General features: G+C 73.4%; 46 protein-coding genes and 1 tRNA gene (1 of these 47 cut by a window edge). 34 read left to right on the plus strand and 13 right to left on the minus strand.

From position 1 onward, the window contains the following. Nucleotides 1-210 precede the first annotated feature (210 nt). Nucleotides 211-444, plus strand: coding sequence for a hypothetical protein (locus tag QPK52_RS18395; protein WP_101254268.1), 234 nt, complete (start codon nt 211-213; stop codon nt 442-444). Here the strand turns inward: QPK52_RS18395 and QPK52_RS18400 are convergent. After that, on the minus strand, nt 423-1,835 hold the full coding sequence (locus tag QPK52_RS18400) for a glycosyltransferase 87 family protein (RefSeq protein ID WP_410538572.1): 1,413 nt from the start codon (nt 1,833-1,835) through the stop codon (nt 423-425). The two genes, QPK52_RS18395 and QPK52_RS18400, sit on opposite strands and share 22 nt — an antisense overlap. Before the next feature lie 252 nt (nt 1,836-2,087). Here QPK52_RS18400 and QPK52_RS18405 point away from each other — a divergent pair. Both QPK52_RS18405 and leuS read left to right on the plus strand, forming a co-directional pair. Continuing rightward, nucleotides 2,088-2,160: transfer RNA gene (locus QPK52_RS18405), tRNA-Ala, on the plus strand. A gap of 278 nt (nt 2,161-2,438) precedes the next feature. Continuing rightward, nucleotides 2,439-5,324: a leucine--tRNA ligase gene (gene leuS / locus QPK52_RS18410; protein ID WP_410538573.1), complete on the plus strand. Its 2,886-nt coding sequence runs from the start codon at nt 2,439-2,441 to the stop codon at nt 5,322-5,324. Nucleotides 5,325-5,391: 67 nt separating this feature from the next. On the opposite strand, the gene QPK52_RS18415 is transcribed toward leuS, so the two are convergent. After that, a complete protein-coding gene (locus QPK52_RS18415) occupies nt 5,392-6,708 on the minus strand; it encodes a (Fe-S)-binding protein (RefSeq protein ID WP_410538574.1) in 1,317 nt (438 codons plus the stop codon). A 44-nt stretch (nt 6,709-6,752) separates the two neighbouring features. Further along, complete coding sequence (locus QPK52_RS18420) at nt 6,753-8,189, minus strand: FAD-binding oxidoreductase (RefSeq protein WP_410538575.1); 1,437 nt, start codon at nt 8,187-8,189, stop codon at nt 6,753-6,755. A gap of 259 nt (nt 8,190-8,448) precedes the next feature. On the opposite strand from QPK52_RS18420, the gene QPK52_RS18425 reads away from it, so the two are divergent. From QPK52_RS18425 to QPK52_RS18445, 5 genes are all read left to right on the plus strand, one after another. Next, nucleotides 8,449-9,195 (plus strand): hypothetical protein, encoded by a 747-nt coding sequence (locus QPK52_RS18425; RefSeq protein WP_410538576.1) that lies wholly within the window; start codon nt 8,449-8,451, stop codon nt 9,193-9,195. A 191-nt stretch (nt 9,196-9,386) separates the two neighbouring features. Further along, nucleotides 9,387-10,265 carry a DegV family protein gene (locus tag QPK52_RS18430; protein WP_410538577.1) on the plus strand — a complete coding sequence of 293 codons (879 nt, stop codon included), beginning with the start codon at nt 9,387-9,389 and terminating at the stop codon, nt 10,263-10,265. Between the two features lie 613 nt (nt 10,266-10,878). Continuing rightward, nucleotides 10,879-11,583, plus strand: coding sequence for a helix-hairpin-helix domain-containing protein (locus QPK52_RS18435; protein WP_410538578.1), 705 nt, complete (start codon nt 10,879-10,881; stop codon nt 11,581-11,583). Beyond that, entirely contained in the window at nt 11,580-14,111 is a 2,532-nt protein-coding gene (locus QPK52_RS18440; RefSeq protein ID WP_410538579.1) for a ComEC/Rec2 family competence protein, read from the plus strand. Before QPK52_RS18435 ends, QPK52_RS18440 begins: the two co-directional genes overlap by 4 nt. Before the next feature lie 667 nt (nt 14,112-14,778). Further along, nucleotides 14,779-15,309 carry a DinB family protein gene (locus QPK52_RS18445; RefSeq protein ID WP_410538580.1) on the plus strand — a complete coding sequence of 177 codons (531 nt, stop codon included), beginning with the start codon at nt 14,779-14,781 and terminating at the stop codon, nt 15,307-15,309. 30 nt (nt 15,310-15,339) lie between these two features. Here the strand turns inward: QPK52_RS18445 and QPK52_RS18450 are convergent, their stop codons facing one another. Next, complete coding sequence (locus tag QPK52_RS18450; protein ID WP_410538581.1) at nt 15,340-15,585, minus strand: hypothetical protein; 246 nt, start codon at nt 15,583-15,585, stop codon at nt 15,340-15,342. A 128-nt stretch (nt 15,586-15,713) separates the two neighbouring features. Between QPK52_RS18450 and holA the strand changes: the two genes are divergently transcribed. Together holA and QPK52_RS18460 are read left to right on the plus strand one after the other, a co-directional pair. Continuing rightward, nucleotides 15,714-16,706 carry a DNA polymerase III subunit delta gene (holA, locus tag QPK52_RS18455; RefSeq protein WP_410538582.1) on the plus strand — a complete coding sequence of 331 codons (993 nt, stop codon included), beginning with the start codon at nt 15,714-15,716 and terminating at the stop codon, nt 16,704-16,706. A gap of 100 nt (nt 16,707-16,806) precedes the next feature. Continuing rightward, the gene (locus QPK52_RS18460) at nt 16,807-17,532 is read left to right on the plus strand and encodes a hypothetical protein (protein WP_410538583.1); all 726 of its coding nucleotides are present in this window, start codon (nt 16,807-16,809) and stop codon (nt 17,530-17,532) included. Between the two features lie 219 nt (nt 17,533-17,751). On the opposite strand, the gene rpsT is transcribed toward QPK52_RS18460, so the two are convergent. Then, on the minus strand, nt 17,752-18,018 hold the full coding sequence (gene rpsT / locus QPK52_RS18465) for a 30S ribosomal protein S20 (RefSeq protein ID WP_093654535.1): 267 nt from the start codon (nt 18,016-18,018) through the stop codon (nt 17,752-17,754). Nucleotides 18,019-18,240: 222 nt separating this feature from the next. On the opposite strand from rpsT, the gene lepA reads away from it, so the two are divergent. Beyond that, complete coding sequence (gene lepA / locus QPK52_RS18470; RefSeq protein WP_093654537.1) at nt 18,241-20,118, plus strand: translation elongation factor 4; 1,878 nt, start codon at nt 18,241-18,243, stop codon at nt 20,116-20,118. Between the two features lie 396 nt (nt 20,119-20,514). After that, on the plus strand, nt 20,515-22,404 hold the full coding sequence (locus tag QPK52_RS18475; RefSeq protein WP_410538584.1) for an AMP-dependent synthetase/ligase: 1,890 nt from the start codon (nt 20,515-20,517) through the stop codon (nt 22,402-22,404). A 148-nt stretch (nt 22,405-22,552) separates the two neighbouring features. Here the strand turns inward: QPK52_RS18475 and hemW are convergent, their stop codons facing one another. The 3 genes from hemW to QPK52_RS18490 form a co-directional block, all read right to left on the minus strand. Beyond that, complete coding sequence (gene hemW, locus QPK52_RS18480) at nt 22,553-23,785, minus strand: radical SAM family heme chaperone HemW (protein ID WP_410538585.1); 1,233 nt, start codon at nt 23,783-23,785, stop codon at nt 22,553-22,555. Nucleotides 23,786-23,848: 63 nt separating this feature from the next. Further along, the gene (locus tag QPK52_RS18485; RefSeq protein WP_410538586.1) at nt 23,849-24,718 is read right to left on the minus strand and encodes a DUF3097 domain-containing protein; all 870 of its coding nucleotides are present in this window, start codon (nt 24,716-24,718) and stop codon (nt 23,849-23,851) included. A gap of 88 nt (nt 24,719-24,806) precedes the next feature. Next, nucleotides 24,807-25,520, minus strand: coding sequence for an MBL fold metallo-hydrolase (locus QPK52_RS18490; protein ID WP_410538587.1), 714 nt, complete (start codon nt 25,518-25,520; stop codon nt 24,807-24,809). A 192-nt stretch (nt 25,521-25,712) separates the two neighbouring features. On the opposite strand from QPK52_RS18490, the gene hrcA reads away from it, so the two are divergent. From hrcA to QPK52_RS18570, 16 genes are all read left to right on the plus strand, one after another. Beyond that, the gene (gene hrcA, locus QPK52_RS18495) at nt 25,713-26,729 is read left to right on the plus strand and encodes a heat-inducible transcriptional repressor HrcA (RefSeq protein WP_410538588.1); all 1,017 of its coding nucleotides are present in this window, start codon (nt 25,713-25,715) and stop codon (nt 26,727-26,729) included. Next, nucleotides 26,730-27,857, plus strand: a complete 1,128-nt coding sequence (gene dnaJ, locus QPK52_RS18500) for a molecular chaperone DnaJ (RefSeq protein ID WP_410538589.1) — start codon at nt 26,730-26,732, stop codon at nt 27,855-27,857. Between the two features lie 134 nt (nt 27,858-27,991). Further along, on the plus strand, nt 27,992-28,741 hold the full coding sequence (locus QPK52_RS18505) for a 16S rRNA (uracil(1498)-N(3))-methyltransferase (protein ID WP_410538590.1): 750 nt from the start codon (nt 27,992-27,994) through the stop codon (nt 28,739-28,741). Nucleotides 28,742-28,818: 77 nt separating this feature from the next. Beyond that, nucleotides 28,819-29,193, plus strand: coding sequence for a histidine triad nucleotide-binding protein (locus QPK52_RS18510; RefSeq protein ID WP_410538591.1), 375 nt, complete (start codon nt 28,819-28,821; stop codon nt 29,191-29,193). Nucleotides 29,194-29,198: 5 nt separating this feature from the next. Beyond that, on the plus strand, nt 29,199-30,104 hold the full coding sequence (locus QPK52_RS18515; RefSeq protein ID WP_410538592.1) for a ribonuclease Z: 906 nt from the start codon (nt 29,199-29,201) through the stop codon (nt 30,102-30,104). 247 nt (nt 30,105-30,351) lie between these two features. Next, nucleotides 30,352-31,647: a glucarate dehydratase family protein gene (locus QPK52_RS18520; protein WP_410538593.1), complete on the plus strand. Its 1,296-nt coding sequence runs from the start codon at nt 30,352-30,354 to the stop codon at nt 31,645-31,647. Between the two features lie 53 nt (nt 31,648-31,700). Beyond that, nucleotides 31,701-32,771 carry a carbohydrate kinase family protein gene (locus QPK52_RS18525; RefSeq protein ID WP_410538594.1) on the plus strand — a complete coding sequence of 357 codons (1,071 nt, stop codon included), beginning with the start codon at nt 31,701-31,703 and terminating at the stop codon, nt 32,769-32,771. A gap of 232 nt (nt 32,772-33,003) precedes the next feature. Continuing rightward, nucleotides 33,004-34,032, plus strand: coding sequence for a PhoH family protein (locus tag QPK52_RS18530; protein ID WP_410538595.1), 1,029 nt, complete (start codon nt 33,004-33,006; stop codon nt 34,030-34,032). 21 nt (nt 34,033-34,053) lie between these two features. Next, on the plus strand, nt 34,054-34,551 hold the full coding sequence (gene ybeY / locus QPK52_RS18535) for an rRNA maturation RNase YbeY (RefSeq protein WP_410538596.1): 498 nt from the start codon (nt 34,054-34,056) through the stop codon (nt 34,549-34,551). Continuing rightward, on the plus strand, nt 34,548-35,918 hold the full coding sequence (locus QPK52_RS18540) for a hemolysin family protein (protein WP_410538597.1): 1,371 nt from the start codon (nt 34,548-34,550) through the stop codon (nt 35,916-35,918). The genes ybeY and QPK52_RS18540 overlap by 4 nt, the downstream gene beginning before the upstream one ends. Nucleotides 35,919-35,997: 79 nt before the next feature. Next, nucleotides 35,998-36,363, plus strand: a complete 366-nt coding sequence (locus QPK52_RS18545) for a cytidine deaminase (RefSeq protein ID WP_093654565.1) — start codon at nt 35,998-36,000, stop codon at nt 36,361-36,363. A 61-nt stretch (nt 36,364-36,424) separates the two neighbouring features. After that, nucleotides 36,425-37,396, plus strand: a complete 972-nt coding sequence (gene era, locus QPK52_RS18550; RefSeq protein ID WP_410538598.1) for a GTPase Era — start codon at nt 36,425-36,427, stop codon at nt 37,394-37,396. 322 nt (nt 37,397-37,718) lie between these two features. Then, nucleotides 37,719-39,485, plus strand: a complete 1,767-nt coding sequence (gene leuA, locus QPK52_RS18555) for a 2-isopropylmalate synthase (protein ID WP_410538599.1) — start codon at nt 37,719-37,721, stop codon at nt 39,483-39,485. A gap of 332 nt (nt 39,486-39,817) precedes the next feature. Continuing rightward, nucleotides 39,818-40,510, plus strand: coding sequence for a TerB family tellurite resistance protein (locus QPK52_RS18560; protein WP_093654571.1), 693 nt, complete (start codon nt 39,818-39,820; stop codon nt 40,508-40,510). Between the two features lie 61 nt (nt 40,511-40,571). Next, a complete protein-coding gene (recO, locus tag QPK52_RS18565) occupies nt 40,572-41,321 on the plus strand; it encodes a DNA repair protein RecO (RefSeq protein ID WP_410538600.1) in 750 nt (249 codons plus the stop codon). 90 nt (nt 41,322-41,411) lie between these two features. Further along, nucleotides 41,412-42,293 carry an isoprenyl transferase gene (locus tag QPK52_RS18570; RefSeq protein WP_410538601.1) on the plus strand — a complete coding sequence of 294 codons (882 nt, stop codon included), beginning with the start codon at nt 41,412-41,414 and terminating at the stop codon, nt 42,291-42,293. Between the two features lie 92 nt (nt 42,294-42,385). On the opposite strand, the gene QPK52_RS18575 is transcribed toward QPK52_RS18570, so the two are convergent. The 4 genes from QPK52_RS18575 to QPK52_RS18590 form a co-directional block, all read right to left on the minus strand. After that, a complete protein-coding gene (locus QPK52_RS18575) occupies nt 42,386-42,811 on the minus strand; it encodes a Fur family transcriptional regulator (RefSeq protein ID WP_410540378.1) in 426 nt (141 codons plus the stop codon). 127 nt (nt 42,812-42,938) lie between these two features. Beyond that, on the minus strand, nt 42,939-43,856 hold the full coding sequence (locus tag QPK52_RS18580; protein ID WP_410540379.1) for a metal ABC transporter permease: 918 nt from the start codon (nt 43,854-43,856) through the stop codon (nt 42,939-42,941). Beyond that, nucleotides 43,856-44,632, minus strand: a complete 777-nt coding sequence (locus QPK52_RS18585; protein WP_410538602.1) for a metal ABC transporter ATP-binding protein — start codon at nt 44,630-44,632, stop codon at nt 43,856-43,858. Before QPK52_RS18585 ends, QPK52_RS18580 begins: the two co-directional genes overlap by 1 nt. An 11-nt stretch (nt 44,633-44,643) precedes the next feature. Continuing rightward, entirely contained in the window at nt 44,644-45,750 is a 1,107-nt protein-coding gene (locus QPK52_RS18590; RefSeq protein ID WP_410538603.1) for a metal ABC transporter substrate-binding protein, read from the minus strand. 163 nt (nt 45,751-45,913) lie between these two features. Between QPK52_RS18590 and QPK52_RS18595 the strand changes: the two genes are divergently transcribed. The 3 genes from QPK52_RS18595 to dusB all read left to right on the plus strand — a co-directional run bounded on the left by QPK52_RS18595 (nt 45,914) and on the right by dusB (nt 49,153). Continuing rightward, nucleotides 45,914-47,296: a glycine--tRNA ligase gene (locus tag QPK52_RS18595; protein ID WP_410538604.1), complete on the plus strand. Its 1,383-nt coding sequence runs from the start codon at nt 45,914-45,916 to the stop codon at nt 47,294-47,296. A 259-nt stretch (nt 47,297-47,555) separates the two neighbouring features. Further along, complete coding sequence (locus tag QPK52_RS18600) at nt 47,556-47,870, plus strand: hypothetical protein (RefSeq protein WP_410538605.1); 315 nt, start codon at nt 47,556-47,558, stop codon at nt 47,868-47,870. Between the two features lie 152 nt (nt 47,871-48,022). Then, on the plus strand, nt 48,023-49,153 hold the full coding sequence (gene dusB, locus QPK52_RS18605; RefSeq protein WP_410538606.1) for a tRNA dihydrouridine synthase DusB: 1,131 nt from the start codon (nt 48,023-48,025) through the stop codon (nt 49,151-49,153). Between the two features lie 84 nt (nt 49,154-49,237). Here dusB and QPK52_RS18610 read toward each other — a convergent pair whose 3' ends face one another. Then, nucleotides 49,238-50,713 (minus strand): MGH1-like glycoside hydrolase domain-containing protein, encoded by a 1,476-nt coding sequence (locus tag QPK52_RS18610; RefSeq protein ID WP_410538607.1) that lies wholly within the window; start codon nt 50,711-50,713, stop codon nt 49,238-49,240. Between the two features lie 515 nt (nt 50,714-51,228). Between QPK52_RS18610 and QPK52_RS18615 the strand changes: the two genes are divergently transcribed. From QPK52_RS18615 to QPK52_RS18625, 3 genes are all read left to right on the plus strand, one after another. Beyond that, nucleotides 51,229-52,434: an ROK family transcriptional regulator gene (locus QPK52_RS18615; protein ID WP_093654589.1), complete on the plus strand. Its 1,206-nt coding sequence runs from the start codon at nt 51,229-51,231 to the stop codon at nt 52,432-52,434. A 471-nt stretch (nt 52,435-52,905) separates the two neighbouring features. Then, nucleotides 52,906-55,644, plus strand: coding sequence for a pyruvate, phosphate dikinase (ppdK, locus tag QPK52_RS18620; protein ID WP_410538608.1), 2,739 nt, complete (start codon nt 52,906-52,908; stop codon nt 55,642-55,644). 360 nt (nt 55,645-56,004) lie between these two features. Beyond that, nucleotides 56,005-57,671 carry the 5' portion of a glycosyl hydrolase gene (locus QPK52_RS18625; RefSeq protein ID WP_410538609.1) on the plus strand. It continues 1,120 nt past the right edge of the window, so 1,667 of the gene's 2,787 nt are visible here — the first part of the coding sequence; its start codon is at nt 56,005-56,007; the stop codon falls past the right edge of the window.

A 57,671-nucleotide genomic window follows, 5' to 3' on the forward strand; every position in this document is an offset into this window, starting at 1 on the left:
CGGAGCGGCGCGGAGGAAGCGGAACCTCGCCGCACACGTTCGGCGCCCTCCTGCACACAGGCGGAGCATGGCAGAATCGGAGCGCCGGACGGGCCGCTGCGCGCAGCGGAAGCCCGCCGGGGCGTTCGGAGACATCGAGGACGGCAGAGACAGCGGAGGGGTTCCCCACGTGCGCACGCCTGCGGTCACGGCTGGAGTTGACTGACGGACATGGGTGCACACAGCAGGAAGTGCGACTGGTGCGGCAGCGGGACCCCGATCGTCCGCGACATGGAGCCGGTCAACACGGCGTACCAGTACTGGTGCGCCGAGTGCGCGCGGGCGCTGATCATCAAGGGCGACCCGATCGAGACCTACCGCGAGCTGGAGGGCGAGCCGATCTACGGCCGGCTCCTGGAGGAGCACTGCACCCTCAAGCGCTTCTACTCCTTCGTGGCGGCCTGACCGCCGCCCGCCCGCGCGGAGGCCGGTGAGGCCGTACGTGCCCTGGGCGCCGGGAGGGTGCCGAAGGAGCCGGGCGGGCACGGATACGGCGCGGGCCGCCGCAGCGCGCGTACCACCAGTACCGCGGCCAGTGCCACCAGCGCCGCGCCCGCTGCCGGATAGACCGCCGACAGCGCCATCTGCGCGCCGCTCTGCCGCAGTTCGAACCGCTCCACCGGGGAGCCGTGCGGCACCCACCACAGTGCGTAGGAGCAGAACAGCAGCGCCGCCAGCGCCGTACCCGTCCACCACGGCGCACTGCTCCGGCGCAGCGCCTCCGATCCCAGCAGCAGCACCGCGGGCACGCACCACACCCAGTGGTGCGACCAGGAGACGGGGCTGACCAGCAGCGCGGTGCAGGCGACGCAGACGGCGGCCCAGGCGTGCGCGGAGGGCAGCCGGCGCGGGCCGGCGAGGGCCGCGGCCACCGCGACGGCGAGCCCCGCCACGGCCGCCGCGACGGCGAGCAGCGTCCAGCCGGCGCCGGGTTCGGCCGTGTGCAGCAACCGTGCCAGGACGCCGCGCAGCGACTGGTTGGCGGTGTCCTCGACCCGGCCGACGCGCTCGGGCGAGAAGACCGCCTCGGTCCAGAAGTGCCGGGAGTCCCGCGGCAGCACCAGCGCCGCCAGCACGACCGTCCCGGCGAACGCCCCCGCGGCGACGGAGGCCCGGCGCAGCCAGTGGTTCCAGAGCCGCACCGGGCGGTCGGCGAGCCGCCTCCGCCGCCAGGCCAGCGCCAGTCCGCACAGGGCCAGGAACACCGCGAACAGGGCGGGGGTCAGTTTGATCCCGGCGGCCACCCCGATGCCGACGCCGGCCCAGCGGTGGCCGGCGCGCCGGGACAGGTCCCACAGCACCAGCACCGCCAGCAGCAGGTTGATCTGGCCGTACCGCAGCGTCGTCCACACCGGCTCGCACCAGACGGCGACCGCCGACAGCGCCAGGACGGCGGCCGGGCGCGGGAGGTCCAGCGGACGCCCGATCAGCCGCAGCGACAGATGGACCAGGGCGACCAGCAGGGCGAGGTTCGCCGCGGTCGCCAGCAGCCGCATCGTCGGCACGTCGACGAGGGTCAGCGGCATGAACAGCAGCGCGGCGAACGGCGGGTAGGTCATGGGCAGTTCGGCGTGCGTGGCGCGCATCGTGTACAGGTCGCCGCCGGTGCGCGCCGTCCAGCCCTCGGTCCGGTAGACCATCAGGTCGATCATGGAGACGTCCGCCGCGCTCTGCGCCGCCAGGAAGGCGGTGAAGGAGAACAGGCAGAACACGGCGGCGAGCCGCGTGGACCGCTTCAGCAGGTACGCCCGCGCCGCGGGGAACCGGCGGTCGGCGGTCAACTGCAGCGTACTCACGGGCGGCTCCGGGTCCTGGCTGTGACGGTCGTCGGGTCGGGCGGGGCGGTCAGGCATTCCACGGCCGGCCGTGTGCGTGGACGTGCGCGGGTGCGGCCGGTTGCCCGTACGCGCGGGGCATGCGCGTACGGGCGTGGAGATCCGACACTACCCGGACGGCCGTGACCCGTCCGTTATGGGATTTGGCGAAGGAGGCTCCCGGCCGTGTACAGTAGGCATCGCCGCCGCGGGGGACCGCAGCGGAGGGAACAAGGGGCTATAGCTCAGTTGGTAGAGCGCTTGCATGGCATGCAAGAGGTCAGGAGTTCAATTCTCCTTAGCTCCACAGCAGTGGGAGAGCGGGCCGTCCGGAAGGGCGGCCCGCTTCCGTTCGTCCGGGCCCCGGACGGTCGCCGGGGCCGGGAAGGCCTTGCGGTACCCTGACGGCATGCGTGCCGTACGCCTTCTGCTTAGCGGGCCGCGCTGAACCAGCGCCGACCCTCCGGTCCCGGTTCCGGTGAGGTCGGAACCAGCGCGGCGTCCCCTCCTGTGCGAGGGGTCTTTTCGTTTACGGGCCGTGAGCCCTCCCGCAGGCAGACGACGACCGATGGAGCTTAGAGGACGATGAGCGAGACCACCGCCGCCGCGGAGACCGCGGCCCCCCATCGCTACACGGCCGCGCTGGCCGCGGAGATCGAGGCGCGCTGGCAGGACTTCTGGGACGAGCGCGGCGTGTACGAGGCGCCCAATCCCAGCGGGGACCTGGCAGGCGATCCGGAGACCGTCGCCCGCCCCAAGCGCTTCATCATGGACATGTTCCCGTACCCCTCGGGCGCGGGCCTGCACGTCGGGCATCCGCTGGGCTACATCGCCACGGACGTCACCGCCCGCTATCTGCGCATGACCGGCCACAACGTGCTGCACACCCTGGGCTTCGACGCCTTCGGGCTGCCCGCCGAGCAGTACGCCGTGCAGACCGGCACCCACCCGCGGGTGTCCACCGAGGCCAACATCGAGAACATGAAGGCCCAGCTGCGGCGGCTGGGCCTGGGCCACGACCAGCGCCGGTCCTTCGCCACGATCGACCCGGACTACTACAAGTGGACCCAGTGGATCTTCCTGCAGATCTTCAACTCCTGGTACGACGAGGAGGCCGACCGGGCCCGGCCGATCTCCGAACTGGTCGAGCAGTTCGAGTCCGGCACGCGTCCCACCCCGGACGGCCGGGCCTGGAGCGAGCTGAGCGAGACCGAACGGGCCGACGTACTGGGTCGGTACCGCCTGGCGTACGCCTCCGACGCACCGGTCAACTGGTGCCCCGGCCTGGGCACCGTCCTGGCCAACGAGGAGGTCACCGCCGAGGGCCGCTCCGAGCGCGGCAACTACCCCGTCTTCAAGGCCAAGCTGCGCCAGTGGAACATGCGCATCACCGCCTATGCCGAGCGGCTGCTGCGCGACCTGGACGCACTGGACTGGCCCGAGGCGATCAAGCTGCAGCAGCGCAACTGGATCGGCCGCAGCGAGGGCGCCCGCATCGAGTTCCCGGTCGACGGGGCCGACGAGGGCTCCGCTGAGCGGATCACCGTCTTCACCACCCGTCAGGACACGCTGTTCGGGGCCACGTACATGGTGCTGGCGCCCGAGCACGAGCTGGTGGACCGGATCGTCCCCGACGCCTGGCCCGAGGGCACCCGCGAGGTGTGGACGGGCGGCCACTCCACCCCGGCCGAGGCGGTCTCGGAGTACCGCAAGCAGGCGGCCGCCAAGTCGGACGTCGAGCGGCAGGCCGAGGCCAAGGAGAAGACCGGCGTCTTCACCGGCGCCTACGCCGTCAACCCGGCCGGCGGCGAGCGGATCCCCGTCTTCATCGCCGACTACGTGCTGATGGGCTACGGCACCGGCGCGATCATGGCCGTCCCCGCGCACGACAGCCGCGACTTCGCCTTCGCCCGCGCCTTCGAACTGCCCATGCGCTGCGTGGTCGAGCCGACCGACGACCGCGGCACCGACCCGTCGACCTGGGACGACGCCTTCTCCTCCTACGACGCCGCGATCATCAACTCCACCGGTGTGGAGGTGTCGCTGGACGGTCTGGGCGTGGCCGAGGCCAAGGCCCGGACGACCGAGTGGCTGACCGAGAGCGGCATCGGCGAGGGCACCGTCAACTACCGCCTGCGCGACTGGCTGTTCAGCCGCCAGCGATACTGGGGCGAGCCGTTCCCGATCGTCTACGACGAGGACGGCGTGGCACACGCGCTGCCCGAGTCGATGCTGCCGCTGCAACTGCCCGAGGTCGAGGACTACTCCCCGCGCACCTTCGACCCCGACGACGCCGACACCGAGCCCGAGACCCCGCTGTCGCGGAACGAGGAGTGGGTGAACGTCACGCTGGACCTGGGCGACGGACGCGGCCCGCGCAGGTTCCGCCGCGAGACCAACACCATGCCCAACTGGGCCGGCTCCTGCTGGTACGAGCTGCGCTACCTGGACCCGCACAACGACGAGAAGCTGGTCGACCCGGAGATCGAGCGCTACTGGATGGGCCCGCGCGAGGGGATGCCCACCGGCGGCGTGGACCTGTACGTCGGCGGCGCCGAACACGCCGTGCTGCACCTGCTGTACGCCCGCTTCTGGTCCAAGGTGCTGTACGACCTGGGGCACGTCTCCTCGGCCGAGCCGTTCCACAAGCTGTTCAACCAGGGCATGATCCAGGCCTACGTCTACCGCGACTCCCGCGGCATCGCGGTGCCCGCCGCCGAGGTCGAGGAGCGCGACGGCGCCTACTGGTACGACGGCGAGAAGGTCAGCCGGGCGCTGGGCAAGATGGGCAAGTCCCTGAAGAACGCCGTCACTCCGGACGAGATCTGCGCCGAGTACGGCGCCGACACCCTGCGGCTGTACGAGATGGCCATGGGCCCGCTGGACGTCTCCCGCCCGTGGGACACCCGCGCGGTCGTCGGCCAGTACCGGCTGCTGCAGCGGCTGTGGCGCAACGTCGTCGACGAGACGACGGGCGAGGTCGCGGTCGTCGACGCCGAGCCGGACGAGGAGACCCTGCGCGCGCTGCACAAGGCGGTCGACGGGGTGCGGCAGGACATGGAGGGCCTGCGCTTCAACACCGCCATCGCGAAGATCACCGAGCTGAACAACCACGTCACCCGGCTGCGCGAGGTGCCGCGTTCGGTGGCCGAGCGCATGGTCCTGCTGATCGCGCCGCTGGCCCCGCACATCGCCGAGGAGCTGTGGCGCAGGCTGGGCCACGACACCAGCGTCGTCCACGAGGACTTCCCCGTGGCCGATCCGCGGTACGTGGCGGACGAGACCGTGACCTGCGTCGTGCAGGTGCGGGGCAAGGTCAAGGCCCGGCTGGAGGTCGCCCCGGACATCTCCGAGGCCGACCTGGAGGCCCGGGCGCTGGCCGAGCCGGCGATCACCGGCGCGCTGGGCGGGGCGGACGTCCGCAAGGTGATCGTGCGGGCGCCGAAGCTGGTGAACATCGTTCCCGCCTGACCCCGGGCGCGCACGTCATGCGGCTGCGGGCCGCGGCCGGTCGGCCGCGGCCCGCAGCCGTGCGCGTTCAGCCCTCCGCCGGACCGGCGACCGTTCCCTGCCCGGGGTCCTGCCTGGGAGCTGGCCCGGGAACCGGCCCGGGAGCCGGTTCGTCCTCCGGACCGGGGTCCGACCCGCCTTCCGGCTCCGACCGCGCTGCCATGGCGAGCAGTTCGGCGAGGTGCACGGCCTTCGCCCGGGAGCGCGTGCGGCGCAGCCCCTGCCGCAACTGGCGCAGGCAGCCGGGGTTGACCGCCACGACGTAGTCCACGTCCAGCTTCCGCAGGGCCTCCAGCTTCGGATCCAGCACGGCCCGGCTGTCGTCCGGCCGCAGCATCGCGTACGTGCCGGCGGCGCCGCAGCAGTCGCCCGCGCCGGGCAGCTCGACGTAGTCGGCCACCGCGGCGACGAGTTCGCGGGGCGGACGGGTCACGCCCAGGCCGTTGCGCAGGTGGCAGGAGTCCTGGAGGGCGACCCGCGCCGGACGGCCGCCGACCGTGACCCGGCCCGCGGGGCGGTGGCCGGTGCGCTCCAGGTAGTCGCTCAGCTCCCTGACGCGGTCCCGGCCCAGGTGGTGGGCGAGGTGGGCGGCGCAGCCGCCGGAGGTGGTCACGACGGTGCCGGGCAGCCGCTCGCCGAGCGCGCGGGCCATCTCGGCACCGGCGGCGGAGTCTCCGTTGTGGGCGTGCAGCGCGCCGCAACAGCCCTGCCCGGAGGGGACGGTGACCTCCGGCCGCAGCTCGCGCACGGCGCGCGAGACGGACGGGTACAGCCCGCGCTCGACGCAGCCCAGCATCAGCGACACCGCCTGCTCACGCTCCCCGCGCGCGAGGCGGCGGCCGCGGGCGGCGCGGCGGTCGCGGGCGTGGCGACGCACCAGCCCCTGGAGCCGCAGCAGCCACGGCCGGGACACCAAGGCCATCAGCAGACGGGCGATCAGGGGCCGGTCGCGTCCCTGCCACTGGTGGTCGCGCCACTGCTCCAGCAGCCGCCCGTACTCCACTCCCGCCGGGCAGACCGTCTCGCAGGCCCGGCAGCCCAGGCAGAACGACGACTCCTCGGCCAGGGTGGGGTCGTCCGGGGCGAGGTCGCCGGACTCCAGCGCCCGCATCAGGGTGATGCGGCCGCGCGGGGAGGACGGCTCCTGGCGGGTGAGGGTGTAGGTGGGGCACGCGGGCAGGCAGAACCCGCAGGAGATGCAGCGGTCGAGCAGAGCCTTGTCGAAGACGCCGAGGCCCTCGCCCCGGCCGGGGCCGTGGCCGGACGGGGGCTCGGGGCCGGAGGCGGGCTCGGGGCCGGAGGCGGGATCGGGGCGGGGTGCGGGACGGGGTGCGGAGTCGGTCAATGGGATTCCTCCGTGGACACCCCCGCCTTCGGGCGGGGAGGAAGTCAGGATCCGAGCTTTCCCGGGTTGAGGATGCCCGCCGGGTCGAAGGCCTTCTTGATGCGGCGCAGCAGGGCGACCTGGTCGTCCCCGATCCGGTCGGCCAGGTAGGGCAGTTTGGCGGCGCCCACGCCGTGCTCGCCGGTGATGGTGCCGTCCAGGGCGATGGCGGCCGCGAAGATCTCGGCGAACGCCCGGTGGGCGCGCTCGGCCCCCTCGCCGTCGTCGGGGTCGAGCACGCAGGTGGGGTGGAGGTTGCCGTCCCCGGCGTGGCCGAAGGTGGCGATCCGCAGGTCGTGGCGGTCGGCGATCTCGTCGATGCGGTCCACCATCTCGGCGAGCCGGTGGCGGGGCACGGTGGCGTCCTCCAGGATCGTGAGCGAGCCCAGCCGGGAGAGCGCCGGGAGCGAGCAGCGGCGGGCGGCGAGCAGGGCGTCGGCGCGGGCGACGTCCTCGGCGAGGGTGACCTCCAGGGCGCCGGCCCCCTGGCACACCTCCCCGATACGGGCGAGGGTGCCGGCCACGGTGCGCCTGGACCCGTCGTCGCCGAAGAGCAGCAGCGCCCCGGCGTCCTGCCGCAGGCCGAGACCGGCGAACTCCTCGACGGCCGAGACGCACTTGCGGTCGAGGAACTCCAGCGTGGCCGGGACGATCCCGTCGGCGATGACGGCCGCCACGGCCCGGGAGGCGTCGGCGAGGGAGTCGAAGTAGGCGACCCCGGTGCCGGTCTCCTCGGGGGCGGGCAGCAGGGCCACGGTGGCCTCGGTGATCACCGCGAGGGTGCCCTCGGAGCCGGTCAGCAGCCGGGTGAGGTCGTAGCCGGCCACGTCCTTCCACAGCCGCCCGCCGGTGCGGACGACCTCACCGGTGGGCAGGACGGCCTCCAGGCCGAGCACGTGGTTGCGGGTGACGCCGTACTTCAGGCCGCGCAGGCCGCCCGCGCAGGTCGCCACGTTGCCGCCGACGGTGGAGACGGTCCGGCTGCCGGGGTCGGGGGCGTACAGCAGGCCCTCGCGCGCCGCCGCGTCCGCGAGTGCGGCGGTGGTCACCCCGGGCTGGACGCGGGCCAGCAGTTCGGCGGGGCTGACCTCCAGGATCCGGTCGAGCCGGGTGAGCACCATGACGATGCCGCCGCGCAGGGGCACGGTGGCGGCGCACAGGTTGGAACCCGCGCCGCGCGGTACGACCGGCACGCCCCGCTCGGTGGCGTACCGCAGGACCGCGGCGACCTCCTCGGTGCGGCCGGGCAGCACCACGGCCTGCGGCCGGGCGTGGAAGAGGGGGGTGGCGTCACGGGCGTAGGCGGCCAGCGCCCCGTCGTCGGTCCTGACGTGATCGCGTCCCACGATGGCGGCCAGGTCGTCGGCCAGGTCGCCGGGCGGGCTCCCGGCCGGGTATGCGGCCCGGCGTCCGGCCGGGCCCGTCTCCGCGTGCGTGTGCATCGGCGCACCACCATCCAGTCCAGTACGGGCGTGGACCGACGGTAGACCAGCGGGCGCGCGGCGGCGAGAAGGCGGGGAGGGGGCGGGGGGAGGGAGGGTTCCGCTCCCGGGCACTCCCGGGACCCCTACGGGACGGATGCGGGGGTGTTCCGGGCCCGCCGGAACCCGGGACCGGCCCCGCGCGTTTACCCTGGGAGGACGACCGCCCCCTCCGGGCTCCGGAGGGCGGTGGCACACCTGCCGACGAGGGAGCGGAGCTGTGGAGTTCGTCATCGGTCTGCTGGCCTTCCTCTTCCTGCTCTTCGTCGTCCTCGGCGCGATCGCCACGGTGAAGACCGTGCGAGCGGTCAGGCGCGGCGTGGAGCGGACGGGGCAGCAGGTGCGCCGCACCGTCGAGGAGACCACGCTGAAGGCCCGCAGTGCCCAGCCGGGCCCCGTGGGGGAGTTGGCCCGCGTGCGACTGGAGCTGCGCACTTCTCTGGACAGCACGCGCCGCGCGCTGGAGACCGGGATCCGGCACGACCCCTCGCTGAGCGAGGCGGCCGGCCTGCTCGACCGGCTCGAAGAGCACGCCCGCCAGCTCGACGGCGAGCTGCGGCTGCTGATGGAGCGGGAGCCGGACCGCGGCCGGATCGCCGCCCGGCTCCCGGACGCGCGGGAGCGCGCCGGCCGCATCCGCGCCTCCGCCGACTCGCTGCGCTTCGCCGCGCAGGACCGGGCCAGGCGGCACGACGAGGACGGGCTGGCCGCGCTGAGCGAGCAGATCGAGATCGAGGCGGGCGCGCTGCGGCACTGGACCGCCCCCGCCCCTGCCTCCGAGACCGCTCCCGGCACCGTTCCCGGCACGGCCTCCGAGGCCGCCGCACCCGGCGCGGAGACCCCGCGGACGCCGGGCATCGAGGGCCCGAAGGACGCCTCGCACGGCCGCACGGCGGACTTCGGCACCGACTTCACCAAGGAGTTCGGCCCGGACTTCGGCAGGGGCCGCCCGCAGAGCGCGTCCTGAAGCCCGCGAGGTCCTCCGCGTCCGGCCGTGCCGGCCGGGCGGACCGGTCCGCACCGCCCCTCCTGACCACCCGAACCGCACCACCGCGAAAGGCCGTCGAGTGAACCACCGGGCAGCGGACCGCCGTAACGCGGACCGCGTCGCGCCGCTCGCTTCATCGCGGCGGGGAAGGGCCCGGTAATCTCCGCCCCATGTCCCGCCATGTCGCGATCGTCACTGATTCCACGGCCTACCTGCCGCAGGCGGCACTGGAACACCACCGCATCGCCTCGGTGCCGCTGACCGTGGTGCTGGGCGACCGGGCGCTGGAGGAGGGCACCGAACTCTCCGCCCGCTCGCTGGCCGAGGCCCTGCGGAAACGGCGGTCCGTCACCACCTCCCGCCCCGGTCCGCAGGTGTTCGCCGAGGTGTACCGCTCCATCGCGCGGGAGCCGGGAGTGGAGGGCATCGTCTCCCTCCATCTGTCGGCCGAGCTGTCCGGCACCTACGACGCGGCCGTGACCGCCGCGCGTGAGGCGCCCGTACCGGTGCGGGTGGTGGACACCGGCATGGTGGCGATGGCGCTGGGCTTCTGCGCCCTGGCCGCGGCCGAGGCCGCCGAGGCCGGCGGCACGCTGGACGAGACGGTCGCCGCGGCCCGGAAGCGGGCGGAGGGGACCTCCGCGTTCTTCTACGTGGACACCCTGGATTACCTGCGGCGCGGCGGCCGCATCGGCGCGGCCCAGGCCCTGCTGGGCTCGGCCCTGGCGGTCAAGCCCCTGCTGGAGCTGGAGGACGGCCGTATCGGCATGCTGGAGAAGGTCCGCACCGCCTCCCGGGCCATCGCCCGTCTGGAGGAGATCGTGGCGGAGCGGGCGGGCGATGCCGACGTGGACGTCGCCGTCCACCACCTGTCGGCCGCGGACCGTGCCGACCAGCTCGCGCAGCGGCTGCGAGACCGGCTGCCGGGACTCGGGGAACTGCACGTCAGCGAGGTGGGGGCGGTCATCGGCGCGCACACGGGGCCGGGGCTGCTGGGTGTCGTGGTGTCACTCCGGCAGGTGACGGAGTTGTCCACAACCGGCCGGTAGTCCACGGAAGAAAGCCGTGCCCGGACGGGACCGGCGTTCCCGCCTACCGTCGGGCGGCATGAGCACCCCACCACGCCTCCGGCCGCGCACCCCTGCCTCCCGTACCCCAGCCTCCCGTCCTTCCACTCGCCCGCCCCTGCGCCCTCTGGCGGCAGGCCCCGGCCGCCACCGGGGCCCGGACGGCACCGTCCCGAACGGGGAGCGGCGCAGGCGCCGGCGGGAGCTCCGGCGGGCCACCGAGGCGGCGCCCCTGCGGGAGCGCGCGGGCGCGCTGCTCGGGGACGTCCCGCCGGCGCCGGGGCCGGAGCCGCGCGGGCCGGACACCTGCGGGGCGCCTGTCAGGATGACGCGGACGGAGGCCATCACGGCCGCACACGACGCGGTCCGGCAGGCGCGGGCCGCCCGTCTGGCGGCGGAGCGCCCGCAGGGGCGGACGGCGGAGCGGGCGCCCGCGCCGCGCCCGGCCCGTCCCGTTCCCGGCCCTGCTTCCGGTTCCGTTCCCGGTCGTGCTCACGACCCCGGCCCTGCGCCCGGTCCCGCGGCCGGGCCGGGCGCCGACCCCGTGGGCACCGGCCCCGCGGACGAGTCCCGGCGCGCACGGTTGGCGGAGGCCGTGCGGGACAGGCTGCCGCTGTGGGTGCGCACGCGGTGCGGAGTGGAGCCGCGCACGCTGGCCGCACTCGCCCTGGCCCTGGCCGTGGCCCTCGGGTTCGCCGTGCACCACTTCTGGAGCGGGCGCCCGCAGACGGTGCAGGCACCGCCTGTGGAGTCGGCCTCCCGCTCGCGCCCCGCGCCCTACCCGTCCTTTCTCCCGGAACCCACCTCTGCTCCGGCGCCCGCGGCGGCTCCCGGCCCGGCCCCCGGCGCGGCTTCCGCGGGAGGGACGCTGCTGGTGGACGTGGCGGGCGAGGTCCGCAGGCCCGGTGTCCACCGGCTGCCGGCCGGAGCCCGTGTGGCCGACGCGCTGCGGGCCGCGGGCGGTGTCCGGCCGGGCACCGACCTCCACGGCCTCAACCGCGCCCGGCCGCTGGCCGACGGCGAGCAGATCGTCGTCGGGGAGCCTCCCGCGGTGGCAGCCGTCCCCGGTCCGCCCGCCGCCGCGGCCGGGGGCGGGCCGGCGGTGGGCGGACCGGTCAGCCTCAACTCCGCCACGGCCGACCAGCTCGACGCCCTGCCCGGCATCGGCCCCGTGATGGCCCAGCGCATCATCGACCACCGCACCGAGCGCGGCGGTTTCTCCTCCGTCGAGGAGCTCCGCGAGGTCAACGGGATCGGGGAGCGCCGCTTCGCCGAGCTGAAGCCGCTGGTCGGGCCGTGACCACGAATACGCCGACCGGTACGGCGGCCGGTGCGGCGGCCCGGTCGGCGGTCCACTCCGCCGCCGGTCGCCGGCTGGGGGCGGCGGAGCCGCGCCAGGAAGGCCCGGCCGACCTGCGGCTGGTGCCGCCCGCGCTGGCCGCCTGGGCGGCGGCGGCCCTGGCCCTGGGCGCTCCGGGCGGCGCGGCCGTCGCAGGGGTGGTGCTGTGCCTCCTCGGTGCGGCGGTGTCCCTGGCTCTGGCACGGCGCCGTGGCGGAATCCGGGGAGGCGGGCGTACGGCCGTCGCCATGACGCTGGTGTGCGCCGCCGCCGGCGGCGGGGTGGCCGCGGCGCACGCGGCCGACCTGCACCGGGGCCCGCTGCCCGCGGCGGCCCGGCAGTACGCGCATGTCACCGCCGAGGTGGCCGTCACCGGTGATCCGCGCCTCGTCCGGCCCCGCGTACGCGGCTCGGAGCAAACGGCGGACACGGTGATGCTGCGGGCCGATGCCCTGCGCGTCACCACCGCCGACGGCACGGTGACCGCCACCCGGTCGCCGGTGCTCGTCCTGGTACGGGGGGCGGACTCGGCGGCCGGGCCACCGGCGGGATGGCTCGATCTGCTGCCCTCCACCCGGCTGCGGCTCCAGGCCCGGCTCCTGCCGCCCCGGGACGACGGGGCCGGGGGCCGCGACGTCGCCGCCGTCCTGAGGGTGAGCGCCGGTGGGCCGCCCACGGTGACCGCCGGGCCGACGGCGGTCCAGCGCACCGCGGGAGAGCTGCGCTCCGGGCTGCGGGAGGCCAGCGACGGGCTGCCGGGCGACGCGCGGGCGCTGCTGCCCGGGCTGGTCGTCGGCGACACCTCGCGCATCCCGCCCGATCTCGACGCCGCCTTCCGGACCGCTGACATGCTCCATCTGCTGGCGGTCAGCGGTTCGAACCTCGCGATCCTGCTGGTGCTGCTCATCGGGCCGCCGGGCAGGGCCGTACGCGCCGAACGCCGGGGCATGGCGCCCCGGCTGGGGATGTCGCTGCGCACCACCGCGGTCGCCGGGGCGCTGCTCACCCTCGCCTTCGTGGTGGTCTGCCGTCCCGAGCCCAGCGTGCTGCGGGCGGCGGCCTGCGGGCTGATCACCATCGTGGCGATCGGCACCGGGCGGCGCCGGTCCCTGCTGCCGGCCCTGGCCGCCGCCGTACTGCTGCTCGTCCTCCACGACCCGTGGCTCGCCCGCGACTTCGGCTTCGTCCTCTCGGTCCTGGCCACCGGCTCGCTGCTCACCGTCGCACCCCGCTGGAGCGAGGCCCTGCGCCGCCGGCGAGTGCCGGGAAGGCTCGCCGAGGCGCTGGCGGCGGCCGCGGCGGCGCAGGCGGTGTGCGCGCCCGTGGTCGCGGTCCTCGCGGCCCACGTCAGCCTGGTGGCGATCCCGTGCAACCTGCTGGCCGAGTTCCTGGTCGCGCCCGCCACCGTGCTGGGCTTCGCCGCCCTGGTCACCGCACCCCTCGCGCCGCCGCTGGCCGAGGCGCTGGCCCGGCTGGCGGGCTGGCCCACCGGGGCCGTCGCCGCCATCGCCCGGGCGGGGGCCTCCCTGCCCGGCGCCGAGATCGACTGGCCCGGCAGCTGGGCCGGCGCACTGCTGCTGGCCGCTCTCATCGCCGCGGCGGTCCTGGCCGCCCGCCGACTGGTGCGGCACCGATGGCTCTGCGCGGCCTGCGCCGTGCTGCTGGCCCTGGCGGTCCTGCGCCCCGCCCCGCTGATCCGCCCGCTCACCGGCTGGCCGCCGCCGGGCTGGCGGCTGGCGGTCTGCGACGTGGGCCAGGGGGACGCCCTGGCGCTGGCGGCCGGGGAGGGCGCGGCCGTGGTCGTCGACGCCGGCCCCGATCCGGAGGCGGCGGACCGCTGTCTGCGAGCCCTCGGCATCACGGCCGTCCCCCTGCTGGTGCTCACCCACTTCCACGCCGACCACGTCGCCGGACTGTCCGGGGTGCTGAGGGGCCGCGCGGTCGGGGCGATCCAGACCACCGACCGGAGCGAACCGGCCGGGCAGGCGGCGGCGGTACGGCGCGAGGCCGCCCGTGCGGGGGTGCCGGTGATCGGGGCGGGGCCGGGGGAGCGGCGCCGGATCGGCGATCTGTCCTGGGAGGTGCTCTGGCCCCGCCGGCCGCCGCCTCCCGGACCGCCCTCCCCCTCGGGTGAGGAGGCCAACGACGCCAGCGTCACCCTCCTCGTCCGCGCGGCCGGCCTGACCGTCCTCCTCCCCGGCGACCTCGAACCCCCAGCACAGCGCGGCCTGCTGGAGGCGCACCCCGACCTGCCCGCGGTGGACGTCCTCAAGGTGGCCCACCACGGCTCGGCCCACCAGGACCCGGCCCTGCTGGAGCGGCTGAGCCCCCGCGTCGCCCTCGTCTCCTGCGGGGAGGACAATCCTTACGGCCACCCGTCCCCGAAGGTTCTCGCCGGGCTGCACGCCCTGGGCTCCGCCGTCCTGCGCACCGACACCCACGGCTCCCTGGCCGTCACCGGGGACGGCACGGTGACCGCGTCGGGCTGACGGGCCGCCGGAACGGGCATCGGCGCACCGGGAACCGTTTCCCGCCCCGCTTCCCTTGCCGAAGGGCCCTCGACGCGTGAGCCACCGCCCGTCGCGCATCAGCTCCCGGCCGGCCGGTTCGCTCTCTTCGCGCCAGGCCAGCAAGCTCTCCGGCCGCAGTCGGAGGTGGACCCATCCGGGCTTCTCGCGCGGGTCCCGGACCAGCTTCGTGGCGAACGCGTCCGCCTCCCGCCCGGGCAGTCCACCGGGGCCGAGGATCCCGGCGCGGGTGTCGATCAGGACCACGTCCCGCGTGTGCCCCAGCGCCACCCGTGCCCGCGCCTCCCGGCCCGCCGCCCGCAGGTTGCGGACGGTGGGCCGGGAGGCGCGGGTGGAGATCGGCAACGAGCCCTCGGACCAGAGGAACGACAGCGGGCACGAGACAGGGGGTGGCGTCGGGGTTCACCGTGGACGCCCAGGCGTCCACGTCCTCCTCCAGCCGTTTCACGACATCGCCTCTGCGCTGCTCCGCCGTACGCGGAGCCGGGTGAGGGGCCGTCATACGCCGGACGCTGACCGGCGGCATGGCACGGCGCATCGGGCGGGCGCCCCGGGCCGCGCGCCCTACTCCCGCCCACCGCCGGACAAACCGTTTCCGTCCCGGGCCGTGGTGTGCCAGAGTCGGACGGTGGCCACATCCCGACGCGACCTGCTACGCCGGCAGTCCGACCTGACCTGGGCGCTGTTCGAGTACCACCTGGAACGTCTGGAGCCCGAGGACTTCCTCTGGGAGCCCGCTCCCCGGCACTGCTGGACGGTGCGCCCGGACGCGGAAGGGAAGTGGGTGCCGGACTGGGCGGACACCGAGCCCGATCCCGTCCCGGTCCCCACGATCGCCTGGTTGAGCTGGCACATCGGCTGGTGGTGGGGCACGGCGGCGGACCACGCGCGGGGCCGGACGCCGCGTGGGCGCGACGATGTCGTCTGGCCGGGCGAGGGAAGGGCCGCCGTCGAGTGGCTGCGCGGCCTGCGCACGGACTGGCTGGAGGTGCTGGACGGCCTCACCGAGACAGCTCTGGACGCCGCCGCCCCCTTCCCGTGGCCGGACGGGTCCGGGTACACGGTCGCCGACATGGCGGCCTGGGTGAACTCCGAGTTGATGAAGAACGCCGCCGAGATCGGCCAGCTTCGGATGCTGCGCGCCGCCTCCCGCGACTGAGGGCCGCCCGGCCCGCGCCCGCTCGCCGCCTCAGCCCCGCTCCAGCCAGCCGTCGTACTCGGTCGCCAGGGCTTCCAGTCCGGCCGGGTCGTACGCGCCGTCCGGGTCGTCGAGCACGACCAGCCACTGGGCGTCCTCCGCGTCGTCCTCACCCGCCAGCGCCTCGCGGACCGGCCGCGGCTCCTCCGCCAGGCCGAGCCGTTCGGCGACCTCCTCTGCCACCTCCTCCGCGGCGTCGCGGTCGGGGAGCACCAGGATGTGTCGTACGTCGTCCACCGCGTCATTGTGCGACAGCAGCCGGGGCGGCCCGCGCGCAGGCCCCGAGCGGCCCCCGGCCGCCGCCGGCCCCCGGACAGCCCCGGCCGCCGCCGGACTGTCCGCGGCTCGTGGGATGCTGGTGCGCGATGGCCGGTAAAACCAGGAAGTCCTCGACCGACGACCCCCTCGCCCCCGTCACGCTCGCGGTGGGCCAGGAGGATCTGCTGCTCGACCGCGCGGTGCGCCAGGTGATCGACGCGGCCAGGGCCGCCGACGCCGACACCGACGTGCGCGAACTCGCCCCCGCCGACCTGCGGCCCGGCACGCTGGCGGAGCTGACCAGTCCGTCCCTGTTCGCCGAGCGCAAGGTCGTGGTCGTCCGGGACGCGCAGGACCTCGCGGCGGACACCGTCAAGGACGTCAAGGCGTATCTGGGCTCCCCGGCCGAGGAGATCACCCTGATCCTGGTGCACGCGGGCGGCGCCAAGGGCAAGGGACTGCTGGACGCCGCGCGCAAGGCGGGCGCGCGCGAGGTCGCCTGCCCGAAGATGACCAAGCCCGCCGACCGGCAGGCGTTCGTGCGCGGCGAGTTCCGCGCCGCCGGACGGTCGGCCACCCCGGAGGCATGCCAGGCCCTGGTGGAGATCCTCGGCAGCGACCTGCGCGAACTGGCCAGCGCCTGCTCCCAGCTCACCGCCGACGTCGAGGGCACCATCGACGAGGCCGTCGTCGCCCGCTACTACAGCGGGCGCGCCGAGGCATCCAGCTTCACCATCGCCGACCGGGCCGTGGAGGGCAGGCTGCCCGAGGCGCTGGAGGCACTGCGCTGGTCACTGTCGACGGGCGTGGCCCCGGTGCTGGTCACCAGCGCCCTGGCCCAGGGGGTGCGGGGCATCGGCAGGCTGATGTCGGCCCCGCGCGGGATGCGTCCCGGCGACCTGGCACGTGAGCTGGGCATGCCGCCGTGGAAGATCGACCGGGTCCGCCAGCAGATGCGCGGCTGGTCGGCGGCCGGGGTGTCGGCGGCCCTGCGCGCGGTGGCCGAGGCCGACGCGGCGGTCAAGGGCGGCGGCGACGATCCGGAGTACGCCCTGGAGAGGGCCGTCATCACCGTCGCCCGCGCGGCCCGCTCCCGCTGAGCCCGGCGCCCGTCCTCACCACGGCGGCTTGACCGCGGCGTGTGCCGCCGGAATCCTCGTGGCCGGCCGATCGGGTCCGGACAGGGAACGGGTGGGGCGGATGAGAGCCAGACGGTGGGCGGTGTGCGTGGCGCTGGTGGCGATGTGCTTATCGGCCGGCTGCGGTTCGGGGGAGAGGGACGACGGCCCCCGGCCGCCGGCGGACTCCTCGTCCCGAGACGCCGCCTCGGCCGGGGAGTCCCCCGGGCAGGAGCCCGGTGAGGAGAAGCCCTCCGGGCCCGCGGTGACGGTCACCGACGACGAGGGGTACCGCTTCGAGGTCGTCGGGATGGGTGCGGGGACGGTTCCGGAGATCGGGGAGGAGACCGGCGGGGAGGCGGTGTCGGCGCGTCCCGGACACGTCTTCGTCCACGTGGACGTGGCGGTGAGGAACCTCCAGAAGGACCGGAGCGCGCCGCTGGGCGACATCCTGACCCACTGGCGGATCGACGTGCCCAGGAGCGCGGCGCCGCAGGAGAACACCCTGCGGCAGTGCGACAGCCGCTCCGAGCACTGCGCCGACAAGGTCTCGTGCCTGCGGACGGACGCGCCGCCCGGCGAGGACGGTGACATGGGCGGTCTGGGCGAGAAGGACCGGACGATACCGGCGGGCGCCACCTGGAGGCTGCGGTGCTTCCTGGGGCAGAGCACCTTCGCGAGCGTCTCCGGCGCGAAGGAGGTCAGGGACTCGGTGGACCCCGGCCGGGTCCGGCTGCTGCGGGTCGAGGACGCCGGCGGGTTCACCGTGGAGGAGAGCGGCGTCGACCTGGAGATCCCCCTGGGCTGAGCACCGAACGTGGGCTGGGAACCGAACGCGCGCTGCCCGCCGTGGGGGATCACGGCGGGCAGTCGCTTCAGGCTCTCGGCCCGGGACTTCTCGGTGCGCCGCACCCGCGTGGCGAACGCAGGCCGCGTGCGGCGCGGTGGGCCGGTACGGAGCGGTGAGAGGGTCCGCTGGAGTCCGCTTCGGCACCGGGGCGGACCGTCGGCCGACGGTCCGGGGGATTCAGCCCTTGAGAGCGGAGACCTTCTGGGCCAGCGCCGACTTCTTGTTGGCGGCCTGGTTCTTGTGGATCACGCCCTTGCTGGCGGCCTTGTCCAGCTTCTTGCCGGCCAGGCGCGCGGCCTCGGCGGCCTTCTCGGCGTCACCGGCGGCGATCGCCTCGCGGGTGCGGCGGATCGCGGTCTTCAGCTCGGACTTGACCGCCTTGTTGCGCTGGCGGGCCTTCTCGTTGGTCTTGATCCGCTTGATCTGGGACTTGATGTTCGCCACGAAAGAGCCTTCTCGGGTGTGATGAGGTGTGATTCCGTGCCCCTGTCTCCCCGTGCGGTCCCGTCGCATCCGTCCGCGCGCCGGGCCCCGCGCGAGGGCAATGAGACACAGTCGGTCAGGTTACCAGCAGGCCTGATCGGCTCCCAAACCGGACCGTAAGCGCCACTCGTGGGACGATGGGGGAGACGTACCGACCCGAGCCATGACCCGACAGGACCCTGCGTGCCCGCGACCCCATCGAACGTGCCGGAGCCGAGCCGTACCGACCCGGCGCTGATCCGCAACTTCTGCATCATCGCGCACATCGACCACGGCAAGTCGACGCTCGCCGACCGGATGCTCCAGCTCACCGGTGTCGTCGAGCAGCGCCAGATGCGCGCCCAGTACCTCGACCGCATGGACATCGAGCGCGAGCGCGGCATCACGATCAAGTCCCAGGCGGTCCGCCTGCCGTGGGCCCCCACCGAGGGCGAGGACAAGGGGACGACCCACATCCTCAACATGATCGACACCCCCGGGCACGTCGACTTCACCTACGAGGTGTCCCGCTCGCTGGCCGCGTGCGAGGGGTGCATCCTCCTGGTCGACGCCGCCCAGGGCATCGAGGCCCAGACTCTCGCCAACCTCTACCTGGCGATGGAGAACGACCTCACGATCATCCCCGTCCTCAACAAGATCGACCTCCCGGCCGCCCAGCCGGAGAAGTTCGCCGCCGAGCTGGCGCACCTCATCGGCTGCGACCCGTCGGAGGTGCTGAAGGTCTCCGCCAAGACCGGCGAGGGCGTCGAGGCGCTGCTGGACGAGGTCGTGCGGCAGGTCCCGGCCCCGGTCGGCGTCGCGGACGCCCCCGCCCGCGCCATGATCTTCGACTCGGTCTACGACGCCTACCGCGGCGTCGTGACGTACGTGAAGGTCGTCGACGGCAAGCTCTCCAAGCGCGAGCGCATCCAGATGATGTCCACCGGCGCCGCCCACGAACTGCTGGAGATCGGCACCAACAGCCCGGAGATGCTGCCCGCCGACGGTCTGTCCGTCGGTGAGGTGGGGTATCTGATCACCGGTGTGAAGGACGTGCGCCAGTCCAAGGTCGGCGACACCATCACCCAGTTCTCCAAGGGGGCCACCGAGCCGCTGGGCGGCTACAAGGACCCCAAGCCGATGGTGTTCTCCGGCCTGTACCCGCTGGACGGCTCGGACTACCCCGAGCTGCGCGACGCCCTGGACAAGCTCCAGCTCAACGACGCCGCGCTGGTCTACGAGCCGGAGACGTCCGCCGCCCTCGGCTTCGGCTTCCGCGTGGGCTTCCTCGGCCTGCTGCACCTGGAGGTCATCCGCGAGCGCCTGGAGCGCGAGTTCGGGCTCGACCTGATCGCCACCGCGCCCAACGTGGTCTACCGCGTGGACATGGAGGACGGCACCGAGCACGTCGTCACCAACCCCAGCGAGTACCCGACGGGCAAGGTCGCCCAGGTGCACGAGCCGGTCGTCCGCGCGACGGTGCTGACCCCCAACGACTTCGTCGGCGCCGTGATGGAGCTGTGCCAGTCGCGGCGCGGCAACCTGCTGGGCATGGACTACCTGTCCGAGGACCGCGTCGAACTGCGCTACACCCTTCCGCTGGCGGAGATCGTCTTCGACTTCTTCGACGCCCTCAAGTCCAAGACCCGCGGCTACGCCTCGCTCGACTACGAGCCGACCGGCGAGCAGACCGCCGACCTGGTCAAGGTCGACATCCTGCTGCACGGCGACAAGGTGGACGCCTTCTCCGCGATCGTCCACAAGGACAAGGCGTACAGCTACGGCGTCAGGATGGCCTCCAAGCTGCGCGAGCTCATCCCGCGGCAGCAGTTCGAGGTGCCCATCCAGGCTGCCATCGGCTCGCGCGTCATCGCCCGCGAGACCGTCCGCGCCATCCGCAAGGACGTGCTCGCCAAGTGCTACGGCGGTGACATCTCCCGCAAGCGGAAGCTGCTGGAGAAGCAGAAGGAGGGCAAGAAGCGCATGAAGGTGGTGGGCCGGGTGGAGGTCCCGCAGGAGGCCTTCATCGCCGCGCTCTCCTCGGACTCCGACGGCGGCGGCGAAGCCAAGGGCAAGAAGTAGGGGTCCGCCCGGGTCCTGCCGGGGCCGGCCGTACGGGCCGGTGTACGGCCGGAGCCGCAGGACGGAGCGTCTGTGAGGGTGCCCGCCGGCCCGTACGGGCCGGCGGGCACCCTCACACGTGCGGGGCCCATCCGCGGGCGCACGGGCGGACAGCGGGGTATGTGGTGTATGTATCGCACAGGTCACGGCTTCACGTAGGCGATGTGCAAGCCCTTTCAAGGCGGGGCCTTCCGCCTTAGGCTGATCGCCCGCTCGGTTGTTACCCGCGAGTCACTCAATACGCACATACCAGTACGCACAGCACGGAACCGTTCCACCCCTTCCCCACCCCAGCACTCGCGGTGGGCCGAGCCTTGAGCCACCCCCCCTGCACCGTCGCGGGCCCCGGAGGATGTTGTGAGCGACCACCAGTCCCTGATCGAGAACCGTCCGCCCTCGGTGGCGAACCTCTTCCTGGAGCGCATCGAGGCGACCCCGGAAGGCGAGGCGTACCGCTACCCCGTGCCCCCCGCCTCCGGTGAGGGACCGGACGAGTGGCGCTCCTACACCTGGGGCGAGGCCGCGCGGCGCGTCTTCTCGATCGCCGCGGGCCTGATGGACCTGGGCGTGAGGCCCGAGGAACGGGTCGCCATCGCCTCCAACACCCGGGTCGACTGGATCCTGTGCGACCTGGGCGTGCTGTGCGCGGGGGCGGCCACCACGACCGTCTACCCCAGCACCAACGCCGAGGAGACCGCCTACATCCTCGCCGACTCCGAGAGCCGGGTGCTGATCGCCGAGGACGCCGGGCAGCTCGCCAAGGCCCGCGAGCGCCGGGCGGAGCTGCCGAACCTCGCCCATGTCGTCGTCATCGAGGCGGAGGGCGCCGTGGCCGCCGAGGGCGACCCGGAGGGCTGGGTGCTGTCGCTGGACGAGCTGCGCAAGCGCGGCGAGGCGTATCTGGAGGAGCATCCCGAGGCGGTCAAGGAGACCGTCGGCGCCCTGCGCTCCGACCAGCTCGCCACCCTGATCTACACCTCCGGCACCACCGGCCGGCCCAAGGGCGTACGGCTGCCGCACGACGCCTGGTCCTACATGGCCAAGGCCATCACCGCGACGGATCTGGTCCGCGCCGACGACGTGCAGTACCTGTGGCTGCCGCTGGCGCACGTGTTCGGCAAGGTGCTCACCGCGGCCCAGATCGAGGCCGGCCACGTCACCGCCGTGGACGGCCGGGTCGACAAGATCATCGAGAACCTCCCGGTCGTGCAGCCCACCTACATGGCCGCCGTACCCCGGATCTTCGAGAAGGTCTACAACGGGGTCGCCGCCAAGGCGCGGGCGGGAGGCGGCGCCAAGTACAAGATCTTCAAGTGGGCCTCCGGGGTCGCGCGCGAGTACGCCAAGGTCACCCAGGACAACTTCCGCCGCACCGGCACGGCCTCCGCGCCCGCCGGCCTGAGGGCGAAGCACGCGATCGCCGACAAGCTCGTCTACGCCAAGCTCCGTGAGGCCTTCGGCGGCAGACTGCGCGCCTGCGTCTCCGGATCCGCCGCCCTGGCCCCGGAGATCGGCTACTTCTTCTCCGGCGCCGGCGTCCACATCCTGGAGGGCTACGGACTCACCGAGTCCAGCGCCGCCAGCTTCGTCAACCCCGGCGAGGCGTACCGCACCGGCACGGTCGGCAAGCCGCTGCCCGGCACCGAGGTGCGCATCGCCGAGGACGGCGAGATCCTGCTGCGCGGCCCCGGCATCATGCAGGGCTACCACAAGCTGCCGGAGAAGACCGCCGAGGTCCTGGAGGAGGACGGCTGGTTCCACACCGGCGACATCGGCGAGCTGTCGGAGGACGGCTACCTGCGGATCACCGACCGCAAGAAGGACCTGATCAAGACCTCGGGCGGCAAGTACATCGCCCCGGCCGAGGTCGAGGGGCAGTTCAAGGCGGTCTGCCCATACGTCTCCAACATCCTGGTGCACGGCGCCGACCGCAACTACTGCACCGCGCTCATCGCGCTCGACGAGCCCACCATCATGGGCTGGGCCGAGGAGCACGGGCTCGGTGGGAAGAGCTACGCGGAGGTCGTCGGCTCCGAGGAGGTCCACAAGCTCGTCGACGGCTACGTCCAGCGCCTCAACGAAGGCCTCCAGCGCTGGCAGACGATCAAGAAGTTCCGGATCCTGCCGCGCGACCTGGACATCGAGCACGGCGAGCTCACCCCGAGCCTGAAGCTGAAGCGGCCCGCGGTGGAGAAGGAGTTCGGCCACCTGATCGAGGAGATGTACGAGGGCGCCCGCGAGGCGTGAGGCCGGGGGCGCCGCCCCCGGACTGCTCCCGGACCGCTTTCCCGGACCGCCCCCGCCGGGCCCTGGCGCCCGGCGGGGGCGGCCGTACGGGAGACGCGGGGCGGGGAGCGGGGGACGGAACGAGGCGGGCGGGGACGGTCCGGTCCGCTCAGTCCACCAGGTCGCGGACCACCGCGTCGGCCAGCAGCCGGCCGCGCAGGGTCAGCGCCGCGCGCCCGCGCTCGTACGCCTCCGGGCGCAGCAGCCCGTCCGCCAGCGCCCGCTCGGCGGCGCGCGCCCCGGCCGGGGCCAGGACGTCCAGCGGTACGCCGTCCACCAGCCGCAGCTCCAGCAGGATCCGCTCCACGCGCCGGTCCCCGGCGTCCAGCACCTCGCGGCCCACGCCCGGTGAGCGGCCCTCGGCGAGCGCCTGGGCGTACGCGCCCGGATGCTTGGCGTTCCACCAGCGCACCCCGCCGACGTGGCTGTGCGCCCCCGGACCGGCGCCCCACCAGTCGGCGCCCGTCCAGTACAGCTCGTTGTGGCGGCAGCGAGCGGCCTCCGTCACCGCCCAGTTCGACACCTCGTACCAGTCGAGGCCGGCCGCCGACAGCATCTCCTCGGCGATCAGGTACCGGTCGGCGTGCACGTCGTCGTCCGTCATCGACACCTCGCCGCGCCGGATGCGGGCGGCCAGCCGCGTGCCGTCCTCCACGATCAGCGCGTACGCCGAGACGTGGTCGGGCCCGGCGCCGAGGGCGGCCTCCAGCGAGGCCCGCCAGTCGTCGTCGCTCTCGCCGGGGGTGCCGTAGATCAGGTCCAGGTTGACGTGCTCGAAGCCCGCCGCGCGGGCCTCGGCCACGCACGCCTCGGGGCGGCCCGGGGTGTGGGTGCGGTCCAGCACGGCCAGCACGTGCCGCCGGGCGCTCTGCATGCCGAAGGAGATCCGGTTGAAGCCCGCCTCGCGCAGTTCGGCCAGGTAGGCCGGATCGACGGACTCCGGGTTGGCCTCCGTGGTGACCTCCGCGTCCTGCGCCAGCCCGAACTCCTCGCGGATCACGGCCAGCATCCGCCCCAGGTCGGCGGCGGGCAGCAGGGTGGGGGTGCCGCCGCCGACGAAGACCGTCTCCACCGGCCGGGGGTCGTCGCCGAGCACCTTGCGGGCCAGCCGCACCTCCTCGGCCAGCGTCCGCGCGTAGTCGTCCCGCGAGGCGAGGGCGCCCCCGGAGCCGCGCAGCTCGCTCGCGGTGTAGGTGTTGAAGTCGCAGTAGCCGCAGCGCGTCGCGCAGTACGGCACGTGCAGGTAGAAGCCGAGGGGGCGCCGCGCCGCGCCCGCCAGGGCGTGCGCGGGCAGGGAACCGTCGGCGGGGACGGGCTCGCCGTCGGGGAGTGCGGAAGGCATGGGGTCCATTGTCCCGCACCCCTTCCAGGACCGGGCCCCGTGCGGCCGCCCGTGCGGCCGGGTTCACGGACCGGCGGGGCCGCCCGTCGGTCCGCCCACCGTGACGTGGTCGATCAGCCGCTCGACCGGGCCGAGCAGCCCCGGCTCCAGATCCGTGTAGTCGCGCACGCTCCCCAGGATCCGCTTCCACGCCGCGCCGGTGTTCTCCGGCCAGCCCAGCGCCCGGCACACCCCCCTCTTCCAGTCCTGGCCGCGCGGCACCTCGGGCCAGGCGTCGATGCCCAGCGCGGACGGCTTCACCGCCTCCCAGACGTCGATGTACGGGTGGCCGACGACCAGCACGTTCTCGCCGGTGACCCGGGCGGCGATCCGGGACTCCTTGGAACCGGGCACCAGATGGTCCACCAGCACTCCCAGCCGGGCCCCGGGGGTGGGACCGAACGCCTCCACGACGGCCGGGAGGTCGTCCACGCCCTCCAGGTACTCCACGACCACGCCCTCGATCCGCAGGTCGTCGCCCCAGACCTTCTCCACCAGCTCCGCGTCGTGGCGCCCCTCGACGTAGATGCGCCCCGCCCGCGCCACCCGGGCGCGGGCGCCCGGCACCGCCACCGACCCCGAGGCGGTGCGCCGGGGCGCCTGCGGAGCGGGCGGGGCCACCGCCCGCGGCCGGACCAGGGTGACGGCCTTCCCCTCCAGCAGGAAGCCGCGCGGCTCCATCGGGAAGACCCGGTGCCTGCCGAAGCGGTCCTCCAGCGTGACGGTGAACCCCTGCGCCGTCTTCTCGCAGCGCACCACGGCCCCGCAGAAGCCGGTCGTGACCTCCTCCACCACCAGGTCCGGCTCGGCGGGCACCTCGGGCGCGGGTCTGCGGTTCCCCGGGGTCCGCTTCCACGGAGGGGTCAGGTCGGGGCCGTACTGTCTGCTGCGCATGCGGTCATTGTGTTACGCGATCCCCACCGCGAAACCCGGGGCGGAAAGCGGAACCCGCCGTGAAACCTGCCGCGTCACCCGTCACCCGTCACCCGACGCCGAAGCGCTCCGCCAGCGCGTCGCGCTGGGCGCGGACGAAGGCGGCGTCCACCACCGCCCCGTGGCCCGGCACGTACAGCGCGTCCTCGCCGCCCAGGGCGAGCAGCCGGTCCAGCGCGGCCGGCCAGTGGACGGGGTGGGAGTCCGGGCCCGCCTGCGGCTCGCCGGACTCCTCCACCAGGTCGCCGCAGAAGACTACGTCCGGCCCGCCGAGGGCGCCGGGGACCACGACGGCCAGGTCGTGGGCGGTGTGCGCCGGGCCGACGTTGGCCAGGAGCACCTCCCGGCCGCCCAGCCGGACGGTCAGCTCGCCGACCACCCGGTGGTGCGGGTGGACGAGCACGTCGACCGCCTCGGCCGCCTCCCGCGGGTCCACACCGTGCCGTACGGCGTCCTCGCGCAGCCCGTCCTTGGAGTGGACCAGCAGGTCCTCGATCCCCACCGCCCCGTAGACCTCCACCCCGGCGAAGGCCGACGCGCCCAGGACGTGGTCGAAGTGCGGATGGGTCAGCGCCACATGGGTCACCGGCCGCCCGAAGCGCTCGTGCAGGTACCGCCGGAGGCGCGCGCCGTCACCCAGCGTCGCACCCGTGTCGACCACCAGCACTCCCGACTCGCCCGCGACGGCCCCGACGGTCTCGTCCCAGCCGGGCATGCGGCGGCGTACGACTCCAGGCGACAGCTCTTCCCAATCCGTCTCCATACCGCGACGCTAGCGCCATCACGCGGGCGGTGCCCGCCGGGGATGTGGTGCGGATCGCCCTCCCGGTCGGCGGCCGCCCTTGCCCTGGCCGTGGTCACCGGCCGTACACTGGCACAGGGTGACTGGCACTCACCGGCTGAGAGTGCCAGGGAAGAGGACCGGAAGAGACGGCCGGACGGGAGGTGCGCCCAGATGCTCAGCGAACGCAGACTCGAAGTCCTGCGCGCCATCGTCCAGGACTACGTGGGCACCCAGGAGCCGGTGGGGTCCAAGGCCCTCACCGAGCGGCACAACCTCCAGGTCTCCCCGGCCACCGTGCGCAACGACATGGCGGCCCTGGAGGACGAGGGGTACATCGCCCAGCCGCACACCAGCGCGGGCCGCATCCCCACCGACAAGGGGTACCGCCTGTTCGTCGACAGGCTGGCGGGCGTCAAGCCGCTGTCCAAGCCGGAGCGCCGGGCGATCCAGAACTTCCTGGAGGACGCCGTCGACCTCGACGACGTCGTCAGCCGCACCGTGCGGCTGCTGGCCCAGCTCACCCGCCAGGTCGCCGTCGTCCAGTACCCCTCGCTGACCCGTTCGACCGTCCGCCACGTCGAGTTGCTGCTCCTGGCCCCCGCGCGTCTGATGCTCGTGCTGATCACGGACACCGGGCGGGTCGAGCAGCGCATGGTGGACTGCCCGGCCCCCATCTCGGAGTCGTCCCTGGCCGATCTGCGCGCCCGGCTCAACAGCCGGGTGGTCGGCGAGCGCTTCTCGGAGGTGCCCAGGCTGGTGCAGGACCTGCCGGAGTCCTTCGACCAGGAGGACCGCGGCACGGTCTCGGCGGTGCTCGCCACGCTCCTTGAGACACTGGTGGAGGAGACCGAGGAGCGGCTGATGATCGGCGGCACCGCCAATCTCACCCGCTTCGTGCACGACTTCCCGCTGACCATCCGGCCGGTGCTGGAAGCTCTGGAGGAGCAGGTCGTCCTGCTCAAGCTGCTGGGGGAGGCGAAGGATCCGGGCATGACGGTGCGAATCGGTCATGAGAATGCTCACGAGGGACTGACGTCAACGTCGGTCGTCTCGGTCGGTTACGGTTCGGGAGACGAGGCGGTCGCCAAGCTCGGTGTGGTCGGACCGACCCGGATGGACTACCCCGGAACGATGGGAGCGGTACGCGCAGTGGCACGTTACGTCGGACAGATCCTCGCGGAGTCGTAAGTGGCAACCGACTACTACGCGGTCCTGGGCGTGCAGCGCGATGCCTCGCAGGACGAGATCAAGAAGGCCTTCCGCCGGCTCGCGCGCGAACTGCATCCCGACGTCAACCCGGACCCGAAGACGCAGGAGCGGTTCAAGGAGATCAACACCGCCTACGAGGTGCTCTCCGACCCGCAGAAGAAGCAGATGTACGACCTCGGCGGCGACCCGATGGGCGGCGCGGGCCGGGGCGGCGGCTTCGGCGGGGGCTTCGGCAACTTCTCCGACATCATGGACGCCTTCTTCGGCGCCGCCTCCCAGCGCGGGCCGAGGTCCCGCACCCGGCGCGGCCAGGACGCCATGATCCGGCTCGACATCGAGCTGGACGAGGCGGCCTTCGGCACCACCAAGGACATCCAGGTGGACACGGCGGTCGTCTGCACCACGTGCAGCGGCGAGGGCGCGGCCCCGGGCACGTCCGCGCAGACGTGCGACATGTGCCGCGGCCGCGGAGAGGTCTCGCAGGTCACCCGGTCCTTCCTGGGGCAGGTCATGACCTCGCGCCCCTGCCCGCAGTGCCAGGGCTTCGGCACGGTCGTGCCCACCCCCTGCCCGGAGTGCGCCGGCGACGGCCGGGTGCGCTCGCGGCGCAACCTGACGGTGAAGATCCCGGCCGGTGTCGACAACGGCACCCGCATCCAGCTCGCCGGCGAGGGCGAGGTCGGCCCGGGCGGCGGCCCGGCGGGCGATCTGTACGTCGAGATCCACGAGGTGCCGCACCCGGTCTTCCAGCGGCGCGGCGACGACCTGCACTGCACGGTCACCATCCCCATGACGGCCGCGGCGCTGGGCACCAAGGTCCCGCTGGAGACGCTGGACGGCATGGAGGAGGTCGACATCCGGCCCGGCACCCAGTCCGGCCAGTCGATCCCGCTCCACCAGCGCGGCGTGACGCACCTGCGCGGCGGCGGCCGCGGCGACCTGATCGTCCACGTGGAGGTCCAGACGCCGAACAAGCTGGACCCGGAGCAGGAGGAGCTGCTGCGCCGTCTGGCCAAGCTGCGGGGCGAGGAACGGCCGACAGGCCAGTTCCAGCCGGGGCAGCAGGGGCTGTTCTCGCGGCTGAAGGACGCTTTCAACGGGCGCTGAGGCGGCACTGAGACGGCACTGGGACGGCGCTGGGGCAAGGCGGCCGGTTTCCGGTGGGCATGGCAGGATGCCGCCATGCCCACCGAGCTGATCACCCCGGCCGCCCGGCCGGGGCACCCCGCCGGGCGGCCCTCGTGACCGCCCCCGTCTTCCTGGCCGAGACCGCCGCCCTGGCCGGCGCCGCTCCCGGCGCCGTACTGGCGCTGGAGGGGCCCGAGGGCCGGCACGCCGTCGCGGTACGGCGGCTGCGCGCGGGCGAGGAGATCGTCCTCACCGACGGCGCGGGCACCGGGGCCTTCGGCACCGTCGCGGCCGTCGAGGGGAAGGACCGGCTGGAGGTCGCCGTCGCCGAGGTGCGCACCGAGCCGGAGCCGCGCCCGCGGATCACCGTCGTCCAGGCCCTGCCCAAGGGCGACCGGGGCGAGCTGGCCGTGGAGACGATGACGGAGACGGGCGTGGACGCGATCGTGCCGTGGTCCGCGTCGCGCTGCGTCACGCAGTGGCGGGGCGAGCGAGGGCAGAAGGCGCTGCGCAAGTGGCGCTCCACCGCGCGCGAGGCCGGCAAGCAGTCGCGCAGGCTTCGCTTCCCGGAGGTCGCCGAGCCGGCCACCACCCGGCAGCTGCTCCCGCTGCTGTCGTCCGCCGCCTTCGCCGCGGTCCTCCACGAGGAGGGCTCGGAGCCGCTGGCCGCCGCCGAACTGCCCGCCGAGGGCGAGCTGGTGCTCGTCGTCGGTCCGGAGGGCGGGGTCGCGCCGGAGGAGCTGGAGGTGTTCGCGCGGGCGGGCGCGCACCCGTACCGGCTGGGCCCGAGTGTGCTGCGCACCTCCACGGCGGGTACGGCGGCGGCGGCGCTGCTGCTGGGACGCACCGGCCGCTGGTCCTGATCACCGGCGCCCGGGCCGGGGTACGATCTGCGTCGCGTACCGACCGATCGAATCCATCCACAGCGGGAGGCGCCACCGTGGCGGAAGAACCGCAGGCGGACTGCCTGTTCTGCAAGATCGTCGCGGGGGACGTCCCGGCGACGGTCGTCCACGAGACCGACACCACGCTCGCCTTCCGGGACATCAACCCGCAGGCGCCCACCCATGTGCTGGTGATCCCCAAGGAGCACCACCCCGACGCCGCCGCGCTGGCCGCCGCCGCCCCCGGGCTGGCCGCCGACGTGCTGCGCGCGGCGGGCGAGGTCGCGGCACAGGAGAACATCGCCCCGCCCGGGGGCGCCACCGTCGGCTACCGGATCGTGTTCAACACCGGCGCGGGCGCCGGGCAGACCGTCTGGCACGCGCACGCCCACGTCCTCGGCGGGCGCGGCCTGAACTGGCCTCCCGGATAAATCCGTTGTCCGTACGCGAACTGGTCGTGCTGGGCACCGCCAGCCAGGTGCCCACCCGCCGGCGAAACCACAACGGCTATGTGCTGCGCTGGGACGGCGAGGCGCTGCTGTTCGACCCCGGTGAGGGCACCCAGCGCCAGATGCTCCGCGCGGGCGTGGCGGCCCACGACCTCACCCGGCTGTGCGTCACCCACTTCCACGGCGACCACAGCCTGGGGCTGGCCGGGGTCATCCAGCGCATCAACCTCGACCGGGTGCCGCACCCGGTCACGGCGCACTACCCGGCCAGCGGGCAGCGCTTCTTCGACCGCCTGCGGTACGCCACCGCCTACCGGGAGACGGTCGAGCTGCGCGAGGAGCCGGTCGTCGCCGACGGCACGCTGGCCGTCACCGGCGCGTACACCCTCCAGGCACGGCGCCTGTCCCATCCGGTGGAGTCCTACGGCTACCGCCTGGTCGAACCCGACGGGCGCCGGATGCTGCCCGAGCGGCTCGCCGCCCACGGCATCTCGGGTCCCGACGTCGGCCGCATCCAGCGCGAGGGCGAGCTGCGCGGGGTGACCCTCGACGAGGTGAGCGAGACCCGCCCCGGGCAGCGCTTCGCCTTCGTGATGGACACCCGGCTGTGCGACGGCGTGCACGCGCTCGCCGAGGGCTGCGACATGCTGGTCATCGAGGCCACCTTCCTCGACGAGGAGGAGGCCCTGGCACAGGAGTACGGTCATCTCACCGCGGGCCAGGCGGCCTCCGCCGCGGTTCGGGCGGGGGTGCGGCACCTGGTGCTCACGCACTTCTCGCAGCGCTACGACGATCCGGCCCGGTTCGCCGCCCAGGCCCGGGCGGCGGGGTTCGCCGGGGAGCTGACCGTGGCCGAGGACCTGATGCGGGTGCCGCTGCCCCGGCGGCGCTGACGGCCCGCGCCCCGGTCGCCCGCCCTTCTCCGCGCGCTGCCCCTCCGCGCCCGCGCCCGTACCGGCCTGCTCCGGCCCGCGCCGCCGCGCGCCCTTTTCCGGAAACGTACGGGCACCCTTGACGCCTTCCTGCGCCGTACCTAGTCTCCGTTTCCGCACGTAGACAAGGTTCACATAGGAGAACGGACCGACGGCGGGAAGGCCCCGGCGCCCGCCGCCGTCGGCCCCGGCCCGACAGGAGTCGCCGATGAAGGACCTGACCGTCGCCGAGGTGCGCCTCACCCCGATCCTCGTCGCCGACCCGCCCCTGCTCAACACGCAGGGCGTCCACCAGCCGTACACCCCGCGCCTGATCGTCGAGGTGGTCACGGCGGGCGGTGTCACCGGGGTCGGGGAGACCTACGGCGACACCGAGTACCTGGAACTGGCACGCTCCTTCGCCCGGCGGCTGCCCGGGCACCCGGTCAGCGACCTGAACGGACTGCTCGCCCTCGCCGGAGCCCTCCCCCTGGACGGCCACCGGACCGACGGCTCGGTGGACGTGGGCGGGCTGCGCGGCGTCCGGACAGCCGACAAGCTGCGGCTGTCCGTCGTCTCCGGCTTCGAGGTGGCCTGTCTGGACGCCCTGGGCAGGACGCTGGGGATGCCCGTGCACGCCCTGCTCGGCGGGAAGGTGCGCGACCGGGTCGAGTACAGCGCCTACCTGTTCTACCGCTGGGCCGCACACCCCGGCGGCGAGGCGGCCGCAGGCGACGACTGGGGCGCCGCCCTCGACCCGGACGGGATCGTCGACCAGGCCCGCCGCTTCGCGGCCGACCACGGCTTCGGCTCCTTCAAGCTCAAGGGCGGGGTCTTCCCGCCCGAGGAGGAGGTCGCCGCCGTCCGGGCGCTCGCCGAGGCCTTCCCCGGCAGGCCCCTGCGGCTGGACCCCAACGGCGCCTGGTCGGTGGAGACCTCGCTGAAGGTCGCGGACGAACTGCGCGACGTGCTGGAGTACCTGGAGGACCCGACCACCGGCACGCCCGCGATGGCCGAGGTCGCCGCGCGGGCCGGAGGGCTGCCGCTGGCCACCAACATGTGCGTGACCACCTTCCCCGAGATCGCCGAGGCGTTCACCGCCGGCGCGGTCCAGGTCCTGCTCAGCGACCACCACTACTGGGGAGGGCTGCGCAACACCCAGCAACTGGCCGCGGTCTGCCGCGCCTTCGGAGTCGGGGTCTCCATGCACTCCAACACCCACCTGGGCGTCAGCCTCGCCGCCATGACCCATGTCGCCGCCACCGTCCCCGGCCTGGAGCACGCCTGCGACACCCACTACCCCTGGCAGGCCGAGGACGTGCTCACCGAGCGCATCGCCTTCCTCGACGGCGCCGTCACCGTCCCCGACGCCCCCGGACTGGGCGTCACCCTCGACCGCGACCGCCTCGACGCCCTCCACCGCCGCTGGCTGGCCGACGACGGCTCGATGCGCGACCGGGACGACGCCGCCGCCATGCGCCGGGCCGATCCGCGGTGGAAAACCCCCTCCGTACCGCGCTGGTGACGCCGTCCGCAACCCGCCGACGGCCCACCGCGCCGATCGTGCACACTGGCCGCATGCTCGACCCGCTCGCCGCGCTCCGCACCCCCGACGACCCGCCCTGCGACGTCTACCTGACCGGGACGGTCTTCCTGGACATCATCTTCACGGGCCTGGACTCGGCGCCGGTGCGCGGCACCGAGTCCTGGGCGCGGGGCATGGGATCGAGCCCCGGCGGCGTCGCCAACATGGCCACCGCCCTGGCCCGGCTCGGCCTGCGCACATCGCTCGCCGCCGCCTTCGGCGACGACATGTACGGCGAGTACTGCTGGGAGGCGCTGGAGCGCGGCGAGGGCATAGACCTGAAGCTGTCGCGCACCGTGCCCGGCTGGCACTCGCCGGTCACCGTCTCGATGGCCTACGAGGGCGAGCGGACGATGGTCTCCCACGGGCACGAGGCCCCCCGGCCCGAGGAGCCCGCCCCCGACGACCCGCCCGCCGCCCGCGCCTGCGTCGCCTCCCTCCAGCCCGGCGGACGCCAGGAGTGGATCGCACGGGCGGCCCGGGCCGGCAGCCGGGTCTTCGCCGACGTCGGCTGGGACGAGACCGGCCGCTGGGACCCGGACGACCTCGCCGACCTGGAGCACTGCGAGGCGTTCCTGCCCAACGCCGGGGAGGCGATGCGCTACACCCGCACCGACTGCCCCCGCACCGCGGCCCGCCGCCTCGCCGACCGGGTGCCGCTGGCCGTGGTGACCATGGGGTCCGAGGGTGCCGTCGCGGTGGACGGCGCCACGGGCGAGACCGCCGAGGTGCCCGCCATCTCGGTGGAGGCGCTGGACCCCACCGGCGCCGGGGACGTGTTCGTGGCCGGCTTCGTCACCGGGACCCTGGCCGGCTGGCCGCTGGCCGACCGGCTGGCCTTCGCCGGGCTGACCGCCGCCCTGTCGGTGCAGGAGTTCGGCGGCTCGCTGTCCGCGCCGGGCTGGGTCGAGATCGCCGCCTGGTGGCAGCGCGTGCGCGACTTCGACGAGCAGGATCCGGCCGCCCTGAGCCGCTACGGCTTCCTGGACGCCCTGCTGCCCTGCCGCGCCCGGCCGTGGCCGCTGCGCCGTGCGGTGCCGACCCTCGGCTTCCGCCGTACGTGAGCGGTCCGCGGGGCGTCCGCGAGGCACCGGAGCCGGCCGCGGCCCTGTCGGCCGGCCGCGGGTCCCGTGCGCCGGCCGCGGGTCATCCGGGCACCCGGACGCGGGGCCGGGCGTACAAATGGCTACTGACCTGTCAGCGTCACGTCGTACCCTGGAAGTCCAGGCGCGCGGCGGTGACAGACCGGCGGCACAGCAGCGACAGAGAGGGACGCGCAGGCCACAGAGCCGGCCCATGACTCAGACACAGACGGACCAGGCACGGTCCACCTCAGCGAGTGCCCGTTTCACCGTTCCGGCCAAGCACCCGATGGTGACGGTGCTGGGTTCCGGCGACTCCCTCCTCCGTGTGATCGAGAAGGCCTTCCCGGCGACGGACATCCACGTCCGGGGGAACGAGATCACCGCGACCGGCGAGGCGGCGGAGGTCGAACTCGTCCAGCGGCTGTTCGACGAGATGATGCTGGTGCTGCGCACCGGCCAGCCGCTGACGGAGGACGCGGTGGAACGATCGATCGCCATGCTCCGCGACGCGGAGGGCGGCGCCGACGAGACACCGGCCGAGGTGCTCACGCAGAACATCCTGTCCAACCGCGGCCGCACGATCCGCCCCAAGACGCTCAACCAGAAGCGCTACGTGGACGCGATCGACAAGCACACGGTCGTCTTCGGCATCGGCCCGGCGGGCACCGGCAAGACCTACCTCGCCATGGCCAAGGCGGTGCAGGCCCTGCAGTCCAAGCAGGTCACCCGCATCATCCTGACCCGGCCCGCCGTCGAGGCGGGGGAGCGGCTGGGCTTCCTGCCCGGCACGCTCTACGAGAAGATTGACCCGTACCTGCGGCCGCTGTACGACGCGCTGCACGACATGCTCGACCCCGACTCGATCCCGCGCCTGATGGCCGCCGGGACGATCGAGGTCGCGCCGCTGGCGTACATGCGCGGCCGGACGCTCAACGACGCCTTCATCATTCTGGACGAGGCGCAGAACACCAACCCCGAGCAGATGAAGATGTTCCTCACCCGGCTCGGCTTCGACTCCAAGATCGTGATCACCGGCGACGTCACCCAGGTGGACCTGCCCGGCGGCACCAGAAGCGGCCTGCGCCAGGTGCAGGAGATCCTCGAGGGCGTGGAGGACGTCCACTTCTCGCGGCTCACCAGCACCGATGTCGTACGGCACAAGCTGGTCGGCCGTATCGTCGACGCCTACGAGCGCTACGACGACCGCCACGGCACCACCGACGGCAGTGAACGAAAGTAACGGAAAGCAACCACCACCCACATGTCGATCGACGTCAACAACGAGTCCGGCCGCGAGATCGACGAGCGGGCGATCCTCGACATCGCCCGTTACGCCCTCGCCCGGATGCGCATCCACCCGCTGTCGGAGCTGTCGGTGATCGCCGTCGACACCGAGGCCATGGAGCAGCTCCACAAGCAGTGGATGGACCTCCCCGGCCCGACCGACGTGATGTCCTTCCCCATGGACGAGCTGCGCCCGCCCTCCAAGGACGGCGACGAGCCCCCGCAGGGCCTCCTCGGCGACATCGTGCTCTGCCCCGACGTCGCCGAGAAGCAGGGCGCCGAAGCCCCGACGAAGCACTCCATGGACGAGGAGCTGCAGATGCTCACCGTCCACGGGGTGCTCCACCTGCTGGGCTACGACCACGAGACGCCCGGCGAGCGGACCGAGATGTTCGGCCTCCAGGCGGCGATCGTCGACGGCTGGCGCGCCGAGCGGGGCCTGGAGGGACCCTCCCCGGCCCCGACGACGACATGAGCGCCCCCCTGGTCGCCGCGGCGGTCCTGCTGGTCGGCCTCGCCTGGCTGGCCGCCTGCGCCGAGGCCGGCCTGGCCAGCACCACCAGCTACCGCGCCGAGGAGGCCATACGCTCAGGGCGGCGCGGCGGGGACAAGCTGGCCGCCGTCGCGGCCGACCCCACCCGCTACCTCAACCTCGCCCTGCTGCTGCGGGTGACCGCCGAGATGTCGGCCGGGGTCCTGGTCACCTACGGTTTCCTGCACACCTTCGACAGCACCTGGCAGGCGCTGTCGGCGGCCGGCGGCGTGATGGTGCTGGTCTCCTACGTCGCCGTCGGCGTCTCGCCGCGCACCATCGGCCGCCAGCACCCGCTGAACACCGCCACGGCCGCCGCATACGTGCTGCTGCCGCTCGCCCGCGTACTCGGCCCGCTGCCGCAGCTGCTGATCCTCCTGGGCAACGCGCTGACCCCGGGCAAGGGCTTCCGCAAGGGCCCGTTCGCCACCGAGGCCGAACTGCGGGCCATGGTGGACCTGGCCGGGCGGGAGGCGCTGATCGAGGACGAGGAGCGCCGCATGGTGCACTCGGTCTTCGAACTGGGCGACACCCTGGTGCGCGAGGTGATGGTGCCGCGCACCGAGCTGGTCTCCATCGAGCGATTCAAGACCATCCGCCAGGCGCTCACCCTGGCCCTGCGCTCGGGCTTCTCCCGCATCCCGGTGACCGGCGAGAACGAGGACGACGTCGTCGGCATCGTCTACCTCAAGGACCTCTCCCGGAAGGTCCACATCAACCGCGAGACCGAGAACGACCTGGTCTCCACGGCCATGCGGCCGGCCGTCTTCGTCCCCGACACCAAGAACGCCGGCGACCTGCTGCGCGAGATGCAGAAGGACCGCAACCACGTCGCCGTCGTGGTCGACGAGTACGGCGGCACCGCCGGGATCGTCACCATCGAGGACATCCTGGAGGAGATCGTCGGCGAGATCACCGACGAGTACGACCGGGAGCTGCCGCCCGTCGAGGACCTGGGCGAGGGCCGCCACCGGGTCACCGCCCGTCTGGACCTGGGCGACCTGGGCGAGCTGTACGGCCTGGACCTGGAGGACGAGGACGTGGAGACGGTCGGCGGGCTGCTGGCCAAGCTCCTGGGCCGCGTCCCCATCGCGGGCGCCGCGGTGACGGTGGAGCTGCCCGAGGGGCGCGGCGAACACCGCGGCGGCCACCACGCGGACAACCGGGGCGATCCGGCGCTGCTCGGCCTGCGGCTGACCGCCGAGTCCCCGGCGGGCCGCCGCAACCGCATCGTCACGGTCCTGGTCGAGCCCGTCCGCGCCCCCGCGCCGGAGCCGCAGGACGAGGCGGCGGCCGAGGCCGGCGGCTGACGTCCGGAGGGGCGGAGGGGGCGTGAGGACGGGGTGCGCCTGTTCCCGGTCCGGCCGCCCCGCCGGGCGGTGAGCACATATGCTCACCCGCATGAGCGAAGCCGCCGACCTGGATCCCGAAGACCGCAAGATCGTCACCCTCGCGCGCAGCGCGCGGGCCCGCAACGCCGTGCCCGAGGGCGCGGCCGTACGCGATGAGACCGGGCGCACGTACGTGGCCGGAACCGTTGCCCTGAAGTCGCTCCGGCTGAGCGCGCTGCAGACGGCCGTCGCGATGGCGGTGGCGTCCGGAGCCAAGTCCCTGGAGGCCGCGGCCGTGGTCTCCGAGGCGCCCGCCGTGCCCTCCGCCGACCTCGCGGCCGTCCACGAGCTGGGCGGCCCCGCCACCCCGGTACTGCTGGCCGGCCCCGACGGCGCGGTCCGCTCCACCGTCACCGCGGGCTGAAGCGCCGGGCGGGGGGCGGGGCGAGACGGCCGGTACGGGGACACCCCGCGAATCGGGGAGAATGGCCACCATGAGCGACCGTTCCCCCTCTTCCCGGCCCGAGCAGCAGGCGGAGTCCGCACCGCACCGCGCGGGCTTCGCCTGCTTCGTCGGCCGCCCCAACGCGGGCAAGTCGACCCTCACCAACGCCCTGGTGGGGACGAAGGTCGCGATCACCTCCAACCGCCCCCAGACCACCCGCCACACCGTGCGCGGCATCGTCCACCGCCCCGACGCCCAGCTCGTCCTGGTGGACACCCCCGGTCTGCACAAGCCGCGCACCCTGCTCGGCGAGCGCCTCAACGACGTGGTGCGCACCACCTGGGCCGAGGTCGACGTGATCGGCTTCTGCCTGCCGGCCGACCAGAAGATCGGTCCCGGCGACCGCTTCATCGCGGGGGAGCTGGCGGCCCTGAAGCGCACCCCGAAGGTCGCGGTGGTCACCAAGACCGACCTGGTGGACTCCAGGGCGCTGGCCGAGCAGCTCGTCTCCGTCGACCGGCTCGGCAAGGAGCTGGGCATCGAGTGGGCCGAGATCGTCCCCGTCTCCGCCACCGCGGGCGACCAGGTGGGTCTGCTGGCCGACCTGCTCGTCCCCCTCCTGCCCGAGGGCCCGCAGCTGTACCCGGACGGCGACCTCACCGACGAGCCCGAGCAGGTCATGGTCGCCGAGCTGATCCGGGAGGCGGCGCTGGAGGGGGTGCGCGACGAACTGCCGCACTCCATCGCCGTGGTGGTCGAGGAGATGACGCCGCGCGAGGGGCGTCCGGCGGACCGGCCGCTGCTGGACGTCCACGCCAACGTCTTCATCGAGCGCCCCAGCCAGAAGGGCATCGTCATCGGCCCCAAGGGCAGCCGGCTGAAGGAGGTCGGCACCAAGTCCCGCAAGCAGATCGAGGCGCTGCTGGGCACCCCCGTCTACCTCGACCTGCACGTCAAGGTCGCCAAGGACTGGCAGCGCGACCCCAAGCAGCTTCGCAGGCTCGGCTTCTAGGGTTCGGTTCCTCCCGGCTTCCGGGGCACCGCTTCCGCGCACCGGCCCCCGCGCTCCGCGCCGGCGGGACGCGGGGGCCGACTCCGTGCTCACCCATGTGAGTTCTCGCATACTGATACGCACCGCCGGGCACCGTCCGCCTCGGTTACGCTGACTCGCACCATGCGTTTTGGGCTGCTTCTCCTTAGCTGCCGCGGCGAGGGCCTGTAGTCATACGGCCGACCCCCTCCCCGCGGAGTTCGGTGATGCCGTCGTCGGCCCCTTCGGAAAGCGTTCGGAAAGCGCTTCGAAGCCCATCGCCCTCCACAGGAGCCCAGTCCACATGAGCAGTGATTCCTCCCGCGTAGGCCGCCCCACGCCCGTCACCGCCGCCACGGTGACCCAGAAGCCGTCGGGCATGCCGATCCACCGCTACCGCGGCTACGAGGCCGTCGAGCTGCCCGACCGCACCTGGCCCGACAAGCGGATCACCAAGGCCCCCCGCTGGCTGTCCACCGACCTGCGCGACGGCAACCAGGCGCTGATCGACCCGATGTCACCCGCCCGCAAGCGCGAGATGTTCGACCTGCTGGTCCGCATGGGCTACAAGGAGATCGAGGTCGGCTTCCCCTCCTCCGGCCAGACCGACTTCGACTTCGTGCGCTCCATCATCGAAGAGGACGCCATCCCCGAGGACGTGACGATCTCGGTGCTGACCCAGGCCCGCGAGGACCTGATCGAGCGCACCGTGCAGTCCCTGGCCGGCGCCCACCGGGCGACGGTCCACCTGTACAACGCCACCGCCCCGGTCTTCCGCCGCGTGGTCTTCCGCGGCTCGAAGGACGACATCCGGCAGATCGCCGTGGACGGCACCCGCCTGGTGGTCGAGTACGCGGAGAAGATCCTGGGCGACGAGACGGTCTTCGGCTACCAGTACAGCCCGGAGATCTTCACCGACACCGAGCTGGACTTCGCCCTGGAGGTCTGCGAGTCGGTCATGGACGTCTGGCAGCCCGAGGAGGGCCGCGAGATCATCCTGAACCTGCCCGCCACCGTCGAGCGCTCCACGCCCTCCACCCACGCCGACCGCTTCGAGTGGATGTCGCGGAACCTGTCGCGGCGCGAGTTCGTCTGCCTGTCCACCCACCCGCACAACGACCGCGGCACCGCGGTGGCCGCCGCCGAGCTGGCCGTGATGGCCGGCGCGGACCGGGTCGAGGGCTGCCTGTTCGGGCAGGGCGAGCGCACCGGCAACGTGGACCTGGTCACGCTGGGGATGAACCTGTTCAGCCAGGGCATCGACCCGCAGATCGACTTCAGCCGGATCGACGAGATCCGCCGCACCGCCGAGTACTGCAACCAGATGGAGGTCCACCCGCGCCACCCGTACGCGGGCGACCTGGTCTACACCGCCTTCTCCGGCTCCCACCAGGACGCCATCAAGAAGGGCTTCGAGGCCATGGAGGCCGACGCGGCCGCGGCCGGCAAGCCGGTGGAGGAGATCGAGTGGGCGGTGCCGTACCTGCCCATCGACCCCAAGGACGTCGGACGCTCCTACGAGGCGGTCATCCGCGTCAACTCCCAGTCCGGCAAGGGCGGCGTCTCCTACGTCCTGAAGAACGACCACAAGCTGGACCTGCCCCGCCGGATGCAGATCGAGTTCTCCAGGATCATCCAGGCCAGGACCGACGCCGAAGGCGGCGAGATCACCCCGGCGCAGATCTGGGAGGCCTTCCGCGACGAGTACCTGCCCAACCCCGACAACCCCTGGGGCCGCATCCAGGTCCGCAACGGCCAGACCACCACCGACACCGACGGCGTGGACACCCTCACCGTCGAGGCGGCCGTCGACGGCACCGACACCGTGCTGACCGGCAGCGGCAACGGCCCGATCTCCGCGTTCTTCGACGCGCTGGAGAGCATCGGCATCGACGCCAGGCTGCTGGACTACACCGAGCACACCATGAGCGAGGGAGCCTCCGCGCAGGCCGCCTCGTACATCGAGTGCGCCATCGACGGCAAGGTGCTGTGGGGCATCGGCATCGACCCCAACACCACGCGCGCCTCCCTGAAGGCGATCGTCTCCGCCGTCAACCGCGCCTTCCGCTGACGGCCCGGCGGCCCGGCGGTCCCGAGACCCGGCGGCCGCTCCCTGCCGCTGTGAACGCCGCCCGCCCCGCCGGACGCCCGTCCGGCGGGGCGGGCCGTCTTCACGGGGTCGCCGCGGGGAGGCCCCGCACACCCCGCCGGGCACCTGGGCGGTCCCGGTGGTGCCATGCTTTCGCAAAGGTTTCCGTCCGGCACACGGATGCCACAGAACCCCTCCCGACCTGCGTGTACATCCCCCGGCCCGGTCCGCAAGGGCCGCAAGGGGAAGGGATGTGTGCCCTCCGGGGTACTGACGGCACCTCATGGATGTGGTTAACATCACGCCACGCGGCAATGGCGCTGAAGCGTGACGGAGGTACGGCAGTGGTGCACTCCCGGAGCCGGGACGGCCGGAGACTGCGGTTGGCGGGTGTCCGTACGGCCTGGCACACGGTCGACGACGGCGAGTTCTTCTGCCCCTCCTGCGGAGGCGACCGCAACTACAGACGCCGCACCGGGCGCCGCCGCCTGGTCGTGCTCGGCGTCCCCGTACTGCCGCGCGGCGAGGCCGGACCCGTGCTGGAGTGCGCGTCCTGCGACGGGCACTTCGGCACCGACGCCCTCGACCACCCCACCACCACCCGGCTGGGCACCATGCTCCGCGACGCCGTGCACGCCGTCGCGCTGGCCGTGCTGGCGGTGGGCGGCTACGAGGCGCGGTCGACCCGCGAGGCGGCCGTGGAGGGCGTCCGGGCCGCCGGCTTCACCGGCTGCTCCGAGGAGCAGCTGGTCGCCCTGCTCGCGGCGGTCGGCTCCGACGGGGTCACGATGGAGATAGAGCTGCACGAGGCCCTGGCCCCGCTCGCCCCGCACCTGGCCGGCCCCGGCCGCGAGAGCCTGCTGCTGCTGGGCGCCCGCATCGCGCTCGCCGACGGCCCCTACACACCCGGCGAGCGCAGGACACTGGGCCTGGTCGGCCGGACCCTGCGGCTGTGCGGGGAGGACACCGACCGCCTGCTGGACGCCGCCCGCACCACCCCCTCCTGACGCCTCCCCGGTTCCCCCCGACCCGTCTCCCCGCCGGGGCCGGGTGGGGGACAATGGAGGAATGAGCCTGTTCCGCGACGACGGCGTGGTCCTGCGCACCCAGAAACTGGGCGAGGCCGACCGCATCATCACGCTGCTCACGCGCGGACACGGACGGGTACGGGCCGTGGCGCGGGGCGTGCGGCGCACCAAGTCGAAGTTCGGGGCGAGGCTGGAGCCGTTCTCCCACGTCGACGTCCAGTTCTTCGCGCGCGGCAGCGACCTGGTCGGCCGCGGCCTGCCGCTGTGCACCCAGACCGAGACCATCGCGCCGTACGGGCGGAACATCGTCACCGACTACGCCCGCTACACCGCCGGAACGGCCATGCTGGAGACGGCCGAGCGGTTCACCGACCACGAGGGCGAGCCCAACGTCCAGCAGTACCTGCTGCTGATCGGCGGCCTGCGCACCCTCGCCGCCGGCGAGCACGCCCCGGCGCTGGTGCTGGACGCCTTCCTGCTGCGCTCCCTGGCCGTGGGCGGCTACGCGCCCAGCTTCGAGGCGTGCGCCCAGTGCGGGCTGCCCGGCCCCAACCGGTTCTTCTCCGTCGCCGCCGGCGGGGTGGTGTGCGCCGACTGCCGCAGGCCGGGCAGCGTCGTGCCCTCCCCCGAGGCGCTGCGGCTGCTGGGCGCGCTGCTGACGGGCGACTGGGCGACGGCCGACGCGGCCGAGGCCCGGCACGTCCGCGAGGGCGGCGGCCTGGTGTCGGCGTATCTGCACTGGCACCTGGAGCGGGGCCTGCGCTCCCTGCGCTACGTCGAGAAGACCTGAGGGAGCCGACCGGCTACGCTCCCGGTATCCCTTCCCCGTCCTCACCCAGGCGCGGCCGCTCCCGGCCCCGCCCGACTGGAGATGAACCGCATGGCACGGCGCGGAATGCTGTCCCGGCAGCGTCGCGAGTACCTCACCCCCGAACCGCATCCCTCCGGCGCACGTCCGCCGCGGATCCCCGCCGATCTGGTGCCCGGCCACGTGGCGGTCGTGATGGACGGCAACGGGCGCTGGGCCAAGCAGCGCGGGCTGCCGCGCACCGAGGGGCACAAGGTCGGCGAGGGCGTCGTGATGGACGTGCTCAAGGGCTGCCTGGAGATGGGCGTGAAGAACCTCTCCCTGTACGCCTTCTCCACCGAGAACTGGAAGCGGTCACCCGAGGAGGTCCGCTTCCTGATGAACTTCAACCGCGACGTCATCCGCCGCCGCCGCGACGAGATGGACGCGCTCGGCATCCGCATCCGCTGGGTCGGCCGGATGCCCAAGCTGTGGAAGTCGGTCGTCCAGGAGCTCCAGGTGGCCCAGGAGCAGACGAAGGACAACGACGCCATGACGCTGTACTTCTGCGTCAACTACGGCGGACGGGCCGAGATCGCCGACGCGGCGGCGGCCATCGCGGCGGACGTGCGTGCCGGGCGGCTGGACCCGTCGAAGGTGAACGAGAAGACCGTCGCGAGGTACCTGTACTACCCGGACATGCCGGACGTGGACCTCTTCGTGCGGCCGTCGGGCGAGCAGCGCACCTCCAACTACCTGATATGGCAGAGCGCGTACGCCGAGATGGTCTTCCAGGACGTGCTGTGGCCGGACTTCGACCGCCGCAACCTGTGGGACGCGTGCCTGGAGTACGCCCGCCGCGACCGCCGCTTCGGCGGCGCCGAGCCCGTCGCGCCCGCTCCCGCGCCGCAGGCCGCACCCGCCCCGCCGCAGGGGAGCGCACGACCGGAGGGGACCGTACCGCCGCAGGCCTGACGCCCGCGGTCCGGCGCGCGGGCCCCTGGCACGCGCGGTGCGGCGGTCCCGCGGCTCCCTGTGGGAGCCGCGGGACCGCCGCACCGGGACCGTCAGGCCTTGGCGCTCCGCGCGGCCGCGCACTCGCCGCAGGTGCCGAAGATCTCGATGGTGTGGGCCACGTCCACGAAGCCGTGCTCCGCGGCGATGGAGTCCGCCCACTTCTCCACCGCGGGCCCCTCCACCTCCACGGCCCTGCCGCAGTTGCGGCAGACCAGATGGTGGTGGTGGTCGTCGCTGCTGCACCGGCGGTAGACGGCCTCGCCCTCGTCGGTGCGCAGCACGTCCACCTCGCCTGCGTCGGCGAGCGACTGGAGCGTGCGGTAGACGGTGGTCAGACCGACGGAGTCGCCTCGGTGCTTGAGCATGTCGTGCAGCTCCTGGGCGCTGCGGAACTCGTCGACCTCGCTGAGCGCCGCCGCCACAGCGGCGCGCTGCCGGGTCGACCGGCCGCGTACGGGGGGACCTGCGGTCGCCACCATTGCCTCCTAGAGTCGGCGCTACCTCGCGTAGCTGATCGGCCATTGTGCCAGGTGTGGCGGGCGCCGCCGGGCGCGCTCCGCACCGGTGGTGTCGTCGGCCGCGCCGTCCGCCGGCGACCACCGGTCACCGCACGACCGTAACGCCTTCCGCCGCCTCCCGGCCCTCCCCCTCCCGTTCTCCTGCCCGGTCCTTCCGCCCGGGCGCCTCCTCGCCCCGCGCCCGCGCCCTGAGCCGCGCGCGGTTCAGCAGCGGAGCCGCCGCGGACAGGACGGCGAACAGCGCGATGGCCAGCAGCACGATGGTGGCGCCGGGGGGGACGTCGGCGTAGTACGAGGTGGCGGTGCCGGACACGGACACCAGCACGCCCATGCCCACCGCGAGCCCCATGGTGGTCGCGAAGCCGCGCGTGACCTGCTGGGCCGCGGCCACCGGGATCACCATCAGGGCGCTCACCAGCAGCAGGCCCACCACCCGCATGGCCACGGTCACGGTGACGGCGGCGGTGACGGCCAGCAGCAGGTTGAGCAGCCGCACCGGCAGCCCGCTGACCCGGGCGAACTCCTCGTCCTGGCAGACGGCGAACAGTTGCCGCCGCAGCCCGAAGGAGACCGCCAGGGTGAGGCCGGACAGCACCACGATGGCGGTGACGTCCTCGGGCGAGACGGTCATGACCGAGCCGAAGAGCGGGGAGAGGAGATCGGCCGTGGTGCCTCCCGGCGCCAGGTTGATGATCAGGACTCCGCCCGCCATGCCGCCGTAGAACAGCATGGCCAGGGCCACGTCGCCGCGCGTTCTGCCGTACCAGCGGATCAGCTCCATGGCGACCGAGCCGAGCGATGCGACCACCACGGCCGTCCACACCGGGCTGGTGCTCAGCAGGAAGCCCAGCGCCACACCGGTGAGGGCCACGTGCCCGATCCCGTCGCCCATGATCGCCTGACGGCGCTGGACGAGGTAGATGCCGATGGCGGGGGCCGCGACGCCGACCAGCAGCGCGGCGAGCAGCGCGCGCTGCATGAAGGCGGGCTGGAGGATGTCGATCACGTCAGCAGTCCGGTCCGGGTCGGTTCGGCGGAGGGGGCGGCGTGCGGATGGCACGCCTGGTCGTGGAGGTGTGCGGTGCCGTCCACGCGCTCCACCCGGCCGTCGTGCAGGACGACCGTGCGGTCGATCAGAGGGGCCAGCGGGCCGAGTTCGTGCAGCACCAGCAGGACCGAGACGCCCTCGGCGCTCTGCTCGCGCAGCGCATCGGCCAGGACGCGCTGGCTGAGCAGGTCCACGCCGGCCAGCGGCTCGTCCATGACCAGCAGTTCGGGTTCGGCTGCCAGCGCGCGGGCGATCAGCACGCGCTGGTGCTGGCCGCCGGAGAGCGCGTTCACCGAGTCCCGGGCCCGGTCGGCCAGCCCGACCAGCTCCAGGGCCCGCCGTACCGCCGCCCGGTCGCCGCGCCCCAGCGGTCCCAGCCGCCTGCGGGCCAGCCGCCCGGAGGCGACGACCTCGCGCACGGTCGCGGGTACGCCGGCCGCCGCGGTCGATCGCTGCGGTACGTAGCCCACGCGGCGCCAGTCGCGGAAGCGGCGCAGCGGGGTGCCGAACAGCTCCAGCTCGCCGCCCGAGGTCTGCACCTGGCCGACGGCGGCCCGCACCGTCGTGGACTTGCCCGAGCCGTTCGCGCCGAGCAGGGCGACTACCTCGCCCCGCCCCACGGTCAGGTCGATGCCGCGCAGCACCGGCCGTGCCCCGAGCGAGGCGGTCACGCCCCGCAGGGACAGCACCGGGGGCGCCGCCTGCGCCGTGGTGGTGTGCTCGTCCATCATGGTCGGCCTCCTCACCGGGCGCCGAGCGCCTTCCGCAGAGCCTGGAGGTTGGAGCGCATGACCTCGAAGTAGTCGTCGCCCCGGGAGGCGTCGGTGATGCCCTCGACGGGGTCGAGGACGTCGGTGCGCAGCCCCAGGTCGTCGGCGAGGGTCTTCGCGGTGCGCTCGCCGGCCGCCGCCTCGAAGAAGACCGTGTCGACGTCGTCCTCCCGGGCCACCCGGTGCAGCTGCTTCATCCTCGCGCCGCTGGGCTCGGACTCGGGGTCGAGGCCGGCCACGGACTCCTCGTGGAGTCCGTAGCGGTCCGCGAGGTAGCCGAAGGCCGCGTGCGCGGTGATGAAGGTGTCGGTCCTGCGGTTCTTCAGGCCCTCGCGGAAGTCCGCGTCCAGGCCCCTGAGCTTCTCCGCCAGCGCGTCGGCGTTCTTCCGGTAGTCGTCCGCGTGGTCCGGGTCCGCCTTCGCCAGGGCCTCGCCGACGCCCCCGGCGACCTCGGCGTACTTCACCGGGTCGAGCCAGATGTGCGGGTCGGTGGCCCCCTCGCCGCCGTGGTCGTGTCCCTCGTGGCCCTCTTCGGCGGGTTCCTCCTCGTGGCCGGAGCCGTGCTCCTCCCCGTGCTCGTCCCCGTGCTCCTCCTCGTGTCCGGAGCCGTGCTCGTCCCCGTGCCCGGAGGAGTGTCCCCCCGCTTCCCCTTCGTGGCCGGAGCCGCGCTCCTCCAACTCGGTGTAGGAGGTCGCCTCGGCGACGTTCTCCACGCCGGACAGCTCTATCGCCTTGTCCACGGCCGGCTGGAACCCCTTGAGGTAGACCACGAGGTCCGCCTCGCCCAGCTCGGCGGTCTGCCGCGGGCTCAGCTCCAGGTCGTGCGGCTCGACGCCCGGCTCGACCAGGGAGCTGACCGAGACGTGCTCCCCGCCTATCTCCTCGGCGAGGAACTGCATCGGGTAGAACGAGGCGACGACGTCCACCCGGTCGCTCGCGTTCCCTCCTGTCCCTTCGGTGCCGCAGGCGGTCAGGCCGAGCATGCCCAGGGCGGCGGCTCCGGCCAGCGCGGTACGGGAGGCGGTGCGGCGGCGGGGGCGGGGTATGAGAGGACGGCGTCGAGCGTTCATGACACCCATTTTCGCCCTAGTTGGAAATGATTGTCAAATGAGATGGAGATCCCGGAGAGCGGCGGCGACCGGGTTTCCATCATCTTCCGTCCGAACCCCGAACCGATTTGATCCCGCCCCCGTCATCGCCGGTAACCTGAGGTATTCCGTCGTCTGTACCGAAGAGAGCACCGTGGCCGCCGACAAGATCGACACCATCGTCAGCCTCAGCAAGCGCCGTGGCTTCGTCTACCCCTGCAGCGAGATCTACGGGGGGCAGAGGGCCGCCTGGGACTACGGTCCGCTGGGCGTGGAGCTGAAGGAGAACATCAAGCGCCAGTGGTGGCGCTACATGGTCACCTCGCGCGACGACGTGGTCGGAATCGACTCGTCGGTCATCCTCGCCTCCGAGGTCTGGGTCGCCTCCGGCCACGTGGCCACCTTCACCGACCCGCTGACCGAGTGCACCTCGTGCCACAAGCGGTTCCGCGCCGACCACCTGGAGGAGGCGTACGAGGCCAAGCACGGCCGCCTCCCCGCCGCCGGCCTGTCGGACGTCAACTGCCCCAACTGCGGCGTCAAGGGCCAGTTCACCGAGCCCAAGCAGTTCTCCGGCCTGCTGTCCACGCACCTCGGCCCGACCCAGGACACCGGCTCGGTCGCCTACCTGCGCCCCGAGACCGCACAGGGCATCTTCACCAACTTCGCCCAGGTGCAGCAGACTTCGCGCCGCAAGCCGCCGTTCGGCATCGCGCAGATGGGCAAGTCCTTCCGGAACGAGATCACTCCGGGCAACTTCATCTTCCGCACCCGCGAGTTCGAGCAGATGGAGATGGAGTTCTTCGTCAAGCCGGGCGAGGACGAGAAGTGGCACGAGTACTGGATGGAGCAGCGCTGGAACTGGTACACCGGCCTGGGCCTGCGCGAGGAGAACATGCGCTGGTACGAGCACCCGGCGGAGAAGCTCTCCCACTACTCCAAGCGCACCGCCGACATCGAGTACCGCTTCCAGTTCGGCGGCGGCGAGTGGGGTGAGCTGGAAGGTGTGGCCAACCGCACCGACTACGACCTGAGTTCGCACTCCAAGGCCTCCGGCCAGGACCTGTCGTACTTCGACCAGGAGGCCGGCGAGCGCTGGACTCCGTACGTCATCGAGCCCGCGGCCGGCGTCGGCCGCGCGATGCTGGCCTTCATGCTGGACGCCTACACCGAGGACGAGGCGCCCAACGCCAAGGGCAAGATGGAGAAGCGCGTCGTGATGCGTCTCGACCCGCGCCTGTCGCCGGTCAAGGCCGCCGTCCTGCCGCTGTCGCGCAACCCGCAGCTCTCCCCGAAGGCCAAGGGCCTGGCGGACACGCTGCGCAAGCACTGGAACATCGAGTTCGACGACGCCGGCGCCATCGGCCGCCGCTACCGCCGCCAGGACGAGATCGGCACGCCGTTCTGCGTCACCGTCGACTTCGACACCCTCGACGACAACGCCGTGACGGTGCGCGAGCGCGACACCATGAAGCAGGAGCGCGTCTCGCTCGACCAGATCGAGTCCTACCTCGCGGCCCGGCTGATCGGCTGCTGAGTCCGCGCACAGGGCGGGCTCGTCCGCGGAGGCCTCCGGACCCGGTGCGGGTACGGAGGCCTCCGGCCGCCGGGGTCCGTACGGCATCGGAAGGCGGGACGGCCGCAACGCCGCCCCGGCCGCGTCCCGCTTGCCGGGATCCGGAAACCGGCCGCCGCCGAACACTGCCCCACTCGGCCCTGGCGCCGCGGTGTGCCGCCTCCCAGAATCGGCCGGGAACGCACGGGTGGGATCCGGAGGGCGAAAAAAGGGGGGACGAATGCTGACGACGGGCACGGTGACCACGGGCACGGTCAGCGGTTACGGCGAGGACGGGCGCATCCACGAGGTGAGGATCACCCGTGAGCTGTGCTTCCGCCGCGGTACGGGGGAGGGGCGCCACCTCGTCTGCGGCACCTGCGACCGCCGCTTCGCGGCCCGCGGCCTCGCACGCGCCGAGGCCGCGCACCATCTGGCCGAGCACGGCGCGCGGGGCGGTGGCGGGCAGTTGCTGAGCCCGGCGCCCTGGATCCTCGGGCTGATCGGACTGGCGGGCTTCCTCGCCGTCTTCACCCCCGCCTTCCTGGGGCACTGACCTCGGAAAGGGGCATCTCGGAGACCTCCGGGGGCCTTCTGACGCCCCTCCGGCGGGCCTCGAAGGGGCGGGGCACGCGGAGCGGCGGGCCGGATGGGGGACAATGGAGGATCGTCCCCCACCGCCGAGCGACAACGAGGATGCCCACTGCCATGTCACAGCAGCTCGCCATCGGTCCGCACACGGTCCGGCCGCCCGTGGTCCTCGCGCCGATGGCCGGGATCACCAACGCGCCGTTCCGGACGCTGTGCCGCGAGTACAGCGGTGGCCGGGGGCTGTTCGTCAGCGAGATGATCACCACCCGGGCACTGGTCGAGCGGGACGCCAAGACCATGCGGCTCGTCCACTTCGACGAGACCGAGAAGCCGCGCTCCATCCAGCTCTACGGCGTGGACCCGGCGACCGTCGGCAAGGCCGTCCGCATGATCGCCGACGAGGACATGGCCGACCACATCGACCTCAACTTCGGCTGCCCGGTGCCCAAGGTGACCCGCAAGGGCGGCGGCTCGGCGCTGCCGTACAAGCGGAACCTGCTGCGGGCCATCCTGCGCGAGGCCGTCACCGGCGCCGGCGGACTGCCGGTGACCATGAAGATGCGCAAGGGCATCGACGACGACCACCTCACCTACCTGGACGCCGGACGCATCGCCGTCGAGGAGGGCGTCACCGCCGTCGCCCTGCACGGCCGCACCGCCGCCCAGCACTACGGCGGCACCGCCGACTGGGACGCCATCGCCGCCCTGAAGGAGGCCGTGCCCGAGATCCCGGTGCTGGGCAACGGCGACATCTGGTCGGCCGACGACGCGGTGCGGATGATGCGCGAGACCGGCTGCGACGGCGTCGTGGTCGGACGCGGCTGCCTGGGCCGGCCGTGGCTCTTCGGCGATCTGGTGGCCGCCTGCGAGGGCAGGCCGGAGAGGGCCGAGCCCACCCTGCGCGAGGTCGCGGCGGTGATGCTGCGGCACGCCCGGCTGCTGGGGGAGTGGCTGGAGGACGAGGCGCGCGGGGTGATCGACTTCCGCAAGCACGTCGCCTGGTACACCAAGGGCTTCTCGGTGGGTTCCGAGATGCGCCGGAAACTGGCCGTCGCGGCCTCCCTCGCAGAGCTGGAGGACCTGCTGGGCGAACTCGACCTGGGCCAGCCGTGGCCGAAGGGCGCGGACGGCCCGCGCGGGCGCACCTCCGGACGCAGCCGGGTGGCCCTGCCCGACGGCTGGCTGGACGACCCGTACGACCGCGCGGGCGTCGCGGCCGAGGCCGAGCTGGACACCTCCGGCGGCTGAGTCCCGGGGAGCCCGGGGCGGCCGCCTCCGCTCCCGGTGCCTCCGCTCCCGGGCGGGTCCCGCCCGGCCCGCCGTACCGCCGCCTCAGCCCGCCGTACCGCTGCGCACCAGCGCCCCGACGCGCATCCCGGTGCGCACCGCAGCGCGGTCCGCCGACCGGTCCGCGCTGCGGGACAGCAGGTCGAGGGCGAGGGCCGCCGTCCAGCTGAACTCCCGGGCGCCGCGGCCCGCCCCGGTGTGCGGGTCGACGTACTCGGCGAAGCCGGACGCGGCGGCCGACGCCAGCACCGCGGCGCGCAGGGAGTCGGCCCGGGTGGTGTGCCCGTACTGCCTCAGGCCCCGTTCCACCAGCCAGTTGACGTTGAACCAGGCCGGTCCCCGCCAGTAGCGGCACGAGTCGAAGGCGTGGCCCTTCAGGTCGTAGCTGGGCACCAGCCGCACGGTGTCGCCCAGCCCGAAGTGCTCGCCGCCGACCGTGCGCAGCAGCGTGCGGACGATTCCGCGCGGCAGGCCGGGGACGACCAGCGGCACCAGCCCGGCGGCGCTGCGCTCCCGGATCGGCTCGCCGCGGTGCCCGGCGCGCACGTCGCGGCAGAGGAACATGCCGCTCTCCTCGTCCCACAGGCGGTCCACCAGGGCATCGGTCAGCCGCGCGGCCCGTCCCCGGTGCCCGCCGGGGTCGTCCTCGGGGCCCTGCGCCCCGACCTCGGCGGCGATCTGCGCCAGAGCGTGCTCGGAGGCGATCAGCAGGGCGTTGACGCCGGGGTCCTCCACGGCGAACGGGTGCGGGGCGTCGCCGTCCCGGTAGCCGTGGTCGCGGTAGTCGGCCGCCAGCCGCACGTACCGGCCGTAGTCCAGATCCGTGGGACGGTCGGAGGCCGAGCCGTGGTCGAGGTCGCAGCGGCGGAAGGAGCAGGGGTCGGCCGGCTCGATGCGGGACAGCGGGGCGTCCCAGGCCGGGCTGTTGTCCATGCCCGGCTCCCACGGGTGGACGGCCGACACCAGCCCGTGCCCGCCCAGGTCGCGGTGGGCGGTCAGATAGCGGTGCCAGGCGACCAGCCGGGGGTAGAGGCGTCTGAGGAAGCCGCGCCGCCGCGAGGTCGCCGGGTCGGCGCGGTGCACCAGCCAGGCGGCGAGCGCGTGGACGGGCGGCTGCACGATCCCCGAGGTCTCGACGTGCCCGGGCGCCCCGGCCCCGGCCCCGGCGGTCGAGGAGCGCCAGAAGTCCGGGCTGGGGAAGTACGCGCCGAGCGGCACGGACGGGTTGAAGACGATGTGCGGGACGCGGCCGTCGCCCCACTGGGCGGACATCAGCGTCTCCAGCTCGCGCTGGGCGCGCGGCGCCGACAGATGGCGCAGGCCGATCGCGACGAACGCCGAGTCCCAGCTCCACTGGTGCGGATACAGGCTTCGCGAGGGAACGGTCGAGGCGCCCGTCCAGTTGCGCAGCAGCACCTGGCGCGCGGCCTGGCGCAGCTCGGCGGCGGTGACGCCGACGGGCGGCCGCTGGGCGGGGATGAACGGCCGTGCTGTGGTGAGGGGGATCGGGACGGGCTTCATCGGACCGCCGCACCCGCGCCGGAGCGGGCGGTGGAGCGCGGTGCGTGCGGCCATGGCCTCCCGGCCGCGGGCCATGGCCCCGACCCCGGGACGCCGGCCCCGGGGGAGGGCGGGGATATGGGGATGTCGGTGGACTGGGCGACGCGCTCCACGAGAACTCCGGTGTCTGTACGACTCCTAGGTTACGTCTCCATAAGCCTAGGGTTCTGTCTTGCGAAAAGGCAGAAGTGATGCTGTGAGACCGGACACAGGAAGGCGCGAGGGGAAGCGCGGAGGAGTACGGGCGGGGCGCGACCGCCGCACGGATGAGGAGCGCGTGAACACGCGTGCGGCGCGGCCGGGCGTCCGGTCCGGGGCCGCGGTGCAGGGCCGCCCGCCCCGCCCGCACGCCGCGGACCGTCCCGGACGGCGCCGGGCGGCACCGGGCGGCGCCGGACGGCTCCGGACGGGGGCTGAGCAGGGCGTTCGGCAGGGGCGGGACGGCGGCGGCCGGGAGGTGCGGAGAAGATGGCCGTATGACCGGGAACCAATCCAGCGCGGGACATCTGCTGCGACTGGTCCGCAGCGGGCAGGCGACCACCCGCGGCGAGCTCCAGCGTGCCACCGGACTGTCCCGATCCACCGTCGGCCACCGCCTCGACCAGCTCTTCCGGGCGGGCTGGATCCGCGACGGAGCCACCGTGCCCGTGGGCGGCCCGGCGGGCGGACGTCCGTCGAACCGCCTGGAGTTCGACGGCTCGCACGCCGTGGTGCTCGCCGTGGACGTGGAGACCCGGCACGGACTGGCCGCCGCGCTGGACCTCAACGGCCGGGTGCTGGCCGAGCACACCGGGGCCCTGAACATCGAGGACGGCCCGGAGAACGTGATCGACCGGGTGACGAGGTGGTTCCCGCCGCTGCTGGAGCGGGCCGGGGCGGCGCCGGAGGACGTCTGCGGCATCGGGGTGTCGGTGCCGGGGCCGGTGGAGTGGGAGTCGGGGCAGGTGGTCCAGCCTCCGATCATGCCGGGCTGGGACCGCTACCCGATCCCGGAGCGGATGCGGCGGGCGTATCTGCGGCACACCGGTGCGGACGGCGAGGGCCCCGTGGTGCTGGTGGAGAACGACGCCAACCTCATGGCGTACGCCGAGCAGCGCACCGGCTGGCGCGACTGCGGCGCCTTCCTCCTGGTCAAGGTCTCCACCGGCATCGGCGCCGGGCTCGTGGTGGACGGCGAGATGTACCGCGGCATCGACGGCGGTGCGGGGGACATCGGCCACATCAGGCTGCACGACCGGCCGGACGCGCTGTGCATGTGCGGCTCGTACGGCTGCCTGGCGGCGGTCGCCAGCGGCCGGGCGCTGGCGGCGCGGCTCACCGGCTCCGGCATCCCGGCCGCATCCGGCACCGGGGTGCGCGAGCTGCTGGCCGCCGGGCAGCCCGACGCGGTGCGGCTGGCCCGGGACGCCGGGCGCCGGGTGGGGGAGGTGCTGGTCACCGTCGTCACCGTGCTCAACCCCGGAGTGCTGATGATCGCGGGCGACCTGGCCGGCGCCCCGTTCGTCACCGGGGTGCGCGAGCTGCTCTACCAGCGGGCGATGCCCCGCAGCACCGCTCATCTGACCGTGGTCACCTCCCGGCTGGGGGAGCGGGCGGGGCTGGTGGGGGCGGGGGCGATGGTCGTGGAGCACCTGTACGCACCGGAGCGGGCCGATGCCCGGCTGGCGGCCATGGGGCTGTGAGGCGGGGGTACCGGAGGGGGCGGGCGGTGGCCGTCTACGGGGTGCTCATTCGAGCGGCGTAGCTCCCGTATGTGTCCAATGGCTGAGATGCCGGGCCCGTCAAGAGGGTGATGCTCGCCACTCTGATAGCAGGTGCGCTCATATGAGCACTCAAAGTGGCCCTGTACTTCTCAAAGGGTGGCACTCGGTGCCACCCCTCTTCCGTTCATCCGCCCGTCCTCGCTCTCACTCAGGGTCGCGGAAGTGCGCCCCGGTCGCCACTCAGCGCATCGATGAATTCGAGTGGTGAACGAGCGGGTCCGCGGCACTTGAATCATCCTTTACTTTCGATCCATCGGCTGATGAGCGGTTACGCCCCCATGGACTAATGGTGGCCGTACTCGAAATCCTTCGATCTGGGTACGCTCCCCGCCGTCAGGGCAGCCTTCCCCCGGCCTCCGCCGAGGGGATCCAGCGAGGAGCGCGATTCTCTTGCCGGAAAACCAAGAGCCTCACGTAACCCAGAAGTTCGTCTACGACTTCACCGAGGGCAACAAGGACCTCAAGGACCTCCTCGGCGGCAAGGGAGCCAACCTCGCCGAAATGACCAACCTCGGTCTCCCGGTCCCTCCCGGGTTCACCATCACCACCGAGGCGTGCAAGGTCTACCTCGCCTCCGGCTCCGAGCCCCCGGCTCTCCGCGACGAGGTGAGCACCCACCTCGAGGCCCTCGAGAAGAGGATGGGCAAGAAGCTCGGCCAGGCGGACGACCCCCTGCTGGTGTCCGTCCGCTCCGGAGCCAAGTTCTCCATGCCGGGGATGATGGACACCGTCCTGAACATCGGCCTGTCCGACGCCTCCGTGGCCGGACTCGCCGCCCAGTCCGGGGATGAACGTTTCGCCTGGGACTCCTACCGGCGCCTCATCCAGATGTTCGGCAAGACCGTCCTCGGTGTCGACGGCGATCTGTTCGAGGAGGCGCTGGAGGAGGCCAAGCGGGCCCGGAACGCGTCCACCGACGTCGACCTGGACGCCGGCGACCTCAAGAGCCTCGTCGAGGAGTTCAAGGGCATCGTCTCGGAGCAGACCGGCCGCGACTTCCCGCAGGACCCGCGCGAGCAGATGGACCTCGCCATCCGCGCGGTCTTCGACTCCTGGAACGGCGAGCGCGCCAAGCTCTACCGCCGCCAGGAGCGCATACCGCACGACCTGGGCACGGCCGTCAACGTCTGCTCGATGGTCTTCGGCAACCTCGGTCCCGACTCCGGCACCGGTGTCGCCTTCACCCGCGACCCCGCCAGCGGCCAGCAGGGCGTCTACGGCGACTACCTCGCCAACGCCCAGGGCGAGGACGTCGTCGCCGGCATCCGCAACACCGTGCCGCTGGCCGAGCTGGAGACGATCGACAAGAAGTCCTACGACCAGCTCATGCGGATCATGGAGACCCTGGAGAACCACTACAGGGATCTGTGCGACATCGAGTTCACCATCGAGCGCGGCAAGCTGTGGATGCTCCAGACCCGGGTGGGCAAGCGCACCGCCGCCGCCGCGTTCCGCATCGCCACCCAGCTCGTCGACCAGGGCCTGATCGACGAGACCGAGGCGCTGCGCCGCGTCAACGGCGCCCAGCTCGCCCAGCTGATGTTCCCGCGCTTCGACGAGAGCCGGACCGGCGACGGCGCGGCCGAGCGGATCGGCCGGGGCATCGCCGCCTCGCCCGGCGCCGCCGTCGGAGCGGCCGTCTTCGACTCCGCCACCGCCGTGGCCCGCGCCCGCGCCGGCGAGAAGGTCATCCTGGTGCGCCGCGAGACCAACCCCGACGACCTCGACGGCATGATCGCCGCGGAGGGCATCCTCACCTCCCGCGGCGGCAAGACCTCGCACGCCGCCGTCGTCGCCCGCGGCATGGGCAAGACCTGCGTGTGCGGCGCCGAGGAGCTCCAGGTCGACCTCAAGCAGCGCCGCCTGACCGCCCCGGGCGGCCTGGTCGTCGCCGAGGGCGACGTCATCTCCATCGACGGCTCCACCGGCAGCGTCTACCGCGGCGAGGTGCCCGTCGTGCCCTCCCCGGTCGTGGAGTACTTCGAGGGCCGCACCCGGCCCGACGAGCAGGCCGACGAGCTGGTCCGGGCCGTGCACCGGATCATGGCCCTGGCCGACGGCAACCGCCGCCTGCGGGTGCGGGCCAACGCCGACAACGCCGAGGACGCCGCCCGCGCCCGCCGCTTCGGCGCCCAGGGCATCGGCCTGTGCCGCACCGAGCACATGTTCCTCGGCGAGCGCCGCGAACTGGTCGAGCGCCTGGTCCTGGCCGAGACGGAGGAGGAGTGCGAGGCCGCGCTGGCCGCGCTGCTGCCGCTGCAGAAGGGCGACTTCGCCGAGCTGTTCGAGGCCATGGACGGCCTGCCGGTGACGGTACGGCTGCTGGACCCGCCGCTCCACGAGTTCCTGCCCGACCTCACCGAGCTGTCGGTGCGGGTCGCGCTCGCCGAGGCCCGCGGTGAGACCGACGAGGACGACCGGCGTCTGCTGCAGGCCGTCCGGCGGCTGCACGAGCAGAACCCGATGCTGGGCCTGCGCGGCGTGCGCCTGGGCCTGGTCATCCCCGGCCTGTTCACCATGCAGGTGCGGGCCATCGCCGAGGCCGCCGCCGACCGGGCCGCCGCCGGGGGCGACCCCCGCGCGGAGATCATGATTCCGCTGGTGGGCACCGTCCAGGAGCTGGAGTGCGTCCGGGAGGAGGCCGAGAAGGTCATCGCCGAGGTCCAGCAGGCCCGCGGCGTGGACCTGAAGCTGCTGATCGGCACCATGATCGAGCTGCCGCGTGCGGCGGTGACGGCCGGCCAGATCGCCGAGTGCGCCGACTTCTTCTCCTTCGGCACCAACGACCTCACCCAGACCGTGTGGGGCTTCAGCCGGGACGACGTGGAGGCGAGCTTCTTCACCGCCTACCTGGAGAAGGGCGTCTTCGGGGTCTCGCCGTTCGAGACCATCGACAAGGACGGTGTCGGCGCGCTGGTGCGAGGCGCGGTCGAGGCCGGCCGGGCCGCCCGTCCCGACCTCAAGCTGGGCGTGTGCGGAGAGCACGGCGGCGACCCGGAGTCGGTCCACTTCTTCCACGGGATCGGCCTGGACTACGTCTCCTGCTCCCCGTTCCGCATCCCCGTCGCCCGCCTGGAGGCGGGCCGCGCGGCGGCCATGGAGAGCGGGGAGGGCGGCGACAGCCGGTGACCCCGGGGCCCGGCGACTCCAGCGGTCCTGTGGCCCAGCGGCCGAAGACCACCTGACACCGGGACCGTCCCGCCGGCCGACCCTCACCGGCGGGAACGGCGGTCCCGGCACCGAGGAAGGGCGGCGCCTGTGCGGAGGCGCCGCCCTTCCGCGCCGTGTCCGCGCCGTGGGCCGGCCGCCGTGTCCGTGCGGACGGCCCGGTGGACGTACCGGGGTCAAAGGCGTCAACTCCTGAACGCCTGACGGCTTTTCAAGATTGTTTTTGTCGAACATCTTGACGCTCGTGCAGGTGAAATCTACGTTGCCGGGATCTGAGAGCGCTCTCAGAGCTCCCCCACGGACACCCCCCAGGAGCCGTTCATGAGATTCCGCAGACGTCCCGCCGCGCTGCTGGCGGCGGTGGTGGCCACGGCCGCCACCGCCACCGGCCTCGGCGTCGTCGGGGCGGGCAGCGCCACGGCCGCCACCGTCCCCGTCGGCCAGGGCGGTTACAGCGACACCCGTCCCGCCGGAGCCGCCGGCCCGGAGAACAACACCGGCGCCCCCGTCAAGCCGAAGGTCACCTCCGCCGCCGCGGGCAAGCCCGTGCCCACCAACGACTGGTGGTCCTCCCTGGCCTTCCAGCGGTACCCCGACAACCCGTACTCCGAGAACATGTACGGCCACCCGCTCACCTACCGGGCCGTCTCCGGCGGCCTGGAGGTCGGCTACCCCACCGCCCACCAGATCGTGGGCGACGGCCGCCAGTACGAGTTCCCGCACAAGCGCGACCTGACCGTCGGCCTGGAGGGGCTCAACGCGCCGGACGCCAGGGCCGACTCCTGGAGCGACTGGACCGTCACCCCCCACTGGTCCGACGGCGCCCGCACCCTGCGCACCACCATCGGCCACGGCATGCCCTACGTGTACGCGCAGGGCACCGGCGGGGCGGCGCGGATCTCCGCCGCGAGCACCCCGAACGTCTTCGCCGACCAGGGCAACGTCCTGGGCGTCACCATCGGCGGCCACCACTACGCGCTGTTCGCCCCCACCGGCAGCGACTGGACCGTCTCGGGCACCGAGATCCGCGCGAACCTGGGCGGCAAGGACTACTTCTCGCTGGCCGTCCTGCCGAGCACCGACGCGCTCGCCACCTACCGCAAGTACGCCTTCAGCTTCGTCACCGGCTCCAGGGTGAGCTGGGACTACGACCGGGCCGCCGGACGGATGAAGGCCACCTACACGCTGACCACCACGGCGAAGGAGGGCAGCGAGCGCGGAACCCTCCAGGCCCTCTACCGCCACCAGTGGCTGCACACCTCCGACGCGCTGACCCCCTACACCTACGTCTCGCCGCGCGGGACGATGAAGGTCCGCGAGGGCGCCTCCTTCACCACCTCCCAGAAGGTCACCGGCGTCCTGCCGGGCCTGCCCCGGGTGCCCGCCGTGGACAAGGCACGGCTCACCGGGTACCTCAACGAGGTGGCGAACGCCGCCGACCCGTTCCAGGGGGCCACGGACACCTACTGGACGGGCAAGCAGCTCGGCAAGCTCGCCCAGCTGGTGCCGATCGCCGACCAGATCGGTGAGACGGCCGTCCGCGACAAGCTGCTCGGGCTGATCAAGGGGCGGCTCCAGGAGTGGTTCACCGTGGGCGGGCCCTCGGAGTTCTCCTACGACCGGGACTGGCGCACGCTCATCGGCTACCCCGCCTCCTACGGCAGCGACAAGGAGCTCAACGACCACCACTTCCACTACTCGTACTACGTGATGGCCGCGGCGATCGTGGCCCAGTACGACCGGGCCTGGGCGGCGGACTCCGCCTGGGGCGGCATGGTGAAGACGCTGGTCCGGGACGCCGCCAACCCCAGCCGCACCGACCAGCTCTTCCCCTTCCTGCGCGGCTTCGACGTCTACGCCGGGCACAGCTGGGCCGCCGGGCACGCGGGCTTCGCCGCGGGCAACAACCAGGAGTCGTCCTCGGAGTCGATCAACCTCAGCGCCGGCCTGGTCCTGTGGGGCGCGGCCACCGGGGACACCTCCCTGCG

The sequence above is a fragment of the Streptomyces sp. KL2 genome, assembly GCF_046529545.1.
GTDB classification, from domain to species: Bacteria; Actinomycetota; Actinomycetes; order Streptomycetales; family Streptomycetaceae; genus Streptomyces; species Streptomyces radiopugnans.

What these genes read in the sequence shown, in the direction of transcription:
- QPK52_RS18395 (WP_101254268.1), top strand. Translation starts at nt 211, where the DNA reads ATGGGTGCACACAGCAGGAAGTGCGACTGGTGCGGCAGCGGGACCCCG.
- leuS (WP_410538573.1), top strand. Translation starts at nt 2,439, where the DNA reads ATGAGCGAGACCACCGCCGCCGCGGAGACCGCGGCCCCCCATCGCTAC.
- QPK52_RS18420 (WP_410538575.1), bottom strand. Translation starts at nt 8,189, where the DNA reads ATGCACACGCACGCGGAGACGGGCCCGGCCGGACGCCGGGCCGCATAC.
- QPK52_RS18430 (WP_410538577.1), top strand. Translation starts at nt 9,387, where the DNA reads ATGTCCCGCCATGTCGCGATCGTCACTGATTCCACGGCCTACCTGCCG.
- holA (WP_410538582.1), top strand. Translation starts at nt 15,714, where the DNA reads ATGGCCGGTAAAACCAGGAAGTCCTCGACCGACGACCCCCTCGCCCCC.
- QPK52_RS18460 (WP_410538583.1), top strand. Translation starts at nt 16,807, where the DNA reads ATGAGAGCCAGACGGTGGGCGGTGTGCGTGGCGCTGGTGGCGATGTGC.
- hemW (WP_410538585.1), bottom strand. Translation starts at nt 23,785, where the DNA reads ATGCCTTCCGCACTCCCCGACGGCGAGCCCGTCCCCGCCGACGGTTCC.
- QPK52_RS18485 (WP_410538586.1), bottom strand. Translation starts at nt 24,718, where the DNA reads ATGCGCAGCAGACAGTACGGCCCCGACCTGACCCCTCCGTGGAAGCGG.
- QPK52_RS18490 (WP_410538587.1), bottom strand. Translation starts at nt 25,520, where the DNA reads ATGGAGACGGATTGGGAAGAGCTGTCGCCTGGAGTCGTACGCCGCCGC.
- hrcA (WP_410538588.1), top strand. Translation starts at nt 25,713, where the DNA reads ATGCTCAGCGAACGCAGACTCGAAGTCCTGCGCGCCATCGTCCAGGAC.
- QPK52_RS18520 (WP_410538593.1), top strand. Translation starts at nt 30,352, where the DNA reads ATGAAGGACCTGACCGTCGCCGAGGTGCGCCTCACCCCGATCCTCGTC.
- QPK52_RS18525 (WP_410538594.1), top strand. Translation starts at nt 31,701, where the DNA reads ATGCTCGACCCGCTCGCCGCGCTCCGCACCCCCGACGACCCGCCCTGC.
- QPK52_RS18530 (WP_410538595.1), top strand. Translation starts at nt 33,004, where the DNA reads ATGACTCAGACACAGACGGACCAGGCACGGTCCACCTCAGCGAGTGCC.
- ybeY (WP_410538596.1), top strand. Translation starts at nt 34,054, where the DNA reads ATGTCGATCGACGTCAACAACGAGTCCGGCCGCGAGATCGACGAGCGG.
- QPK52_RS18540 (WP_410538597.1), top strand. Translation starts at nt 34,548, where the DNA reads ATGAGCGCCCCCCTGGTCGCCGCGGCGGTCCTGCTGGTCGGCCTCGCC.
- QPK52_RS18545 (WP_093654565.1), top strand. Translation starts at nt 35,998, where the DNA reads ATGCTCACCCGCATGAGCGAAGCCGCCGACCTGGATCCCGAAGACCGC.
- era (WP_410538598.1), top strand. Translation starts at nt 36,425, where the DNA reads ATGGCCACCATGAGCGACCGTTCCCCCTCTTCCCGGCCCGAGCAGCAG.
- leuA (WP_410538599.1), top strand. Translation starts at nt 37,719, where the DNA reads ATGAGCAGTGATTCCTCCCGCGTAGGCCGCCCCACGCCCGTCACCGCC.
- QPK52_RS18560 (WP_093654571.1), top strand. Translation starts at nt 39,818, where the DNA reads ATGGCGCTGAAGCGTGACGGAGGTACGGCAGTGGTGCACTCCCGGAGC.
- recO (WP_410538600.1), top strand. Translation starts at nt 40,572, where the DNA reads ATGAGCCTGTTCCGCGACGACGGCGTGGTCCTGCGCACCCAGAAACTG.
- QPK52_RS18570 (WP_410538601.1), top strand. Translation starts at nt 41,412, where the DNA reads ATGGCACGGCGCGGAATGCTGTCCCGGCAGCGTCGCGAGTACCTCACC.
- QPK52_RS18585 (WP_410538602.1), bottom strand. Translation starts at nt 44,632, where the DNA reads ATGATGGACGAGCACACCACCACGGCGCAGGCGGCGCCCCCGGTGCTG.
- QPK52_RS18590 (WP_410538603.1), bottom strand. Translation starts at nt 45,750, where the DNA reads ATGGGTGTCATGAACGCTCGACGCCGTCCTCTCATACCCCGCCCCCGC.
- QPK52_RS18600 (WP_410538605.1), top strand. Translation starts at nt 47,556, where the DNA reads ATGCTGACGACGGGCACGGTGACCACGGGCACGGTCAGCGGTTACGGC.
- dusB (WP_410538606.1), top strand. Translation starts at nt 48,023, where the DNA reads ATGTCACAGCAGCTCGCCATCGGTCCGCACACGGTCCGGCCGCCCGTG.
- QPK52_RS18610 (WP_410538607.1), bottom strand. Translation starts at nt 50,713, where the DNA reads ATGAAGCCCGTCCCGATCCCCCTCACCACAGCACGGCCGTTCATCCCC.
- QPK52_RS18615 (WP_093654589.1), top strand. Translation starts at nt 51,229, where the DNA reads ATGACCGGGAACCAATCCAGCGCGGGACATCTGCTGCGACTGGTCCGC.